Annotated in this window: 56 protein-coding genes and 2 pseudogenes (2 of these 58 running past the window's edge); 36 read left to right on the top strand and 22 right to left on the bottom strand. The window is 40.7% G+C overall.

Annotated elements, in window-relative coordinates:
- From QE404_RS17785 to QE404_RS17770, 4 genes are all read left to right on the top strand, one after another.
- On the top strand, positions 1 to 573 hold the 3' end of the coding sequence (locus tag QE404_RS17785; protein WP_307452789.1) for a TonB-dependent receptor. The gene continues 2,049 nt to the left of window position 1, outside the view; the window shows 573 of its 2,622 coding nt (coding positions 2,050-2,622); the start codon falls outside the window, past its left edge; it ends in the stop codon at positions 571 to 573.
- A gap of 81 nt (positions 574 to 654) precedes the next feature.
- Positions 655 to 1,086 (top strand): hypothetical protein, encoded by a 432-nt coding sequence (locus QE404_RS17780; RefSeq protein ID WP_307452787.1) that lies wholly within the window; start codon positions 655 to 657, stop codon positions 1,084 to 1,086.
- A gap of 64 nt (positions 1,087 to 1,150) precedes the next feature.
- A complete protein-coding gene (locus QE404_RS17775) occupies positions 1,151 to 2,143 on the top strand; it encodes an aspartate-semialdehyde dehydrogenase (RefSeq protein ID WP_307452785.1) in 993 nt (330 codons plus the stop codon).
- A 52-nt stretch (positions 2,144 to 2,195) separates the two neighbouring features.
- Complete coding sequence (locus QE404_RS17770) at positions 2,196 to 3,197, top strand: cation diffusion facilitator family transporter (RefSeq protein WP_307452783.1); 1,002 nt, start codon at positions 2,196 to 2,198, stop codon at positions 3,195 to 3,197.
- 93 nt (positions 3,198 to 3,290) lie between these two features.
- Here the strand turns inward: QE404_RS17770 and QE404_RS17765 are convergent, their stop codons facing one another.
- Together QE404_RS17765 and xrtF are read right to left on the bottom strand one after the other, a co-directional pair.
- Positions 3,291 to 3,728, bottom strand: a complete 438-nt coding sequence (locus QE404_RS17765; RefSeq protein ID WP_307452781.1) for an exosortase F system-associated membrane protein — start codon at positions 3,726 to 3,728, stop codon at positions 3,291 to 3,293.
- Positions 3,715 to 4,245 (bottom strand): exosortase family protein XrtF, encoded by a 531-nt coding sequence (gene xrtF, locus QE404_RS17760; RefSeq protein ID WP_307452779.1) that lies wholly within the window; start codon positions 4,243 to 4,245, stop codon positions 3,715 to 3,717. The genes QE404_RS17765 and xrtF overlap by 14 nt, the downstream gene beginning before the upstream one ends.
- A gap of 49 nt (positions 4,246 to 4,294) precedes the next feature.
- On the opposite strand from xrtF, the gene QE404_RS17755 reads away from it, so the two are divergent.
- The 5 genes from QE404_RS17755 (at position 4,295) to QE404_RS17735 (ending at position 7,845) form a co-directional block, all read left to right on the top strand.
- Entirely contained in the window at positions 4,295 to 5,332 is a 1,038-nt protein-coding gene (locus QE404_RS17755) for an aminoglycoside phosphotransferase family protein (protein WP_307452777.1), read from the top strand.
- 24 nt (positions 5,333 to 5,356) lie between these two features.
- On the top strand, positions 5,357 to 5,764 hold the full coding sequence (locus QE404_RS17750; RefSeq protein WP_307452773.1) for a RapZ C-terminal domain-containing protein: 408 nt from the start codon (positions 5,357 to 5,359) through the stop codon (positions 5,762 to 5,764).
- A 79-nt stretch (positions 5,765 to 5,843) separates the two neighbouring features.
- The gene (locus tag QE404_RS17745; RefSeq protein WP_307452772.1) at positions 5,844 to 6,557 is read left to right on the top strand and encodes a nucleotidyltransferase family protein; all 714 of its coding nucleotides are present in this window, start codon (positions 5,844 to 5,846) and stop codon (positions 6,555 to 6,557) included.
- Positions 6,558 to 6,566: 9 nt separating this feature from the next.
- A complete protein-coding gene (locus QE404_RS17740) occupies positions 6,567 to 7,316 on the top strand; it encodes an LOG family protein (RefSeq protein ID WP_307452770.1) in 750 nt (249 codons plus the stop codon).
- Positions 7,317 to 7,422: 106 nt separating this feature from the next.
- Entirely contained in the window at positions 7,423 to 7,845 is a 423-nt protein-coding gene (locus QE404_RS17735) for a DUF6702 family protein (protein WP_373462463.1), read from the top strand.
- A gap of 209 nt (positions 7,846 to 8,054) precedes the next feature.
- On the opposite strand, the gene QE404_RS17730 is transcribed toward QE404_RS17735, so the two are convergent.
- Together QE404_RS17730 and QE404_RS17725 are read right to left on the bottom strand one after the other, a co-directional pair.
- A complete protein-coding gene (locus QE404_RS17730; protein ID WP_307452766.1) occupies positions 8,055 to 9,365 on the bottom strand; it encodes a DUF5689 domain-containing protein in 1,311 nt (436 codons plus the stop codon).
- Between the two features lie 26 nt (positions 9,366 to 9,391).
- Entirely contained in the window at positions 9,392 to 12,256 is a 2,865-nt protein-coding gene (locus QE404_RS17725) for a carboxypeptidase-like regulatory domain-containing protein (RefSeq protein WP_307452763.1), read from the bottom strand.
- A gap of 247 nt (positions 12,257 to 12,503) precedes the next feature.
- Here QE404_RS17725 and QE404_RS17720 point away from each other — a divergent pair.
- The 4 genes and pseudogenes from QE404_RS17720 to QE404_RS17705 all read left to right on the top strand — a co-directional run bounded on the left by QE404_RS17720 (position 12,504) and on the right by QE404_RS17705 (position 17,167).
- A pseudogene (locus tag QE404_RS17720) lies at positions 12,504 to 13,692 on the top strand (endonuclease/exonuclease/phosphatase family protein).
- 44 nt (positions 13,693 to 13,736) lie between these two features.
- Positions 13,737 to 14,159 carry a DUF6146 family protein gene (locus tag QE404_RS17715; RefSeq protein ID WP_307452759.1) on the top strand — a complete coding sequence of 141 codons (423 nt, stop codon included), beginning with the start codon at positions 13,737 to 13,739 and terminating at the stop codon, positions 14,157 to 14,159.
- A gap of 419 nt (positions 14,160 to 14,578) precedes the next feature.
- Positions 14,579 to 15,331, top strand: a complete 753-nt coding sequence (locus tag QE404_RS17710) for a hypothetical protein (protein WP_307452757.1) — start codon at positions 14,579 to 14,581, stop codon at positions 15,329 to 15,331.
- 18 nt (positions 15,332 to 15,349) lie between these two features.
- Positions 15,350 to 17,167, top strand: a complete 1,818-nt coding sequence (locus QE404_RS17705) for a T9SS type A sorting domain-containing protein (protein WP_307452756.1) — start codon at positions 15,350 to 15,352, stop codon at positions 17,165 to 17,167.
- 158 nt (positions 17,168 to 17,325) lie between these two features.
- Here QE404_RS17705 and QE404_RS17700 read toward each other — a convergent pair whose 3' ends face one another.
- Both QE404_RS17700 and rho read right to left on the bottom strand, forming a co-directional pair.
- Positions 17,326 to 17,922: a superoxide dismutase gene (locus QE404_RS17700; RefSeq protein WP_307452754.1), complete on the bottom strand. Its 597-nt coding sequence runs from the start codon at positions 17,920 to 17,922 to the stop codon at positions 17,326 to 17,328.
- A gap of 177 nt (positions 17,923 to 18,099) precedes the next feature.
- The gene (rho, locus tag QE404_RS17695; protein WP_307452752.1) at positions 18,100 to 19,929 is read right to left on the bottom strand and encodes a transcription termination factor Rho; all 1,830 of its coding nucleotides are present in this window, start codon (positions 19,927 to 19,929) and stop codon (positions 18,100 to 18,102) included.
- A 145-nt stretch (positions 19,930 to 20,074) separates the two neighbouring features.
- On the opposite strand from rho, the gene QE404_RS17690 reads away from it, so the two are divergent.
- From QE404_RS17690 to QE404_RS17680, 3 genes and pseudogenes are all read left to right on the top strand, one after another.
- Positions 20,075 to 20,464, top strand: coding sequence for a DUF4293 family protein (locus QE404_RS17690; protein ID WP_307452751.1), 390 nt, complete (start codon positions 20,075 to 20,077; stop codon positions 20,462 to 20,464).
- Between the two features lie 153 nt (positions 20,465 to 20,617).
- Positions 20,618 to 21,541, top strand: coding sequence for a M28 family peptidase (locus tag QE404_RS17685; RefSeq protein WP_307452749.1), 924 nt, complete (start codon positions 20,618 to 20,620; stop codon positions 21,539 to 21,541).
- Between the two features lie 54 nt (positions 21,542 to 21,595).
- Positions 21,596 to 23,426: pseudogene (locus tag QE404_RS17680) on the top strand (ABC transporter ATP-binding protein).
- A gap of 62 nt (positions 23,427 to 23,488) precedes the next feature.
- On the opposite strand, the gene QE404_RS17675 reads toward QE404_RS17680, so the two are convergent.
- The 6 genes from QE404_RS17675 to rsfS form a co-directional block, all read right to left on the bottom strand.
- Entirely contained in the window at positions 23,489 to 24,811 is a 1,323-nt protein-coding gene (locus QE404_RS17675) for a peptide-N-glycosidase F-related protein (RefSeq protein ID WP_307452744.1), read from the bottom strand.
- A gap of 182 nt (positions 24,812 to 24,993) precedes the next feature.
- Positions 24,994 to 25,650, bottom strand: a complete 657-nt coding sequence (locus QE404_RS17670) for a phosphatidylserine decarboxylase family protein (RefSeq protein WP_307452743.1) — start codon at positions 25,648 to 25,650, stop codon at positions 24,994 to 24,996.
- A 3-nt stretch (positions 25,651 to 25,653) separates the two neighbouring features.
- The gene (locus tag QE404_RS17665) at positions 25,654 to 26,526 is read right to left on the bottom strand and encodes a phosphatidate cytidylyltransferase (RefSeq protein WP_307452741.1); all 873 of its coding nucleotides are present in this window, start codon (positions 26,524 to 26,526) and stop codon (positions 25,654 to 25,656) included.
- 23 nt (positions 26,527 to 26,549) lie between these two features.
- Positions 26,550 to 27,131, bottom strand: a complete 582-nt coding sequence (locus QE404_RS17660) for an LUD domain-containing protein (RefSeq protein WP_307452740.1) — start codon at positions 27,129 to 27,131, stop codon at positions 26,550 to 26,552.
- 133 nt (positions 27,132 to 27,264) lie between these two features.
- On the bottom strand, positions 27,265 to 29,280 hold the full coding sequence (ftsH, locus tag QE404_RS17655) for an ATP-dependent zinc metalloprotease FtsH (RefSeq protein WP_307452738.1): 2,016 nt from the start codon (positions 29,278 to 29,280) through the stop codon (positions 27,265 to 27,267).
- Positions 29,281 to 29,296: 16 nt separating this feature from the next.
- Positions 29,297 to 29,665 carry a ribosome silencing factor gene (gene rsfS / locus QE404_RS17650; protein WP_307452736.1) on the bottom strand — a complete coding sequence of 123 codons (369 nt, stop codon included), beginning with the start codon at positions 29,663 to 29,665 and terminating at the stop codon, positions 29,297 to 29,299.
- Positions 29,666 to 29,752: 87 nt separating this feature from the next.
- On the opposite strand from rsfS, the gene QE404_RS17645 reads away from it, so the two are divergent.
- Positions 29,753 to 30,469: a biotin--[acetyl-CoA-carboxylase] ligase gene (locus QE404_RS17645; protein ID WP_307452734.1), complete on the top strand. Its 717-nt coding sequence runs from the start codon at positions 29,753 to 29,755 to the stop codon at positions 30,467 to 30,469.
- Here the strand turns inward: QE404_RS17645 and QE404_RS17640 are convergent.
- Genes QE404_RS17640 through QE404_RS17625 form a run of 4 tightly spaced genes read right to left on the bottom strand, consistent with a single transcriptional unit; the run spans position 30,463 to position 33,835 of the window.
- Positions 30,463 to 31,575 carry an LptF/LptG family permease gene (locus QE404_RS17640; RefSeq protein ID WP_307452732.1) on the bottom strand — a complete coding sequence of 371 codons (1,113 nt, stop codon included), beginning with the start codon at positions 31,573 to 31,575 and terminating at the stop codon, positions 30,463 to 30,465. The two genes, QE404_RS17645 and QE404_RS17640, sit on opposite strands and share 7 nt — an antisense overlap.
- Before the next feature lie 3 nt (positions 31,576 to 31,578).
- Positions 31,579 to 32,709 (bottom strand): tRNA guanosine(34) transglycosylase Tgt, encoded by a 1,131-nt coding sequence (gene tgt, locus QE404_RS17635; RefSeq protein ID WP_307452729.1) that lies wholly within the window; start codon positions 32,707 to 32,709, stop codon positions 31,579 to 31,581.
- 43 nt (positions 32,710 to 32,752) lie between these two features.
- On the bottom strand, positions 32,753 to 33,091 hold the full coding sequence (locus tag QE404_RS17630; RefSeq protein ID WP_307454037.1) for a DUF4296 domain-containing protein: 339 nt from the start codon (positions 33,089 to 33,091) through the stop codon (positions 32,753 to 32,755).
- A gap of 27 nt (positions 33,092 to 33,118) precedes the next feature.
- Positions 33,119 to 33,835: a polyprenol monophosphomannose synthase gene (locus QE404_RS17625; protein WP_307452726.1), complete on the bottom strand. Its 717-nt coding sequence runs from the start codon at positions 33,833 to 33,835 to the stop codon at positions 33,119 to 33,121.
- A 78-nt stretch (positions 33,836 to 33,913) separates the two neighbouring features.
- On the opposite strand from QE404_RS17625, the gene QE404_RS17620 reads away from it, so the two are divergent.
- The 15 genes from QE404_RS17620 to fabF all read left to right on the top strand — a co-directional run bounded on the left by QE404_RS17620 (position 33,914) and on the right by fabF (position 48,486).
- Positions 33,914 to 34,582 carry a DUF4271 domain-containing protein gene (locus QE404_RS17620; RefSeq protein WP_371935149.1) on the top strand — a complete coding sequence of 223 codons (669 nt, stop codon included), beginning with the start codon at positions 33,914 to 33,916 and terminating at the stop codon, positions 34,580 to 34,582.
- A gap of 12 nt (positions 34,583 to 34,594) precedes the next feature.
- Positions 34,595 to 35,335: a uroporphyrinogen-III synthase gene (locus tag QE404_RS17615; protein WP_307453428.1), complete on the top strand. Its 741-nt coding sequence runs from the start codon at positions 34,595 to 34,597 to the stop codon at positions 35,333 to 35,335.
- An 87-nt stretch (positions 35,336 to 35,422) separates the two neighbouring features.
- Positions 35,423 to 37,468: a S9 family peptidase gene (locus QE404_RS17610; RefSeq protein WP_307452722.1), complete on the top strand. Its 2,046-nt coding sequence runs from the start codon at positions 35,423 to 35,425 to the stop codon at positions 37,466 to 37,468.
- A gap of 5 nt (positions 37,469 to 37,473) precedes the next feature.
- Positions 37,474 to 37,653 (top strand): hypothetical protein, encoded by a 180-nt coding sequence (locus QE404_RS17605; protein ID WP_307452720.1) that lies wholly within the window; start codon positions 37,474 to 37,476, stop codon positions 37,651 to 37,653.
- Between the two features lie 29 nt (positions 37,654 to 37,682).
- Complete coding sequence (locus QE404_RS17600) at positions 37,683 to 38,027, top strand: hypothetical protein (RefSeq protein WP_307452718.1); 345 nt, start codon at positions 37,683 to 37,685, stop codon at positions 38,025 to 38,027.
- 369 nt (positions 38,028 to 38,396) lie between these two features.
- Complete coding sequence (locus tag QE404_RS17595; protein WP_307452717.1) at positions 38,397 to 39,944, top strand: sensor histidine kinase; 1,548 nt, start codon at positions 38,397 to 38,399, stop codon at positions 39,942 to 39,944.
- A gap of 80 nt (positions 39,945 to 40,024) precedes the next feature.
- Entirely contained in the window at positions 40,025 to 40,711 is a 687-nt protein-coding gene (locus tag QE404_RS17590; protein ID WP_007842513.1) for a response regulator transcription factor, read from the top strand.
- A gap of 100 nt (positions 40,712 to 40,811) precedes the next feature.
- On the top strand, positions 40,812 to 41,462 hold the full coding sequence (locus tag QE404_RS17585) for a hypothetical protein (RefSeq protein WP_307452713.1): 651 nt from the start codon (positions 40,812 to 40,814) through the stop codon (positions 41,460 to 41,462).
- Between the two features lie 19 nt (positions 41,463 to 41,481).
- A complete protein-coding gene (locus tag QE404_RS17580) occupies positions 41,482 to 41,856 on the top strand; it encodes a hypothetical protein (RefSeq protein WP_307452711.1) in 375 nt (124 codons plus the stop codon).
- Positions 41,857 to 41,921: 65 nt separating this feature from the next.
- On the top strand, positions 41,922 to 44,594 hold the full coding sequence (locus QE404_RS17575) for a TonB-dependent receptor domain-containing protein (protein WP_307452710.1): 2,673 nt from the start codon (positions 41,922 to 41,924) through the stop codon (positions 44,592 to 44,594).
- Between the two features lie 128 nt (positions 44,595 to 44,722).
- The gene (locus QE404_RS17570; RefSeq protein ID WP_307452708.1) at positions 44,723 to 45,589 is read left to right on the top strand and encodes a helix-turn-helix domain-containing protein; all 867 of its coding nucleotides are present in this window, start codon (positions 44,723 to 44,725) and stop codon (positions 45,587 to 45,589) included.
- Between the two features lie 89 nt (positions 45,590 to 45,678).
- Positions 45,679 to 46,095 (top strand): OsmC family protein, encoded by a 417-nt coding sequence (locus QE404_RS17565; protein ID WP_307452706.1) that lies wholly within the window; start codon positions 45,679 to 45,681, stop codon positions 46,093 to 46,095.
- Between the two features lie 116 nt (positions 46,096 to 46,211).
- Positions 46,212 to 46,826, top strand: coding sequence for a TetR/AcrR family transcriptional regulator (locus QE404_RS17560; RefSeq protein WP_307452704.1), 615 nt, complete (start codon positions 46,212 to 46,214; stop codon positions 46,824 to 46,826).
- A complete protein-coding gene (locus QE404_RS17555; protein WP_307452702.1) occupies positions 46,819 to 47,244 on the top strand; it encodes a PaaI family thioesterase in 426 nt (141 codons plus the stop codon). Before QE404_RS17560 ends, QE404_RS17555 begins: the two co-directional genes overlap by 8 nt.
- Entirely contained in the window at positions 47,245 to 48,486 is a 1,242-nt protein-coding gene (gene fabF / locus QE404_RS17550; RefSeq protein WP_307452700.1) for a beta-ketoacyl-ACP synthase II, read from the top strand.
- 77 nt (positions 48,487 to 48,563) lie between these two features.
- On the opposite strand, the gene QE404_RS17545 is transcribed toward fabF, so the two are convergent.
- The 3 genes from QE404_RS17545 to QE404_RS17535 are packed head-to-tail and all read right to left on the bottom strand — an operon-like array spanning position 48,564 to position 50,880.
- Positions 48,564 to 49,061, bottom strand: a complete 498-nt coding sequence (locus QE404_RS17545) for a hypothetical protein (RefSeq protein WP_307452698.1) — start codon at positions 49,059 to 49,061, stop codon at positions 48,564 to 48,566.
- Positions 49,062 to 49,079: 18 nt separating this feature from the next.
- Entirely contained in the window at positions 49,080 to 49,502 is a 423-nt protein-coding gene (locus QE404_RS17540) for a Dabb family protein (protein ID WP_307452695.1), read from the bottom strand.
- 49 nt (positions 49,503 to 49,551) lie between these two features.
- A complete protein-coding gene (locus tag QE404_RS17535; protein ID WP_307454035.1) occupies positions 49,552 to 50,880 on the bottom strand; it encodes a hypothetical protein in 1,329 nt (442 codons plus the stop codon).
- Between the two features lie 232 nt (positions 50,881 to 51,112).
- Here QE404_RS17535 and QE404_RS17530 point away from each other — a divergent pair, with 232 nt between their 5' ends.
- Both QE404_RS17530 and QE404_RS17525 read left to right on the top strand, forming a co-directional pair.
- Positions 51,113 to 51,802, top strand: a complete 690-nt coding sequence (locus QE404_RS17530; RefSeq protein WP_307452690.1) for a response regulator transcription factor — start codon at positions 51,113 to 51,115, stop codon at positions 51,800 to 51,802.
- Complete coding sequence (locus tag QE404_RS17525; RefSeq protein WP_307452688.1) at positions 51,799 to 53,172, top strand: sensor histidine kinase; 1,374 nt, start codon at positions 51,799 to 51,801, stop codon at positions 53,170 to 53,172. Before QE404_RS17530 ends, QE404_RS17525 begins: the two co-directional genes overlap by 4 nt.
- Positions 53,173 to 53,221: 49 nt before the next feature.
- On the opposite strand, the gene QE404_RS17520 is transcribed toward QE404_RS17525, so the two are convergent.
- Positions 53,222 to 53,977 carry a murein L,D-transpeptidase catalytic domain family protein gene (locus tag QE404_RS17520; protein WP_307452687.1) on the bottom strand — a complete coding sequence of 252 codons (756 nt, stop codon included), beginning with the start codon at positions 53,975 to 53,977 and terminating at the stop codon, positions 53,222 to 53,224.
- Positions 53,978 to 54,107: 130 nt separating this feature from the next.
- Entirely contained in the window at positions 54,108 to 54,551 is a 444-nt protein-coding gene (msrB, locus tag QE404_RS17515; protein ID WP_307452685.1) for a peptide-methionine (R)-S-oxide reductase MsrB, read from the bottom strand.
- A 205-nt stretch (positions 54,552 to 54,756) separates the two neighbouring features.
- Here msrB and QE404_RS17510 point away from each other — a divergent pair, with 205 nt between their 5' ends.
- Both QE404_RS17510 and QE404_RS17505 read left to right on the top strand, forming a co-directional pair.
- Positions 54,757 to 56,001, top strand: coding sequence for a DUF445 domain-containing protein (locus QE404_RS17510; protein ID WP_307453426.1), 1,245 nt, complete (start codon positions 54,757 to 54,759; stop codon positions 55,999 to 56,001).
- Between the two features lie 42 nt (positions 56,002 to 56,043).
- The gene (locus tag QE404_RS17505; protein WP_307452683.1) at positions 56,044 to 57,033 is read left to right on the top strand and encodes a hypothetical protein; all 990 of its coding nucleotides are present in this window, start codon (positions 56,044 to 56,046) and stop codon (positions 57,031 to 57,033) included.
- Positions 57,034 to 57,074: 41 nt separating this feature from the next.
- Here the strand turns inward: QE404_RS17505 and QE404_RS17500 are convergent, their stop codons facing one another.
- Positions 57,075 to 57,671: the 3' portion of a quinone-dependent dihydroorotate dehydrogenase gene (locus tag QE404_RS17500; RefSeq protein WP_307452681.1), read on the bottom strand. 441 nt of this gene lie beyond the right edge of the window; the window shows 597 of its 1,038 coding nt (coding positions 442-1,038); the start codon falls outside the window, past its right edge; the stop codon is at positions 57,075 to 57,077.

The following is a 57,671-nucleotide window of genomic DNA, read 5'->3' as shown; positions in this document are numbered from 1 at the left end:
TTTGACGGAAATAATAATCCTTTAACCGTTGCTGGTGATTCCAATACAACAACCCTTTATCTTGATAAAGTAAAAGTGGGAGGAACAAACAATAACAGTATCCCGCAAATGACGGCTGCTTTGGGAGCAACTGTTAAACCGGTAAAAGATTTAAGCATTTATGCAGGATGGCGTTATGTTGGAAAACTGTATTCATCTATTGATATTGCTACCTTCTCAAATCCTGCCAACCAGGAAAGAGGCGTATTAAAATTACCTGATTATAACTTAACGGATATCGGTATATCCTATAAGATAAGATTAAAGGATAACTCCAAGTTCTTTACTATCGGAGCAAACGTATACAACTTGTTTGATAAAACATATATCCAGGACGGAGCAACCAATAACTTTGTTAAAACGGTGGGCGACTTTACAACCACTACCACAGGAGGGGTAACAACAACAGCGCAACAAAAGTATGACGCTTACATCAACAACCCTGCTAACTTTTACAATGGTATTGATACTTCAAACCGTGTATATTTCGGATTCGGAAGAACATGGGCTGCTACATTATCATTCAACTTCTAAGAAAAACATTAGATTTTATACTGATCAAATCCCGGCAACAAGCCGGGATTTTTGTTATATTTGTGTACAAAAAAATTGACTATGGATTTTTACAACATTTTATTGAATGCGCACAAAGGTTTTGGATACCTGGAACTGCTTCTGGTAGCGTTATTTGTTATTGCACTTTTAACTACCATGTTCGGTTTCAGCGGTAAAGTGAACGGTTTCCTGAAAAAAACCACCCTGTTTACCATGATCTTTTTCCACATTCAGTTCCTGATAGGGCTTACCATGCTGATCATTAATTTCAGCAAGGGAATGGACATGGGATCTGTGATGAAAGATTCCTACCTCAGGTTCCAGTATGTAGAGCATCCTTTCTCTATGCTGATTGGCGCCGTGCTGATGACCATCATCAATAAGAAAGTAAAATCCAATGATACCATTTCTCTTGCCATTGTGATCATGGGGCTTATTGCAGTAGGATTGTTTACCTTTGCATTCCCTTGGGCCAGAGTCTTTGGGGCATAGATATAAATTATGAGTTATAAGGTATAGCTCTTTACAGTTTAATATTCAAATATTTATTACATCAATGAAAGTAGCAGTAGTAGGCTCAACAGGAATGGTTGGCCAGGTTATGCTTAAAGTTTTGGAGGAGAGAAACTTCCCTGTCACAGAATTAATTCCGGTAGCATCGGAAAAATCTGTAGGTAAGAAGGTGAAGTATAAACAGGAAGAATTCACGATTGTAAGCATAAAGGACGCTATTGCCGCAAAACCAGATCTTGCCATTTTTTCGGCAGGCGGATCCACTTCGTTGGAATTTGCCCCGCAGTTTGCGGAAGCAGGCATTACCGTGATCGATAATTCTTCTGCATGGAGAATGGATCCGGATAAAAAACTGGTGGTGCCGGAAATCAACGCTGATGTTTTAACCAAAGAAGATAAAATTATTGCCAACCCGAACTGTTCTACCATCCAGCTTGTGATGGTTTTGGGGCCGCTTAATAAAAAGTATGACCTGAAAAGGGTAATCGTATCCACTTATCAGTCGGTAACCGGTACCGGAAAAGCGGCAGTAGACCAGCTGAACTCAGAAATCAGCGGAGATGACTCAGTTGCCAAAGTTTACCCGTATCAGATCTTCAAAAATGCATTGCCTCACTGTGATGTTTTCGGTGATGATGATTATACGAAAGAAGAAATAAAGCTGATGAAGGAGCCTAAGAAAATCCTGGGTGATGACACCTTTAACCTTACTGCCACTGCCGTGAGGGTGCCTGTACAGGGAGGACATTCTGAAAGCGTTAATATCGAATTTGAAAATGAGTTTGACCTGGATGAAGTAAGAAAGATCCTTTCCGAAACACCGGGCGTCATCGTTATGGATGATGTGAAAAACAACCACTATCCGATGCCGCTATACTCGGAAGGCAAAGACGAAGTATTCGTAGGAAGAATCAGGCGGGACCTTTCGCAGCCCAAGACCCTGAATCTCTGGATCGTAGCAGACAACCTCAGGAAAGGAGCCGCTACCAACGCAGTGCAGATTGCAGAATATCTTATCGAACATAACTTAGTATAAACTAACAAATAAAAAAGAATCTCAAAACGGGATTCTTTTTTTATCCGAACTTATGAACCGGAATCAGGAAAACAGCACAGAAAAAATAGGGTTCCAGAGGCTTATTGCAGTCTTTGGCGTTATACTCTTCATCGGAAAGCTCTTTGCATGGAAGCTGACCAACTCAGACGCCGTCTTCTCCGATGCTATGGAAAGCATCGTTAATGTAATCAGTGCATTTATGGGGCTCTACTCCCTGCACCTTGCCGCCAAACCAAAAGACGAGGATCATCCGTACGGCCACGGAAAAGTGGAATTTGTGACTTCAGGAATCGAAGGTGCCCTGATAGCCATTGCAGGTATTATGATCATCTATGAAGGCATCAACAGCCTTTTAACAGGCAAAACACTGAATAAACTGGACTGGGGTATTTTAATTATTGCAGCAACGGCAATAGTCAATTATATTTTAGGGTACATTTCCATTAAAAAAGGACAGAAAGCAAACTCACTTGTTCTTATATCTTCCGGAAAACACCTCCAGTCCGACACCATAACAACGCTCGGCGTAGTCATCAGCCTCGTGGTGGTCTACTTTACCAAAATCTACTGGCTGGATTCGGTGGTGGCTTTAATTTTCGGGCTGTACATTATCTTTGTGGGGTATAAGATTGTACGTCGGTCTTTAAGCGGCATCATGGATGAGCAGGATCCCGATCTCCTCAACCAGATTGTCAGCATCCTTGAAGAGAACCGGAGAACGGAATGGATCGATATTCACAATATGAAAATCCAGCAGTTCGGATCTTCCCTCCATATTGATGCACACATTACCCTTCCCTGGTATTACAGCCTCCGGGATGCACACAAAGAAATGGAAAACGTCATTATGCTGCTCGCAAAAAATACCCGGCGGAGCGTAGAATTCAACTTTCATATGGACGACTGCAAAAGCATCTCCTGTCCGGTATGCCAGATTATGGACTGCCCGGTAAGAGAACGGAATTTCGTCAAAAGGGTACAGTGGACACCGGAAAATGTGACGCGCGTGGAGAAACATACTTCGGACTCATAAAAAATAAATCTGTAAACTGGCAGGTATTTCCGATATTGATCAACATATATGTCTCTACTGACAAATGTTTTTGCACGCAGTTAAGGATTTCTTTCAGAGATCTTTTTCCGCTAAACTTTTCCGGTAATAAAACATCGGAATAAGCAGCAGAAGAATTAGAGGCTGGATCACAAACCTGCGCATGTAAAAAGAGAAAAGATAACCGGTTTCAAAGCGGTCATCAATGCAATATAGGTAAATTGGGAAAGTAATGCCAAAAACAATGGTCATGAGAATACCGCCCTGCAATGTCCACTGTTTATTCCTGAACCAGAAATAGATGATCATGCAGGAAAAAAAGAGATTGAGGATAAATCTGAACAGATGGCTGATGATGAGTTTCCCCCAGTCAAAAGCAGGGAAAGCAACTTCTTTGCTGGCCTCATGAAAATACGTAAGGAAAGGATCGTAAAATATACGGTCTTCCATGATCCTCACGCCGATTAGCCCGAGGATTCCCAGTCCTACCAGTAACCCATTAAGAATTTTCATTTTTCAGCGCAAAAAATTTAATCCAGACCAGCCAGAGGGTTACTACGGTTCCGTAAATAACAGCAGGAAAGATAAAGTCGTGGGTTGCCTTGCTGTATTCCTTATAGTCGATAACAACGATGTTGAGCCCGACAATCCTAAGCAGGTTCATGATATATAATATGATAAGTCCTGCAACCACAAAAACAAATGTTTTCGCTCCTTTGAAAAAAGCAAATACAAAAGCAACAAAAAGGATCATGACCGAAACGGCATTGCATCCTTCCACCATCCGGGAAGTATATTGTTTCTGTACATAAAACCAAACCTGCTCCCTTTTCACGTCATCATACAGCTGGGTTGGGTAATGCAGGGCATTCTGAATATGCATGACCTGGCCGGCTACCCTTCTTGAAAGGGGATCAAGGCCGGATCCTGCAAAAGAGTTCAGATACATCTGGTAGGCAAAGAGCAGCACCACATACATGATAATGAAACGCAATAAGATACCTAAAACAGGCCTGAAATCCTTTAACATATTGCAAAGATAGAAATTCGTCTGCAAATTAGTATATTTGCTCCGTATTATGACTTCCGAAAACGCAAAACGATTTTTTGAAAATTATCTTGGTAAAAAATCTTCTGAGTTCGTCACCCTGGCTCAAAGCGGTTCGGCGAGGATTAATTTCCTGGCAAAAGCTGATGGAACGTCCTACATCATTACCTCTAATACAAACCTTCAGGAGAATGAAAGTTTCCTGTATTATTCAGAGGTTTTTTCATCCCTGGGTCTCAATACCCCTAAAATCATTGCCGTTTCTGAAGACCGAACGACGTACATACAGGAATTCCTTGGCAGTAGAACTCTTTCTGAGGTCATTGCAGCACAGGGATTATCTTCTGAAGTAAAAGCACTGGTAAAACAGTCACTCAAAAAGCTGTTCAGGCTGCAGAACCTTACCCTGGAAAAGATTGATTTCACCAGGACTTTCGAGTATGAAAGCTATGATGAGCTTCCTGTTATCCATGATCTGTATTACTTTAAGAATTTCATTGCTGATGTCCTAGAACTGGAATACCACAAATCTACCTTGCTCAAAGAATTTAAAGCCATAGCAGTGCTTATCGAAGCCCTGCAGCCGCAGGGGCTGATGATCCGTGATTTTCAGTCGAGGAACATTATGGTCAACGACCGCAATGAAGTTTCGTTCATCGATTACCAGTCTGCCATGAAAGGTCCCCTGATGTATGATGTGATCTCTTTTCTCTTTCAGGCCAAAGCCAACTTCCCGGAAGTATTCAAAGCTGAAATGCTGGATTTCTACATTGAACAATCTGACAATGAGGATATACGAATTCAACTAAAAAACTCGGTAGAACCTCTTAAAATGATGCGATTCCTTCAGGTTTTGGGAGCTTACGGATTCAGGGGACTGATCCAGAGAAAGCCACATTTTATTTCAAGCCTGGAAAAAGGGGTTAGCAATATCTCGGACTTGGCAAGCACCTGGACAGGCATGAAAGACTTTCCGGAACTCAGCCGTGTTATACAACAGCTTACAACAGACGAAACACGGTCAAAAATCAACACAATCCTAAATACCTTGCCTAGGAATAAGGAATAATCCACTCATTTAAAAATCATATTTATGCTACATATAGACATCCACAGTTTTTCCTATAAAAAAGGCGGCATCCCAAAAGATGATACCGGAAACGGAGGCGGTTTCACCTTTGATTGCCGCGGGATCCTAAATCCGGGAAGAATTGAAGAATATAAAAGCCTTACCGGAAACGATCCCGGCGTACAGGAATTCCTGGAGACCCGGACCGATATGCCGAAATTCCTTGAACTGATCAAAAGTATTATCTCCATCAACATCGATAATTATCTGGAAAGGGGATTTGAAAACCTGCAGATCAATTTCGGATGTACAGGAGGGCAGCACAGGTCAGTTTACTGCGCTCTGAAAATCGCTGAGTTTGTAAGGGAAAAATATCCTGAAGGAACGGAAATAAGCCTGCATCATGATGAGCAGCACCAGCTTAATTCATAAATGATAATTGATAATTTATAAATGATCATTTAACGTCTTATACTATCAATCCTCACTTATCAATCATCACTGATAGATTATGAAAGCACTTATTTTCGCAGCCGGAAAAGGAACCCGCCTTAAGCCTTTTACAGATCACCATCCGAAAGCACTGGCCAAAGTAAACGGCATTCCACTGCTGGAGAGGAACATACGCTACCTGAAAGGTTTCGGGATCAGTGATTTTGTCATCAATATTCATCATTTCGGGAATCAGATTGTTGAATTCCTTAAAAGAAATGATGATTTCGGATGCAGGATAGAGATTTCGGATGAATCGGAAGAATTATTGGAAACCGGCGGAGGACTGGTGTTTGCCAGACGGCTGTTTGACCATGGAGAAGACTTCCTGATCATGAATGCCGACATCCTTACCGATCTCAATATCAATTTATTCGTTGATTACCATAAAAAAATAAAAGATTTTGCTACTTTAGCAGTTTCGGACCGTGAAAGTTCGAGAAAGCTGCTTTTTAATGAAGAACTGGTTTTAAGAGGCTGGCTCAATGTGCAGACCGGAGAACAGAGGCTTGCTGAATTCAACAAGGGTTTCAGGCCGCTTGCTTTCAGTGGTGTCCACTGTATCAATCCGGTTATTTTCACCAAGATAAAAAGAACAGGTAAATTCTCGATCATGGAAGAATATCTGGATCTGATGCATACCGAGCATATTCATGGGTTTCTTCATGACAGCATCCTGGTAGATGTAGGAAAACCGGAATCTATAGCGGCGGCCGAAAAATATTTTAAATAACAGACCGCAATGAATACTGATGGAAGAGACGAAAGTCTGATTAATCCTGAACTGGATATTAACGAAACAAAATTACATAACAGCTTCAGGCAAAAGACCTGGGATGAAACCATTGCTAAAGACAGCTGGATGGTTTTTAAGGTAATGGCCGAGTTTGTAGACGGATATGAGAAGCTGGCTAAAATAGGACCGTGTGTCTCTATCTTCGGATCCGCAAGGCTTCGGCCGGGCAGCAAATATTATGATATGGCTGTGGAAATTGCCGAGAAGATTACCAAAATCGGCTTCGGAATCATTACCGGCGGCGGGCCGGGAATCATGGAGGCCGGGAACAAAGGCGCTTTCAATGCTCAGGGAAAATCCATCGGACTAAATATTGATCTTCCTTTTGAACAGCACTTCAATCCATACATCAACAAATCTTATTCGATGAACTTTGATTACTTCTTCGTACGGAAAGTAATGTTCGTAAAATATTCGCAGGGATTTATCGTTATGCCGGGAGGGTTCGGTACTCTGGATGAATTTACGGAAGCTTTGACCCTGATCCAGACCAACAAGATCGGAAAGTTTCCTATTGTACTTGTAGGCTCGCAATTCTGGAACGGAATTCTGGATTGGTTCAAGACCACTCTGCTGGACGAAGGTATGATTTCAGAAGGTGATCTGGACCTGTACAGAGTGGTAGATTCTGCGGAAGAAGCAGTAGCCCATGTGAAGGCATTTTACGATAAATACTCGGTAAATGTTAACTTTTAATTGGCACATTATTTGTGAATTATAACCAGCAAGCATGATTGTAAATCTATTAATCAGAATGAAAAATTTTTTTTGTATTTCGGGGGTTTTAACACTTTTTATATTGATGAGTTTCGTCGGTGTAGACTTCTTCTCATCAATGACTAAAGTGGATTATGTAGAAGGCAGCAGGACGTTGAAATTCACCACAAAAATGAATACCAGCCATATTTCAGACGCCATAAAAATTAATCCCAACACAGCGGGATTTGAAGCGGAAGTCAAAAAATATGTCAACAACAATTTTGATGTCTTTGTTAATGGTGCTCCAAAGACCATTACTTTCACGGGAAGTCAGGTAAGCGGAGAAACGGTATGGGTATATTTTGAAGCCGGAGGCGTTTCTGATATCAATACCATAAAGATTAAAAACACGATACTGCTAAGCGCTTTTCCAAAGCAAAGTAACATTGTTATTATTTCTTATAAAGGAGGCCAGAAAGTAATGAATTTTCAGCGTGGTAAAGAAGTGAATGAAGTATCTTTTTAAAAAGTTTAATTTTGAATTATAAAGGGCCACTGCAATTCCATTGCAGTGGTTTTTTGTTGGTTTCAGCCTGTAGTTTACTTCATCAGGTCTTTAATATCCAATCCCCCTTTACAGGATGCACTTCCTGTTTCTTCAGCTTAAATAATTAAATTCAAAAAAAAGAACCGCCTGATAGCGGTTCTCCTGTATGTCATCATAAAAGATCGGAATTAACTTCCTGCTACTTTTACGTTATCAAGTTCCCAGGTGGCAGCTGCTGTTGTTGTAGAAGTATATTTGAAGGCAACCTGAATGTTTTTGTTCACAAAAGCATTAAGACTGATATTTCCTGAGCTTGTCCAGGTATTGAATGCTCCGGAATTGGTATCCAGAACGCCTGACAGTTGAACCCAGGTTGTTGTAGCGGGGTTACCGGTATAGTTTTCCGTTACGTATATTTCAAGAGGATTCCCTGCATAACGTACATCGGTTTCAAATGATAAAGATGCGGATATGAACCCCTGTAATGAAATCGGTTTGGAGATCAGCCAGTCTTCATTGGCATTGTTTGATCCTGCATAGCCATTCATGACTGCACATGGCTTAGGATTTCCGAACTGCTGGATATTCCAGATCTGGGCACCTGTAACACTTACCGGAATCCAGTTGTCTGTTAGGTTTCCGTCAAAACCGTCAAAGAAGAACCTCTTCCCGGTGAACTGAACATCATTGGTTCCTCTGATCAGCATCTGCCAGTTGCTGTTATAACGGCTTACAACAAAAGTAAGATCTCCTTTCCCATCAGGAAGCTGAGTAGCCCCAAACGTTGAGAACCCTGAATTTCTGATGACAGTCGCATTCCCGGACTGGTCTACGATATTCCTGTCAGTATCTACTCCCGCACCGGCCTGGTAATCTATGTATTTTTTACCCAGTTCACCAGCAGAAAACTGCACATTCGGTACTTTTACCAGCATATTCAGGTATTTTTCATCCTGTGCAAGTTTAAGGTTAGCCAGTTCAATAGGTTTTATAGTGGCTACGTCAAGTCCGTTACCGTTGCAGACCCCGGCAATATAACGGCTTACCAGTGCGGCAGGAATTCTTCCGATAGCATATGTAGGATCTACAGCGCCTATTTTAACTACACCTCTGTCTGTTCCCAGCCTCAGTCCATTCGCATTGATCCTGATGTGTGCTCCTACAGGGAAATCTGCATAATTACTGGACTTGTCCACCTCAATCTGCAACCCTACTGTAGGGTTTTCAGGCTTGTCCTGGAAGGAAATGGTTTTATAGAAGTTTCCGTTCTCATCTGAAGACACTACATATCCGTCAATGATCTGATCTGTATTGATCAGGATATACCCTGATGAAGGCGCCTGTGCCTTAAACGCAGCCATAGTCATTGTTGAAGCAGGGAATTTATTATTACAGTTGAATGGCGGTGTTTCCCACTCATCTTTCTGCACACAAGAAGTAATGGACACTGCTGCGAAGGCAAGTCCCGTTACAAAACTTAAGTATTTCTTTATATTCATATGATAATTTTTAAAAGTGATAATTATTAAAATCTGAACTGCAAATTCACAAAATAAGATCTTCCCTGGGTATACCAGTACTTAGGACCGAACAGGGTAAATTCTCTGTCGTTATCCTGTACGAAATCAGGGAATTTGGCATTTCTGGTCTGCTCAAAACCGCCTGTAATGTATTTTGTATTGTCCAGGATATTGTTTACCGTAGCTGAAATCAGCACATAATACTTACCGATAACCCATGATTTCCCTGCATTTACATTCAGGAAGAAAGAAGAAGGCAGTCTATGCGGTTCCAGAACTCTCCTTAGTTCAGATTCTGTCAGGTTATAATACGGCGTGGAAGAATTATTATTCTGTATAAATCCTTCTGTTCTGATCAGCGCGGAAGGGTCCAGATAATTATCATCAAAATAATTCCAGTTGGCCCCTACCCACCAGTATTTAGGGTTATTATACCGGAACCCTAATGAATATGCCTGCTGTGGCGTACCTCCCTGACGGTAGTTTTTAATGTATGCTTTTCCTAAATTAATATAGGAAAGCCCATTAGAGAAAACTCCGGTGGCATCGGAAGCAAAATACGTTACCGGATCATTCTGATAGGTATACTGTCCGATACTTGCAAGTCCCTGAAGGGACAATGTAGGAAGAATCTTAACATCAACACCCAGTTCGGCTCCCATATTTCTTTTCTTCACGTCTGTCATAACCTGGGTTACGAATGCACTCTGTACAATAGTCTGGTTTCCCTGGTCATCTGAGTTGCTCAGCTGGATTCCGTCGGCGAAGAATCTTTGTACGGACGTCTCGTTTTCCGTGTCTACGAGATATCCTGTCAGCCTTAATTTGAGGAAAGGCGTCGAGATCACATAGCTCAGGTCATTGGCATTCACTACCATATTCCTGATATTTGGTGCTACGGAACCATTTACCCTTGGATTAATAAAAAGATCCTCAAGATAAGGAGCCTGGGAATAGTATGCTCCGTTATATACGAAGAAGTTTCTTCCGTTAAGTTTATAGATCAGCTGTCCTTTAATGCCATAATTCCAGAAGTTGTAATCTGTACCTTCTCCCTTTGAATCCGGATACAGATAATGCTTGAATAATCCTTCCCTGTTTGAGCTTGAATATCCTGCCATAGCAGAAACAAAGGCATCAAATTTTCCTGTGCTGAATTTCAGCCCCGGGTTCACTTTTACTTCCTGCCTTCTGAAAATATAATCGTAGGTCATTTTATCCCCTACTCTTTTCGTTACATTCTCTTCTCCTTCATTAAACAATCCCGATTTTCCAGGCTGATTCGTGGCCGCAAACGGATCTCTGTTCAATACAAAATCTGCCCCTAAAAGATCTTTTACTTCTCTGTACTGCTCAGAACGGTAATTCTGATAAGATACGTTCAGAAGGAATCTGATATTGTCATTGAAGTTATGCACAAAATGCGTAGCTGCATTCCAGATCTTGTCATCACTTACGTCATTAACAAGATAATACAGGGCTCTCCTCCCGGTCTGTCCGTAATAATTCCCTGCTGGTTGCTGCATATTCCTTCTGTACAGATTATCCCAGTTGATCTGGGTAACACTCGGATCACCCGATGTCCAGGCTGCCATAGAAGCCTGATAAGCCTGCTGTACAGTGGTTGCGGATCCGGCCGGTGTATCTACAGAGGCATTAGGATCTAAAGAATCGTAATAGCTCGGCAGGTTCCTGTAATAGGTAGGTGAAGGGTTCGGCACGTTCTGCCAGTCAAGACGGGAACCTTTATCCTTCCCGAACTGATAGGATACTGATGTCCAAAGACTTGAATTTTTATTGATCTTCCAGAAATCCTGCAACTGGAAGAGTGGCTGGAAGCCTTTTCTTACTCTTTCGCTGCGCTGCTTTCCGTCCTGATATCCCCAATAGGAATTGTAATGTACTCCTCTGTAGTCATACACTTCCTGAGTGCTTGGGCTCGCAGTGGATCTCCTGTAAGGGGCTCCGATAAAATTCAGGGTCATGGTATGCTTATCGCTGAATTTCTTTTCTATTCCCAGGTAAGCACCGTAAGCATCATAAAATGTTCCTTCCTGGATACCTTCTTCAGCCCATCTTCTTGCACCCATTGCTGTAAATGCCCATCCGCTTTTATTCATCCCGGAGCTATAGCGGAGCGAAGTCCTGTTTCTGTAATTTCGGTTGGTGAGAGACTGGGTAAACTGGAAACCTTTCCTGTACTCGCTGGCTTTTGTATTTTTATAGATCACGGAGCTGTTTCCTCCGAAAGCGTATTCGGATGGAACATGGTTCTGTGAAATTTCCGGATAGCGGGTAATTTCATTCAGACCTCCCCAGTTGCCAAAATCAACGTTACCATTATCAGACTTCACCATAGAAACCCCATTCAGCATGGTTTCTCCCGATCTGCCGTCTATCCCTCTCGGGCGGAACCAGTAAAATCCAAGATCAAAGGCAGCAATTCTGCTGAATACATCCTGAGATGACTGCAGGAGCCCCACCGTTGAAACCTGGCTGGTGCTGGTATCATCATCATTATCAGAATCGATGATCGTCAATCCCTGGTCAGCGTTGGTAAGAGCTGAATACAGGGTAATTGTTCCCAGATCTTTTCTCTTTTCCTCAGCAACATCGAACTCCATTACTTTAGTTTCGTAATTGGACTTCGTAATTACAATCTGATAATGTCCCGGCATCAGATCCACAAACTGGAAGTATCCGATTTTGTCTGCCGTTACATCATTCTCACTTCCCTTAAGATCTACTTCTGCCCTTTCAACGGGCTTGCCTTCGGCATCTTTAAGATAGGCAAACACGGTGGTCTGCGCAAAGTAATAAGATGCAGGAAGCAAAGTAAATAAAGAGATTAATGATAATTTTTTAATCATAAATATATTTCTTTTTATAAATACTTTCTTGTTAATAGTCAGCACTTTAAAAGCTGGGGGCACAAATTTAATCAAAATTTGTAATTTACAACCTTTTCCACATTATTTTTCCTTAACATTGCAAACTTTTAAGATTCATTATATAAAAATAACAGGCATCAGATGCCTTCCGTTCACAAATAATTAAAACGGATTGAATCTCAAAATTGCTACATTTGTCGATTAAATAATTTAATATTCCAATAGGATGAGAAGACTTTTAAGTTTATGGGCTGTTATCTTTTCCGTAATAGCTTTTGCACAGCAGGGCAAATTGAGAAAAGTTGCTGCTGTAGGTTTTCTGAATGTTGAAAACCTTTTTGATACCATCAGATCTGCTGATTACATAGACGGGACCAAAGACAGAAAAAATCCGGCTTTTCACAGAAGCATCCCTTTAGATTCGGTAAAGTTCCTGCAAGCAGAAAAGTATGACGGGGAATGGAGTGACGGCTTATTACAGGGAAAAAAAGTAGTGCGATACCAGGGAGGATCAGACGAGTTTACTCCGCATAGTGCCAAAAACTATAATTCCAGAGTATACAGAACCAAACTGGTCAACGAAGCCAAAGTCATTTCCGAGCTTGGTGCCCAATACACCAAAACGGCTCCAGCAGTGGTAGGGCTTATTGAGGTAGAAAACAGACAGGTTATTGAAGACCTCATCAAGCAGCCGGCTCTTGCTAAATATGATTACGGCATCATTCATTATAATTCCTATGATTACAGGGGGATTGATGTAGCATTGATCTACCAGAAGAGAAGATTTACTCCTACCAACACTTTGAAAAAAGAGCTGAAAATATTTAATGAGGAAGGAAAAAGAGAATACACCAGGGATATCCTAGTTGTTACCGGCTTCCTGGATAATGAAAAAGTAGCATTTTTCATGAACCATTGGCCATCAAGAAGAGGAGGTGAAGCCGCATCACTACCGAAAAGAAATGCCGCCGCAGCTTTGCTGAAGCAGCAAATGGACAGTGTAAGAGCAGCAGATCCTTCCACCAAGCTTTTCGCTATGGGAGACTTTAACGATGATCCTGTAAGTTCGAGCTTAAAAAATTACCTGAAAGCCCAGGCCAATCCCAAAGACCTTAATGATACCAATCCGTATCTTAACCTGATGTACCCTTTGTATAAAAAAGGAGTCGCTTCCCTGGCGTATCAGGATGCGCCTAACCTTTTTGACCAGATTATCGTTTCCAAAAACCTGATTTCAGATCAGGTAACCAAAGAATACTCCGTATATAAAGCTGAAATCTTTGCACCGGCTTACCTGGTCAACAAAGAAGGAAATTACAAAGGATATCCTTTCTAGGTCCTGGAACGGAGATCAGTTTACCGGAGGATTCAGCGACCATTTTCCGGCATTTGTCATTCTTCAGAAAGAACCATAAATATAAGGCACTCCATCAGGGTGCTTTTTTTGTACCTTTATCCTATGAAGCATATACTACTTATCATCATTATAGCATTGATCCCTTTCAGCTGTTCTGCGCAGGCTGACACTAAAAGCGATAAGGAGAAAACGGAAATGAAGCCGTCCAAAAATGAAGACGGAGAATGGGACCTCACAGTTATGGATACGCAATTCGATTATTTTCTGAATGCAGTCGCCAAACCTATGAATCAATATTCGGAGGCCTCTCTGAAAAGCCGTAATACACTGCTGGTGAATGAATGGAATTCGTATTACCACTCCGGAAGGTACAGGAATGTCATTGAATCTTCCATCGACTATGATCCAAGGGAAAAGTACGGGCTGAAATTTGAATATAAGCTATACCAGGTTTTTGCCTACGTCAACTGGAAATATGGATTGCGTATGAACGGATTAAGCGGAAGCGACGTCTTCCAGAGGTAATAAAAAAGGTTCAGCATAACACTGAACCTTTTTTATTTACCATATCCAAAACAATAATTATTATTACCTTATGTAGACAATCACTGTATATATTACAATTATTAACAATTTTTTTAGATAAAATTCACAATATATTTGAATAATTATTCAGAAATTTTCTTAGATTTGTTGTCGAAAATTAGAAAAAATCTTCAATCAGTAAAAAACTATATTCATGAAAAAAACAAACTTTATCTTTGATAAATTTTTCCTTAATACTTTCTATTACCTTTTGTAATTCTTGACTTTTTCACAATAGGTTATTCTGACTAACTATAGATTGAAACAATGAATCTATCAGCTAATCAATTTATTACACTCTTAGATTGATCATTACCTATTTTATATAAACAGAAATTCAAACTTTAGATAAATAAAAAATGAAAAAACAAATTTTACTCTTAGCAATTTTCACATCGGCAGTATTATCTGCACAACTTTATTCTCCAAATGGTGCTCCCGCCACCTCTAATTCTTCAACAGGAAATGTTGGAATCGGTACATCGGCTCCAAATTCGAAGTTACACGTTCAGGGAGATATCAATTCCACAGGAAGTGGTATTTTAAATATAGCTTTTAATGCGACTGATAAGACCAATGAAATTTCAAATTATGGACTATCATTATTAGGAATATATCCTATAGGATCTTCGGGTAATTATGGTCCGGGAGTTTCTTTATCCGGATATTTTGGATTGAGCCTTAATACAGTTTCCACCGAAAGAGTGCGGATAGATGATTCAGGTAATGTGGGAATAGGAACATCTACCCCTCAATATAAATTAGATGTAAACGGAAAGTCTTCCTTTGCAGATAACATGAGAGTGAATGCCAAAATAGAAGCTAAGGAAATTAAAGTAACCTTAACTCCAACTGCGGATTTTGTCTTTGAGGAAGACTATGCTCTTGCAAAATTAGAAGATGTGGAAAAACATATTAAGGAAAAAAAGCATTTACCAGAAATTGCCTCTGCAAAACAGATGGAAAAGGAAGGAGTAAATGTAGGAGAATTCCAGATTAAACTTCTTCAGAAAATTGAAGAACTGACCCTGTATACCATTGAACAAAATAAATTAATCAAAGAACAGCAGAAAAGAATTGAGGCCTTGGAAAATCAAAATAGAACTAAGTAAATAATAAAAAACAGTTCTATGAAAAAAATTTCACTCATTATAATGCTGTGTTTTTGCTTAATAGAAATTACTGCGCAAAGTTACGAGCAGCAATATATCCAGAATGAACAGATCCGCCTTGCTAATGTGAATGATACAGAAGTTGAGATTGATAATTTCATCAGTCAAAATATGGACACGTATGATTTTACAGAAGTAACAAATAATGTTAATCAAATTAAAGATGAAAATGACCAACCATTGACCGGCTCTGCCTATCAAAATGCATTATCATATGCAAAAAAGGAAAGATTAAGAAATTTCTATTTTGAAAAGAATCCTGAGAAACTAAAACTTTATTCTGCACGTATTTTACAACAATGCGTCAACGGGGGTTTTGAAGCCGATGGAGGATCAACATTTGGCTATAGTTTTACTTCTAATCAAATTGCAGCGCCGGCATGGAGCGCATTTAATAACAACCCAGGCACCGCTATTACACCTGGTCCTACAGCAAAAGCGACCCTTGTTGATAACTCAATTAATGATCCTATCGTAGGTATCCCAAGAATTAATAATGGTACTCATGCCATAAGATTAGGTAATTCTATTCTCGGCAACCAGGGCGACTTTTATTTTGTTACCAGAATGAGAAGGACATTTGTAGTAAATGAAAATTCCATAAGTTTTGCATTCGCCTTAGTGTTAGAAAACGGAGGAAATAGCCATGTAACTGGTAACACAAATCCATACTATCAGGTAAGATTGTTCAATAGCAATAATCAAGTAATTTTTTACAGGAATGTAATGGCAAATCCATCTAATCCCCTCTTTACAAATTCCAATGGTGTACTTTTCACTAATTGGCTTTGTGAAAATATCAATACAGCTAGATACATGGGACAAACTGTAACCTTAGAAATTACTTTGAGTGATTGTGGGCAAGGAGGTCATTGGGGCTACGGCTATTTTGATGATTTCTGCGGATTCGATTGTCCTTCACCAGCATTTAATCCCAGCATAACACTAAACCCTTTGCCTAGTGGCTGTCCAAAATTTCCTCTTCCTGTTTCAGGTAATATTACTTTACCTTCTAATGCCTCTTTTACTAACGTAACATTACAGGTTTCAGATATGTCTAATAATATTATCACTACAAAGGTCATTAATGCTGCACCCGGCGGTTTCTTTTCTACCAATCTTGATTATTCTGATTTCTATCCGTCAGGTTCAAACAATAATACGCAATTCAATATTAGAGGCATCTTGAATTACACTATTAATGGAGTTACACAGACACTAACTGTAAATAATACAAATCCACCAGGACCAGATGTCTCATTTAAAAATTGTCCTACTCCATGCTACGAAGAGATAGTCTTCCAGTCTGATCAAACTATTAATAATTCTGTAAACTATCAGGCTTCGTGTTGCATAACTTCTTACTCTATTATTAACCCTGATCACACTGTAAATTTTAAAGCAGGTTATTTGATATCGCTAGAACCTGGGTTTTATGTAACTGGATATAATACCGGACTATTTCATGCGTATATTGAACGTTGCGATGAGGACAACTTTAGTTCGAGAATTCAGCAAGATAATTCGAAAAATAGAAATGAAATTAAGAGTATCAATTCTGATGTTAAAATATCTCCAAATCCTACCTCGACCTATATTAATATAGAACCAGGGAAGGAAAAGGTTATTTCATGGGATTTATATGATAGGTCCGGAAAATCTGTCTTAAGAGGTAATTCTTTACAAATAGATGTTCAGAATATATTGCAAGGAAGTTATGTCCTAAAAATTAATTTAGAGAAAAGACATATCTCAAAGGCTATCATTATTAAATAGAAAGTAATAAAAAAGAGTTAGTCTCACAACTCAATGATGTGGATTGAGAATCGCCTGTATGAAAACCATTCTCCGACAGGAGGTCGAAAAAAATCATAAAAAAAGTCCGTTTTCACTAGTTGTGAGACGGACTCTTTTCTTATCTATTTTACTAACAATTATTTGTTGAATAATTCTTCTACCTTATCCCAGTTAACCACATTAAAGAATGCTGTAACGTAATCAGGTCTTCTGTTCTGGTAGTTCAGGTAGTACGCATGCTCCCAAACATCCAACCCTAATACAGGAGTTCCTTTAGCATCTGCTACAGGCATAAGCGGATTATCCTGATTAGGCGTAGAAGTAACGGAAACAGAACCATCTTCATTTTTGACCAGCCATGCCCAACCTGAACCGAATCTGGTTTTTGCTGCTTCAGAAAAATCTGTCTTGAATTTTTCAAAACCTCCGTAAGCTTCAATAGCTGATTTTACATTTCCTACAGGCTCCTTGCTTCCTCCCGGAGTCAGGATTTGCCAGAAAAGGGTATGGTTAAAATGTCCTCCGCCATTATTTCTTACTGCTGGCTTATCTGTTCCGGTCTTGCAGATTTCTTCAATGGTCTTTCCTTCCAGATCTGTGCCTTCGATAGCTTTATTCAGATTATCAATATATGCCTGATGGTGTTTTGTATGGTGGATTTCCATAGTTTTCGCATCTATTGTTGGTTCCAATGCGTCATAAGCGTATCCTAGTGATGGTAATTGAAATGACATAATTTTAATTTTTAATGTTATTACTCAAATTTAACCATTTATTGCCCGAATATCAAAAAATGAAATTACTTTAATAAATCTTTAACATTGAAAATTTGAGTGGAAAATTCTTTGGTGTGAAATGAAAAAGCGCAGGCCTTTCAGGGCCTGCGCTTCTCAATTATATAAACTGATAATTTACTTGTTCATGGACATCAGGAACTCTTCATTATTCAATGTTCCTCTGATATTTTTGCTGACAAACTCCATCGCTTCCACCGGATTCATTTCAGACAGGTATTTTCTGAGAATCCACATTCTTTGGGAAGTGGTTTCATCCAGCAGCAGATCGTCTCTACGGGTACTGGAAGCCACCAGGTCAATGGCAGGGTAAATTCTTCTGTTGGCAATTTTCCTGTCCAGCTGAAGTTCCATATTCCCTGTTCCTTTGAATTCTTCAAAGATCACTTCATCCATTTTGGAACCGGTGTCGATAAGGGCCGTTGCAATAATCGTTAGAGATCCTCCTCCTTCAATCTTCCTTGCGGCCCCGAAGAACCTTTTCGGTTTGTGAAGTGCATTGGCGTCCACCCCTCCTGAAAGTACCTTTCCGGATGCAGGCGTAACCGTATTGTATGCTCTTGCCAGCCTGGTAATGGAATCCAGCAAAATTACCACATCATGTCCGCATTCTACCATTCTCTGTGCCTTTGCCAGAACGAGATTGGCTACCTTCACATGCTTTTCAGCCGCTTCATCAAAGGTAGATGCAATCACTTCAGCATTAACGCTTCTCTCCATATCAGTTACCTCTTCCGGACGTTCATCGATCAGAAGGACCATCATGTATACTTCAGGATGGTTGGCTGCTATAGAATTAGCGATATCTTTCAGCAACATGGTTTTACCTGTTTTCGGCTGTGCAACGATCATTGCCCGCTGCCCTTTTCCGATAGGGGCAATTAAATCCACAATTCTTGTGGACATGGTGGAATTATTTCCTGCCAGATTAAATTTTTCTTCCGGGAAAAGCGGCGTGAGGTATTCAAAGGCAACGCGGTCCTTGATGAATGCCAGATCCCGTCCGTTAACTTCTGTAGGCCTTAGCAGGGAAAAATATTTCTCCCCTTCTTTTGGCAACCTTACGATTCCTCTTACCGTATCTCCTGTCTTTAATCCGTAATTCCTGATCTGAGCAGTAGAAACATACACATCATCCGGAGAAGAAATGTAGCTGAAATCTGATGAACGCAGGAATCCGTAGTTGTCAGGAAGGATTTCCAGAACACCTTCTATGCTTACCATTCCATCGAAACTGAATTCTTTTTTCTGTTCCTGGTGTGGTTGTTCTTCACTTCTTTCAGAATGCTGCTGCTGTTGCTGCTTATTCTGATTTTGGTTCTGATGCTGGTTATGGTTAGGATTTTGGTTCCGGTTCTGATTTCCGTTATTGTGTTGATTATTGTGTTGTCCTTTCTGCGGACGAGCCTGAGCTTGAGGATTCTGAGGCTTTTCTTCTGCTGGAACAGACTCCTGGGATTCTGTAGTTTTAGGAGTTTCCGGTCTTTCCTGTGAAGGTTCTGCGTTGGTATTCGCTGTGGAGACCCTTTTTCTTTTTTTTCTTGCTGCCGTTGCCGCAGGTTCTTCTGCAATGGGCTCAGCAGGTTCCGCTTTAGGTTCTTCCTGTTTGGGTTCTTCAGAAACAGGTGCTGTATCCTCCGTTTTTTCTTTATCTTGTTTGGCGGCTGTTTTAGCTTCCGGTTTGGATTTGGTTGCCGTCTTCTTCGCAGTGGTCTTTCTGGCAGGGGCCTTTTCGGTTTTCTCCGCTGGTTTTTCTTCAGTGTTTGAAGGAGCTTCCGTAGCATTGAAATAATCTTTGGCTACCTTTGGATTGGAAGCCTGATAGTCAAGAATAGCAAATATTTTATCATTTTCATTGCTGTTTCTTGCTACTTTAACGCCCAAATCCTTTAAGATTTTAGTCAACTCCGTTACGGATTTTGACCTTAACGTTTCGATGTTAAACATATTTTATGTAAAAATGTAATTAATTGTGAGTAAGAAAAGTAAGTCCGGTGACTTTTGTTTTCAGGTATACATTGTATAGTGCAAATCTACACTAATTTTTGAATTGTGCAAAATTTATGTTACTTTTGCCTGGAATTTACTTTCAATGTTACAAAGAATACAGACCATATGGATTTTCCTGGCAGTTCTGGCTGCCGTATTTCTTTTCATCACAGGGCAGGATGTTGCTGTTGCAGGCAATATACCCGTCATTGATGTAGCATGTGTAGTCCTTGTAATCACAGGCGTACTGAGTATTTTCAGTTTCAACAACAGAAAAAGACAAATCTTGCTGAATAGAGTCAGCATTATTATAAACGTTTTGTTGATTGGCTTATTGGTGTACTGGTTGCTTAACTTATCCGGAGGAATTCAGTTTCCTGAGAAGGGTATTGAGCCGTTTTTTTCATTGATGGCGATTATCTGTTTGCTAATTGCAAATGCATACATCAAAAAAGATGAGAGGCTCGTAAAATCTGTAGACAGGCTCCGATAGCATTACAACGATTTTTTGAGTGAGAACAGCTTCTAAACAGAAGCTGTTTTTTTATGTCCTGCTGTTTCCTTATTAAAGCTTTTTCAAAAGTATTTTTTACTTGTGTGCAACATTTACGTTGATAATGCGACAGATTAATGAAAATTTGACTTCATGAAGAAACTAACTTATCTTGCTTTTTCTTTTTTCTCTGTATCCATGTTCGCCCAAGAGGTAAGCCAGGAAAAAGTGCAGACCATACTTTCAACACTGGCATCAGATGAAATGAAGGGCCGTGAAATCGGGACACCGGAGAATGAAGCTGCAGCAAATTATATTGCCAAACTTTTTAAAGAAAACAACCTTGAATATTGTACAGGAAGCTCTTACCTTGTTCCATTTGAATATAAGGGGAAAACAGCCTATAATGTATGTGGCATAAAAAAGGGTACGAATCCGGAGTACCTTGGATTTTCAGGGCATTTCGACCATATCGGGATAAGTAAAAATCCAAAGGACCATATCTATAACGGCGCCGATGATGATGCCAGCGGAATTACCACCCTGATCGGCATCGCCGATTACTTTAAAAATAAGAAACCTGAATTCTCAATGGTTTTCATGGCTTTTAACGGGGAAGAAAAAGGGATGCTCGGGTCAAGAGCCATTGCAGCCAATAAGAATCTGGACTATATCTACGACCATATGACCGCTCTTTTCAATTTTGAAATGGTGGCAACGGAATCAGCTTTCGGAAAAAATGCACTTTTTATGACCGGTGATGAATTTTCAGATCTTGATGAGTTGTTCAATAAGAATGCTGAAAACGGACTGAAGATCTATCCGGATCCTTATGCCGTACAGCAGCTGTTTTACCGTTCAGATAATGTAAGCTTTGTAAAGAAGAAGATCATCGCCCACTCTTTTTCAACGGTGGATATGACAAAAGCAAAACATTACCACCATGAGAATGATGATGTCTCTGTTGTTGACTTTACCAACCTGACGAAAATCATCAATAACCTTGCGAAAACGCTGGAAAAACTGACTCCTTCAAACTTCAGTCCGCAATACAACAATAAAGTAAAACTGGATTAGAAACGTCTGATGTATTAATTTTCCTTACTTTTGTCTGATTAATCTAAAAATTTAATGAGTTATTATAAACGAGCAATAGACCAGATACTTCCTTACAAAAAATCTATTGCAGCCGGTATTTTTTTTAATATTCTTTACGCTTTATTCAATATCATTGCCATGCTTTTCTTCATGCCTGTATTGAATATCCTGTTTGATAAAGAAACGGAAAAAATTGAAGCTCAGCCTGTGTATAACGGGATTTCGAGTGCCGCAAAATTCCTGAAAGACAGCTTTAACTATTATATCCAGCAGTTGCAGGTAGAAAAAGGGCCGGAATATATACTTCTGATCACCTGCATATTGTTTATTACGATGTTTTTCCTGAGAAACATCTTCAGCTACCTGTCAGAATTCTACCTTACTTTTTCCAGAACCGGTGTTTCCAGGGATTTCAGGATCAAGCTTCATGATAAGATCCTTGAACTTCCGGTATCATTCTTCACCAATTCAAGGAAAGGGGATGTTTTCGCAAGAATTACTTCCGACGTGGGAGAAGTGGAATCCAATATTTTAAACAGCTTAATTGATATTATACGGTCTCCTATCGTGATTATTATTACCATGGGGTATCTGTTGTATTCCAATTTCGAGCTTACCATCTTTACACTGATCGTTTTTCCTATCATGGGTACACTGATATCCATTATCGGAAAAAGCCTTAAAAAAGACACCGGTGAAGCACAGAACGAACTGGGGAAAATGTATTCTTTCGTGGATGAAACCCTGGTAGGGCTGAAAATCATTAAAATCTTTGATGCTTCGCCACAAATTAAGAAAAGGTTTGATGAGGTTTTGAATACCATCAGGCATTTATCTTTGCGCCTTTTTAAAAAGAAAGCACTTGCCTCTCCGGTAAGTGAGCTTCTGGGAGCTATTACCATCGGTATGATCGTCTATTTCGGCGGGCGGCTCGCGATACAAGGAAAAGGGTTGTCTGGAAGTGAGTTCATTACATATATCGCTTTATTTTATACTATATTACAGCCTCTAAAGGCCTTGTCTTCCGCTATTTCCAATCTTCAGAAAGGTGAAGTTTCGGCTAAAAGGATTTTTGAAATCCTGGATGCAGATTTCCACATCAAAGAAGTGACAGATGCCAAAGAAATAAAGGATTTCGAGCAGAGTGTAGAATTCAGGAACATTACTTTCGGATACGAAGAGAAGGAAATCCTTAAAAATTTCTCCATTTCTATTCCTAAAGGAAAAACCATTGCGCTGGTAGGACAGAGCGGGAGCGGAAAAAGTACCATCACCAATCTGATCACGCGTTTTTACGATGTAAACAAAGGTGAGATCCTGGTAGACGGTGAAAATATCAAAAAGATAAAACTGTCCAGCTACAGGAAACTTTTCGGGCTGGTTACCCAGGATAACATCCTGTTTAACGATTCTATCCGGAACAATATTTCACTCGGTAAACCGGATGCATCACTGGAAGAAATCCAGGCTGCCGCTAAAGTGGCTAACGCACATGACTTCATTATGGATTTGCCGAAGCAGTATGACACCAATATCGGCGAAGCCGGGGGGAAAACTTTCCGGAGGCCAGAAGCAAAGGATCTCTATTGCAAGGGCTGTCCTTAAAAACCCTCCGATCATGATTCTGGATGAAGCAACCTCTTCACTGGATACGGAATCTGAACGCTTCGTTCAGGATGCCTTGGAAAAGATGATGGAAAACCGGACGTCTCTCGTAATTGCCCACCGCCTTTCCACTATTCAGAAAGCTGACTGGATTATCGTTATGGAAAAAGGAAACATAATAGAGCAGGGAACCCATCATGAGCTGATCAACAAGAAAGGCATGTACAACAAACTGGTAGAACTACAGAATTTCAATTAAAATACAATAAAGAATCTGGCGCGACTTTGTCGCGCCAGATTCTTTATATCCTTATTACAGGATTATTTTTTAATGATCTTATGACTAAACCGGATACCATTCTCCAGGGTAATATCCAGCACATAAGTTCCTGCAGGATAAGCCGTCAGATCAGCCCTAGATCCTGCTGTTTCCGAAAGCTTCCTGCCATCTGTTGAGAAAACAGAAATTAACTTCACTTTTTTCTGCCCTTTCACCATTACATAATCTGCTGTAGGATTAGGATAGATGGAAACATCTGTAGTGGAAACATCTTTTACCGATAAATTCTGGTTCTGGCTCTGCATGTACATGGACAATACAATCTGCCCGTCTTGATTGTAAAACTCTGCAGAAGGCACTTCATATTTAAGGATATGGCTTCCTGCAGATAAGGATGTCAGTGTAAAGCTTCTGATTGGAACAGAATCCCCAGGACACCAGTTATTCCAACTTGTCCACCATGCAGCACTCTTAGGAGTAGATCCGTAAATTCCATTTCCTTGCGTGTTATACACCCTGTAAGGTTCGCAGGATTTTCCTCCCGGAGTAAACGTGAGCACCTGAGTATTATCAAGAGAAACGTAATTCTGCCGTCTCACATATTCTTCTCCGTTTGTTCCGGCACCATGAGGTGTTGAAACAATAAAAAATTTAGGATTGGAAGCCGTTTGCGTAAGGTTAAAGTTAACAAGACGAACGGTTTCACCTGCAACATCCGTATTATTATAGTTATTCAGCGGACTGGAGTCCAGCATCGGAAGAACCGTATTAAAATTATTAGTGATCGTAGAATCATTGGAAGTAACAAACGTTAAAGTCCCGGCGAACACATCACTCCTTCCCGAACATCCCGACACTTGCGTATTGGCCGCATACGGAACGCCAAAGACATCCAGTTCCACCCAGATATCATACATATTCCTCAAGGCCGTATTACTAAAAACCGAGTAGAGGTTGTTCACCTCATAGGAATACGGAACTTCCGTAGGAGAAATATTTTTATTCATGAAAGGGGTGATGTATCTTCCAACTTCAAACCTTTTAACCTGAGTATCGTTAAGCGTATAAGAAGCCTGCCCTTTAGGAACCAGTGCAATATGCACTCCCCCTATCCTGTCATAATTGTCACACAAAGCACCAATAGTCACATTAAGGGTAATTTTATTCTGAAAGCTGTTCAGTTCAGCATCTGTCAGCTTTCTCGTATAGCGGTAATTAGCCAGCCTAATGGTATTGGCGGGTACCGGCTGAGTAACCGTATTGGCATAGCCGTCATAAAATACTACCTGAGAAAAGACATTGATGGTAGTTTGTGATTTAAATAAAGAAAAAATGATTAAAAAAGGAAGTAACAGTTTTTTCATACACTAAATTATTTGCATATTATTTAATTAAAATTCAAATATACAAACAATTTGATAAATTTAAGATAATTATAAATCAATTAATATATAAATCCCAATCCTTATACAATGCAAATTATGATAAGGTATAGAATAAAAAAAGAGGAAATTAGCTTTCCTCTTTGTATTATATCATAATGATTTTAATAATCTTTCATTCGGGCAATGACATCCAGACCGCCTTTGGTAATATCTCCGATCTTACAGATAATCTCAGTATCCAGCGGAAGGAAGATATCCATCCTGGAGCCGAATTTAATGAATCCGAATTCATGTCCTGCTTTAGCTTCATCGCCTTCATTACAATAGAAAACAATCCTTCTGGCTACATACCCTGCAATCTGCCTGAAAACAACTTTATGCTGGGTTAAGCTTTCTACAGCAACGGTCGTCCTTTCATTATCAGTAGATGACTTCTCATGCCAGGCTACCAGATACTTTCCGGGATGGTACTTTTTATAAATCACCTTTCCTGAAACGGGATAACGGCAAATGTGCACATTCAGCGGTGACATGAAAATGGAAACCTGGATAGCCCTTTCATTAAGGAACTCATTTTCATCTACTTCTTTAATCATAACTACTTTGCCATCCACAGGAGCCACTACATTCTCCCTGTGTTCAAGAATTTCACGGTTCGGAACCCGGAAAAACCAGAACACCAAGCTGTAAATAACCAGCAATGGCATAATAACCAATAATGACCATATCTCAAGAAAATAGATCGCTGCTGCACTGATGATAATGAAAAGCAGCGTAGCTACTGTTATAGTTCCTTTTGACTCTCTATGTAATTTCATGAGCTATATAAATTTTTCTAATATAAAATACAAATATACAACAGGCACACAGATCAGGAAACTATCCAGTCTGTCCAATAAACCTCCATGTCCCGGAATAATATTCCCGCTGTCTTTTACCCCAAAATTCCTTTTCAGCTGGCTCTCTACCAGGTCTCCTACCGGCGCAAAAGCGGCAATAAGAAAACCTACCACCATCCAGTTCCCTCGCAAGCCTGGCTGGTAGTGCTCAATAAAGTAGGAAAGAACAAGCGTAAGGATCACACCGCCGGCATATCCTTCCCAGGTTTTTTTAGGTGAAATTTTAGGCGCCATCTTATGTTTCCCAAAGAATTTTCCAACCAGATAGGCAAAAGTATCACTGCTCCAGATCAGGATGAACAAGAACATTACCTCAAGGGAGAAATGATCATTATAACTGGAAAATTTTGGGAGCCCGAGGGCAAAACAGAATGGGAGGGCAATATAGATCACGGTAAAGATTAGTTTACCGCTGTCGTAATAAAGTTCATTGGGGTATTTAAATAAGGTAACTACCGCAATAAGGACCAGGAGAATGGCAAGAAGCTCACTCAGCCTGAAGTCGAAGAAGAAGCCGTACTGGAAATACCGTTTGGAGAAAATATAAAAAATGAAGATGATAAGTGGCCATACTGCCCATCTTTCGTAGCCGTCACCAAATTTCATGATCTTAAAACATTCCCATGAGCTCACTGCGAGAAACAGTGTTATCATTCCATAATACAGGTATTGCTGTTTTACCGGTTCTGGAGAAATGCTGTTAAGAAGATAAGCACCTACCGGACTGGTGCAGAAAATAATAACTGCCACATATACGATGCCCGAAAGGGTTCTTTGAATAAGATTTTTGTCCAAAATTTACAGTTTAGTAAGTTGCGCTAATCTTCAAGCAGCAGTAAAAATAATTTCGTGGCAGATCCTGAAGAATGGTCCATTTTAGACTGGCTGCCGCTGATCGAAGTAAGATTCTTGATATTCCCGTTTCTTTTGATCTTTCCCATAGCATCATTAAGATTGTTCACAATCTGTGATACATTAGCAATGATAATTATTTTTGAAGGCAGCCTCGATGAGTGATAGTGAAGGATATTGTTATGGGAAAGCATGATCCTGCCATCATAAGCAATAAGATACTCACAGGTAATGAAAGCAGCATCGTTGGACGCTTCAAGCTCTGATGTGCATGAAGTCTTAATGACGTTCAAAAAACTCTGCAATTCTTTATCCCAACAGAAAACATTGCTGATGCCTTCTATCTTGATGATCTGATGCAAAGTCTGCAGCGCCTCCGCCTCATCCGCACAGTAATTGAAAAATCCACCGGAATGCGTAAACAGCTGTGCAAACTTATAGTCGAGATCCGCATTTTTCAGCGAATCCCCGAGTTTCTCCAGACTTTCTTTTTCACTCTCCTCAGGCTGGCTGGTAAGTTTGTTTACAATCCTCTTAAATAAATTCAACTTAATCTATTTTTAGTCAACTTTATACAAAAGTAAAAAATTAATTATATAGATTCTAAAAAAGTCCCTTTAAATATGAAAAAACCTGGCATTTTTATATGGCCAGGTTTTTCATGTGTTCTATTTTAAAGGTTTACAGCTGAGTAGGGCTTTCAGGAGCCTGAATTTCGCTTTCCTCTTCTTTGTCTTTAATGATGATTTCTTCATCCGGTTCTTTAGACCCCGGAATAGTATTGGCTACAGGTCTCTCTGTCAATTCAGGATCCCATGCCCGTTTACCGAAGATTTCTTCAAGGTCCTCACGGAAGATCACTTCCTTATCCAGCAGCTTATTGGCCAATGCATCCAGTTTATCTTTGTTCTCCGTAAGGATTCTTACAGCACGGTCATACTGGTTTTCAATAATCCCCTTGATTTCAGAATCAATCTTGGTTGCCGTATCTTCTGAGTAGGGCTTGCCGAAGTTGTATTCTGACTGGCCTGAACTGTCATAATAGGAAATGTTACCTATATTCGGGCTTAATCCGTAGATCGTTACCATAGCCTGGGCTCTTTTCGTTACACTCTCCAAATCGGAAAGTGCTCCTGTAGAGATATTATTGAAAATCACCTGTTCGGCAGCCCTTCCCCCCAGCGTGGCACACATTTCATCAAGCATCTGCTCGGTAGTGGTCAGCTGACGTTCTTCAGGTAAGTACCATGCAGCTCCCAGAGAACGTCCTCTTGGAACAATAGTTACTTTCAGCAGCGGTGAAGCATGTTCTACCAGCCATGAGATGGTGGCGTGTCCGGCTTCGTGATAGGCAACTCTTTTCTTTTCAGAAGGCTTTATGGCTTTATTTTTCTTTTCAAGACCGCCGATGATCCTGTCTACTGCATCCAGGAAATCCTGTTTATTTACTGCGGTATGGTTGTTTCTCGCAGCGATAAGTGCTGCTTCGTTACATACATTGGCAATATCCGCTCCGCTGAATCCAGGGGTCTGTTTTGCCAGGAATTCCCTGTCTACGGAATCATCAAGCTTGATTTTCTTCAAATGCACGTCAAAGATCTGTCTTCTTTCATGCAGTTCAGGAAGGTCTACATAGATGGAACGGTCAAAACGCCCGGCTCTCATCAATGCCTTGTCCAAAATATCAGCCCTGTTGGTTGCTGCCATGACGATAACATTAGTATCTGTTCCGAAACCATCCATTTCCGTAAGCAGCTGGTTAAGGGTATTTTCACGCTCATCATTACCGCCTGAGAAATTATTTTTTCCTCTGGCACGTCCAATCGCATCAATCTCGTCAATAAAGATAATGGCCGGGGACTTTGCTTTTGCCTGTGCAAAAAGGTCTCTTACCCTGGAAGCTCCTACTCCTACAAACATTTCAACGAAATCAGATCCGGAAAGAGAGAAGAACGGCACTTTGGCTTCGCCCGCAACGGCTTTCGCAAGTAATGTTTTACCGGTTCCCGGAGGGCCTACCAGCAGAACTCCTTTCGGGATTTTACCGCCCAGCTTGGTATATTTTTCAGAGTTTTTAAGGAAATCCACCACTTCCTGAACTTCTTCTTTGGCACCTTCCAATCCTGCAACATCTTTAAACGTTACCTGGATCCTCTCTTTTTCATCGAAAAGCTTGGCTTTGGACTTCCCGATAGAGAAAATCTGTCCTCCGGGACCTCCGCCACCGCCCATCTTTCTGAAAAGAAGGAAGTAAAATAACCCAAGGATAGCAATCCAGATCAATGCAGAAACCAGGATATCTGCAAAAGGACTTTTACCCGCTCCGTAGTCTTTGGTTGTTTTTAAGTTGGGATTATCTGCTTTAATTTTATCAAACTTCTGAAGGAAAAGCTGCAGGTCACCATATTTCACCGTATAATCGGCTTTTGAAGCCATTCCTAATGATGAAAAAGGGTCATTCTGCTTAGCTGTTTTCTTCACCATTTCAGAACGGGCAGCCTGTGTAAGGAATACATCAGCCTTTTCCGTGTCTTTATAGATCAGTACGTTCTGAACTTTTCCCGCCTGCATGATCTGGAAGAATTCATCTTCATCGATAGATTTTGCATTATCGCCTCCTAGAAAATTGGAGCCGAAGAATAACAAAAGAGCTATGATCGCAATCGGAAAAAACCAGTTAAATCCTTTATTGTTCATTTACTGTTATTAAAATTTATAATTCATTTTCGATTTTGGTGATAGAAGCATCACCCCAAAGTTCCTCTATATCGTAATACTCGCGAACCTGCTTTTGGAATATATGAACGACTACCGAAACGTAGTCTACCAGAACCCACATTGCGTTTTCAGTTCCCTCTACATGCCATGGGCGCTCCCTCAGTTCATTTCTCACTTTCTTCTCTACGCTTCCTGCCAGAGCAGCCACCTGCGTATTGGAGTTACCGCTGCATATCACGAATGTTTCTGCTACCGAGTTCTCTATGTTGGAAAGATCAAAAATCATGATATCCTCACCCTTTACATCTTGTATCGCCTCAACGATTTTATCTAGTAATTGTTGCTTTTCTGCTGTTTTATTCATTAAAAAAATACTATAATCTGCAAATTTATTGTTTTTTCTTTACTTTAGCCTTACTTTTAGCCCTGGAAAGTCTTAAAGTTTTCTTAAATGAGCGAACTGTTTTATCTGAAAGAATGTTCTTCTACTAATGACGAAATTCCCGGATTTTTACTTTATGGAAATGCAGATTTTATCGGCCTGCATACTTTCAACCAAACTCAAGGCCGCGGTCAGTATGGAAATCGTTGGACCTCAGCAGCCGGACAGAATGTAGCATACACTTTGGCGGCAGGCATCTCGAATTTCCGGCTCCCGGATAGTTTATTCAATTATTATACCGCAAGCCTTATCAGATCGTTCCTTGCCAATCTGACCGGTTTACCCGTGAAAATAAAGTGGCCCAATGACATTATCCTTAAAGGTAAGAAAATCGTCGGGATTTTAATCGAAAAGAAAAAAATTAATCAAAAGACCTACTACATTATTGGCGCAGGCTTTAACGTTCTCCAGGAAGATTTTGATGGCATTTCCAATGCAGGTTCCCTTCTGACACAAACAGGAAATCGTTTTGAACTGGATGGATTTACCTCACAGCTGCATCAGTTCCTGACAGAACAACTACGCAATCCTCCTTCTGCTCAGGAAGTCATGGAAGCATTTAATGCCCACTTATTCCGCAGGAATGAAATCTCCGTTTTTGAAATTGAAAAAGAGCGACAAAATGGCATTATCCGCCATGCCGACGAACAAGGTGCCTTATGGATCGAGCTTGAAAAAGATGGCTTAAGGTCTTTCTACCACAAAGAAGTAAAGCTGCTTTACTGATTCGCTCTTTTGAAATACAGGATGGCGGCGATCGGTAAAAATATCATATTCGGGAACCACATTGCCAGCGCAGGGGACATGCTCTTGTTTTCAGAAACAACTTTCAATGCTTCAAAGGAAAAGACAAAGATAAACGCCAGCGAAATTCCAAGCGCAAGATTGATTCCTAAGCCGCCCCGCTTTTTCTGTGACGAGAGCGACAAAGCCAGGAAAGTAAGGATAACTACAGAAACCGGCATTGACGTCCGCTGATACAGCTCATTGAGGTGGGCATTGAGATTGCTGTTTCCTTTTTCTCTTTCCCTGCTGATGAATTTCAGAAGTTCGGGTGTTGTTTTATTCTGTCCTAAGAGTTCATTAGGAAACAGTTCTTCAGGATCATGTCCGTAACTTTTCTTCAGGTCAAAGCCGCTGTTCAGCTTTTCACTGTCATCTTTATTGATCGTTTTTTCAACAAAGCCATTCAGCACGAACTGCTTTTTAGCATTATCCCAATATACATCGTTGGCTTTCAGCTCGTAGGTCATCTTCCTGTTTTTGTCAAACTTCTGAAACACGAAGCCGGAACCTCTCTTCTCACGTTTATTCCAGGAATTGATGAAAATATATTCCATGCGGCTCAATTGTGCGGAAACCGGCGCCGTACCAAGAACTTTTTCTTTGTTGGTCGAATTGTAGGTATACGCCTCAAGCTGGTTTTTTTTAATGTTAGCCCAAGGCAATACAAAATGGTTCACCAGAAGCGAAAGTACTGCAATAAACAGAGAGGTGATCAGATAAGGTCTTGCAAACCGGTGGAAACTGGCCCCGCTGCTGATTACCGCAACAATTTCTGTATTATTGGCCATTCTCGAGGTAAAATAAATCACAGAGATGAAAACCAGAATAGACAGGAAGGTCATCACCAGGTTGATGATCCAGAAAGGATAGAAATGAATCAGGAAATAATTGAGATCAAGCTTCGGATCCAATGCCCGTGCATTCTCTATCCTGGGTATTTTCTGCTGGACATCAATAACCAGGACGACCACAGACAGCAATATCAGCATGAAACTGAAGGTCCCAAGGTATTTCTTAATGATATATCTGTCTACAATTTTAAGCATGTCTTATAATCTTTGTCTCAGAACAGGAAGCACGGATTTTTTCCATTCGTAGAAATCTCCTGCTACAATATGTTCCCTGGCTACTTTTACCAGATCCAGGTAAAACGCCAGATTATGAATAGAAGCAATCTGCTTGCCCAGGTATTCTTTGGATACGAACAGGTGCCTTACATAAGCCTTTGAATATTCCTGATCTACAAAGCTCGTCCCAAACTCATCCAACGGCGAGAAGTCGTCCTTCCACTTTTCATTTTTAAGGTTCACCACTCCCTGCCAGGTAAAGATCATCCCGTTTCTTGCATTCCGGGTAGGCATTACGCAATCCATCATATCAATACCCAATCCAATGGATTCAAGGATGTTCCACGGGGTACCGACTCCCATCAGGTACCTTGGTTTTTCTTTTGGCAGAATATCCGTTACCTCATCGGTAATCCTGTACATTTCCTCTTCAGGCTCTCCCACAGACAATCCTCCGATAGCATTTCCTTCTGCTCCTGCCTCAGAAATCACCTCTGCAGAAATCTTCCTTAGATCGGAATAGGTTGATCCCTGAACAATCGGGAATAGTCTCTGTTTGTATCCATACAGCTCAGGATTCTGTTCTGTCCAGTCGATACATCTTTTGAGCCAGCGGTGTGTAAGCTCCATTGAGGTTTTAGCCTGATTATACTCACATGGATATGGTGTACATTCATCAAAAGCCATAAAAATATCGGCTCCGATCTGCCTCTGGATCTCCATAGACCGTTCCGGTGAAAACATATGGTAGCTCCCGTCAATATGAGATTTGAAGCGGGCCCCTTCTTCCGTCATCTTACGGGTATCTGCAAGGGAAAACACCTGAAATCCTCCGGAATCGGTAAGGATAGGCTGGTCCCAGTTCATGAACTTATGCAGCCCGCCTGCCTTCTGCATGACGTCCATCCCCGGACGCAGGTAAAGGTGGTAGGTATTGCCCAGAATAATCTGCGCCTTAATATCTTCTTTTAACTCTCTCTGATGAACGGTCTTTACACTGGCCACGGTTCCCACCGGCATAAAAATCGGTGTCTGAACCACCCCGTGATCTGTGGTTATTTCTCCTGCCCTGGACTTACCCTCAGAGGTTTTATGTATGGTAAAAAAATTCATTCGTATGCTTTTTGATTCATCTACATCATTAATAGCACGGTCATTATCTTGCAAAAGCCGGCACATTTCCATTCTGTTTCAGCTTATCCTGTATATATTTTTCTGCTTTGGGATCTTTCTCCAGCAGTATTTTCTGGGCATCATCGGCAATTCCTTTCATTTTCTGCTTAATGGTGTAGTATTTGAAACTTTCCACAAAATCGGCAGGTTTTACCTGATGGGCTTTGAGCACGAACCTGGTTCCCGCCTCAAGATTGCTGTTAGGATACACAAAGGTTGCCTGGTCATTAATGGCCATATCAGCCAAAATTTCTGCCATCTTGTCTTTCGGGATAAGGTTTTTGGGCTTGTCTATATAACCGTTACAGGCCAGCATGCTCATGAATAGGATAAAGAAAACAAGGATTTTTCATAATCTGTTGATGATGGATTTCCATTTTAAATTGAGTACTCCGAATACCGCTTCATGAATGATCCCACCGTTCATTTTGCTTTCCCCCAGAATCCTGTTGGTAAAAATAATCGGTACTTCCACAATCCTGAAGTTCTTTTTAAAAGCACGGAATTTCATTTCAATCTGAAAGCCGTATCCTTTCAGTTTCACATTTTCCAGCCCTATCTCTTCCAGTACTTTCCTTGAAAAGCAAACAAACCCTGCCGTCGTATCATGAATAGGCAATCCTAAAATGAACCTGACATACCGGGACGCAAAATAGGACAACAGCACACGCCCCATTGGCCAGTTAACCACATTTACTCCTTTGGAATACCTGGACCCGATAGCCATATCAGCGTTGAGGCAGGCTTCATAAAGTCTCGGGAGGTCTTTAGGATCATGGGAAAAATCCGCATCCATTTCAAAGATGTAATCATATCCGTTCTGAATGGCCCAGTGAAAGCCATGGATATAAGCTTTTCCCAAACCGTCCTTAATGTGCCGTACGGAAAGGTGAAGTTCGTGAGGGAATTCTTTCTGCAACTCCTTTACAATACCGGCGGTTCCGTCAGGAGAAGAATCATCCACTACCAAAACATGAAAGCCGTCTTCCAATGCAAAAACTGCGGAAATAATATTTTCAATATTTTCCTTTTCGTTATACGTTGGAATGATGACCAGTTTTTTCATTTCAGTTTGCAAAGATAGTTTATTTAACCTTTTTATTTTATACAAAATAATCTATAATTTTGCAAAAAAAATATCCCTTTGCCATCACCACAAAATTTTGTTAATCACGTAAGAATCCCCGAGAATAACGACTGGGTCATCTTTATATTATTAGGCTGTATTTTTTTATACCTTTTTATGATGAACATCGTAGAAAGGGAAGCCAGCCTGCGCGACTTTCTGCTCCAGAAGTATTTTGACTCCAGCAACAACCTTCCCAGCTGGATCATCACCTCCTCCATTACCACACTTACGCTTGCCACTCTCATATCCCAGACCATACCTACGGTTCCGCAGTTTATTTCAGAGATTCAGATCTCAGGGTTTCAGCTGAACAAGTTTGGATATACCTTACTGGTGATTGCATTTTTCTACCTGTCTAAATCAGCTCTGGGCTTTATGTTTTATCACAGCACGGGGGACGGAAAAAAATGGGCTGTATTTTATTTTACGGCTACCAAATTTTATTTTATCCTTTCTTTTATCCTGATCGTTCTCTGCATCGTGCATTATTACTTCCCGGTAGACAGGCATGAATTATTTTTTTATTACCTGATTTTCTCCTTATTTGTATTTATTTTCAAGATTTTTTTCTATTTATTTCACAGAAACAACATTTTGCCTCAAAAATGGTATTATAAATTTTTGTATATTTGCACCCTCCAAATCACACCACTATTGCTGCTTTGGAAATTATTATTTTTTTAATAAAAGTCAATGATGAGAATAAAGTCTATATTGGTCTCTCAACCAGCGCCGAGTGAGTCATCTCCATACCTGGATATTGCAAAGAAGGAAAAAATAAAAATTGATTTCCGACCGTTTATCCACGTAGAAGGAGTTGACAATAAAGAACTTAGAACACAGAAAATTGATCTTACGCAGTACACAGGGATTATTTTCACCAGTAAGAATGCCATTGATCATTACTTCAGGCTAGCTGAAGAGCTGCGTTTTGCAGTACCGGATACCATGAGGTATATATGCCAGTCCGAGGCCATTGCCAACTATCTTCAGAAGCATATCGTATACCGAAAAAGAAAAATCAGCTTCGGGGAGAAAAACTTCTCAGATCTTTTACCTCTCTTTAAAAAATTCCCGACTGAAAAATACCTTCTTCCTTCCTCTGATGTATTAAGCCCGGATATTGTAAAAACACTGGATGCCGCCAATATCAACTGGACGCGCGCCATTATGTACCGTACAGTATGCAGCAACCTTACCGACATCGACATCAAGGAATATGACATGCTTATTTTCTTCAGCCCGCAGGGGATTAAGTCTTTACAGCAGAACTTCCCTGATTTCAAGCAGGAAGATACTAAAATAGGTGTTTTCGGAAATACGACTTTAGCCGCTGCAGAAGAAGCAGGACTGAAGGTGGATCTGATGGCTCCGACCAAAGAGACGCCGTCTATGACCATGGCTCTTGAAAAGTATATTAAGGCACTGCATAAGTAGTCCTTAAATCAAAATATCCGCGGCCATCTTTTCATTAAAAGGAAAGATGGCTTTTTTTAGTTAAATTTGAACAAGATTTAATATTGAATGAAAGCTCCACAGGCAAAAAAAATAGAAAAGACACTTGAAATTCACGGGGACCAGAGAATGGATCCCTACTTCTGGCTCAATGAAAGAGAAAACCCTGAGGTACTACGCTATCTTGAAGAAGAAAATTCCTACGCAGACTTCATGATGAAGGATACGGAAGAACTTCAGGAAGAATTGTTTGAGGAGATGAAATCCCGCTATAAAAAAGACGACGAGTCGCTGCCTTATTTCTTTAATGGCTACTGGTACATCGTAAGGTACGAAGAAGGAAAAGAGTATCCTATTTTCTGCAGGAAGCAGCATAGCCTGGATCGGCCGGAAGAAATCATTGTGGATGTTAACATCCTGGCAGAAGGTGAAAGCTTCTTTGAGGTAGGCAGTGTGGCAGTAAGCCCGGATAACCTGCTGGCCTCATTTTCTGCCGACAATGTCGGAAGAAGGATCTACACCATTAATTTTAAGGACCTGCAAACCGGGGAAATCCTTCCTGATAAAATCCCTAATACGACTGGAAAAGCCGTATGGGCAAATGACAACAAACATGTATTCTATATCAGGAAAGACACGAATCTCCGAGCTTTTCAGGTATACAGGCACCAGCTTGGAACAGATCCCTCCGAAGATGTATTGATCTTCCATGAAGAGGATGATACTTTTGATGTCAATGTATTCAAAACAAAATCCCTCAAATATATCTTCATAGCAAGCTCCAGCACCATTTCGGATGAACACCGTTTTATCCCTTCGGATGATGTTTTTGCAGACTGGACCGTTATACAGCCAAGGATGGATGACCTGGAATATTCCGTAGAGCATTACGAGGATGAATTCTACATTATTACCAATGCTGATGACGCCACCAATTTCAAGATCGTAAAAACCAAGATCAGCCAATGCAGTATGGATCATTGGGTAGACGTTATTCCGCACAGGGAAAACGTACTCCTGGAGGGTTTTGAAATATTCAGGGACTATCTGGTTCTTGAAGAAAGAGAACAGGGATTGCTCCAGATCAAGATCATCAATGAAAAAAACGGGGAATCATATTACCTTCCTTTTTCAGATCCTACTTATACAGCTTACATCGGAATCAACCTTGAATTTGATACTGATATACTCCGTTACGGTTATACTTCCCTCACACAGCCCGGCTCTACCTACGAATACAATATGAAAGAGAAAACAACCCAGCTTCTGAAGCAACAGGAAGTATTGGGCGGCAAATTTTCTCCGGAAAATTATATTTCAGAAAGAATCTGGGCAGATTCCAGAGATGGCAAAACCAAAATCCCGGTTTCGCTGGTGTATCATAAAGATACCGTGAAATCCGGGGATACTCCCTTGTTACTTTACGGCTATGGAAGTTACGGACATACCGTAGACGCCAGCTTTTCCAATGTGAGATTATCCCTCCTGGACAGAGGATTTATTTATGCCATTGCGCACATCCGCGGCGGAGAATACCTGGGAAGGGAATGGTATGAAGAGGGAAAAATGCTGTATAAGAAAAATACTTTCTTTGATTTTATTGATGCAGGAAAATTCCTGATCCGTGAAAATTATACATCCTCAAAACACCTGTACGCCATGGGTGGAAGTGCGGGCGGACTGCTGATGGGAGCCGTCGTCAACTTTGAACCTAAGCTATTCAATGGGATTGTAGCTCAGGTTCCGTTTGTAGACGTGGTTACCACGATGCTCGATGAAACAATACCGCTGACTACCGGGGAGTATGACGAATGGGGAAATCCGAATGACCGGGAATACTACGACTACATGAAGTCCTATTCTCCGTATGACAATGTAGAAGCGAAAGATTATCCGCACATGCTGATCACTACCGGCCTTCATGATTCGCAGGTACAGTACTGGGAACCGGCCAAATGGGTAGCTAGGTTGCGTGAACTGAAAACAGATGACCATCTGCTGATTTTCAAAACTGACATGAGTGCTGGACACGGCGGAGCAAGCGGAAGATTTGAATCGTTGAAAGAAGATGCCCTGGAGTATGCGTTTTTAATAAAATTGGAAAACAAAAACTAACCCATATGATGCTCCTGATTATTTTCTTTGGCATTGCTGTGACTTATTATCTTTTCCAAAAAAGCAGAATCAGCAGGATTGAAAAACAGGAATACCTGCGGGAAAAGAAAAATGAAAAGTTTGATCAGCTTCTTGATCTTGCGAGAAAAGAGGATCAGGCAAAATCCAAAAATCAGAATACATAAAAACCATCAGGAGAATTGATTGATACACTATGATTAACGAAGCAGAATACTGGCAGAAAATAGAACAATTTTTCATTGAAAATTTTGATACGGAAAAAAATGCCCCGATTGAGACCTACCTGTTTTTGATAGGCCTTCAGGAATTGGGCAGCGGTCAGCAGAAATACACCAAGGAAGATAAGGTTAACCTGCTTCATATTGCCGTATGCAGGCTACTGGAACCCTTTGGATATTATAAATTTTCCCATTATGACGATGATGGGTACCCGCACTTTGAAATGCTCGAGGAACTTCCTGAATTAAAGCCCAATGAACAGCAGCTGTTGATGAAAAAAGCTATCATACAGTATTTCCAGGACGAGGAATTATTGTAAAACATGAAAAGGAAAACAGGAGCCCCTGTTTTCCTTTTTTATTTTCTTAGAATATTTTCTGATAAAGCAGTAACAATTCTGAACCATTATCTTAAGAAATGTGATGCATATTTAGGTTTCATAATCGGAAAATCATGCAATATTTTCCTATCAATAAGAATTAATCCTTATAAACGTGTAATTTTTTCATGTGTTTACTGTATATATGTTAATAAACGACGACACCGGCATAAACATAATAAATTTATAAATAAATGTTAAAATTGTTTCTTTTAAGAAAAATTAAACAATATTATGGCTCGTTTTTTGTTTATGAAATCATAAAATGATTAATTTTAACATTCATAATCACAACTGCAGTATTGAATAATGAATAATAAGTTCATCCCCATCATTTCAGTGTTTATGACAATTTCACTGATTGTCTTTGTTACGCTTCAGTTCTACTGGCTGAAGAGGTATTACGGTACCCTTGAACAGGATTTTTCTAATAAGGTGTATTCCGCTTTGGAAAGCACTTCTAAAAGCATCGGAGAAATTGAAGTGGAAAAATACATGAATGATGATTTCAAGAACTTCAGGAATAATATTCTCGCCAATAATGACCAGCCATCGCTGACTACCATCCAGCAGGTCGAGGATTCCGGAACGCAGAGGCAGATCATTTATTCTAAAAATATCATTGAAAAAACACAGCTCCCGATCTCACAGAAGGGAGATTCTATAAAGCTGACTAAACTGTATTCTGATGAGGCGGCTTACAAGGTAAAAAAAGACACGAATAACCGTGAACTCCTGACCGCTGATATCAATCAGGATATTGAAAACGGGGATTACACGGTAAAGGAATTCGCCAAAGTGTATGGTAATAACCTTCCGCTCAGCAAAAGAGTCAATACCAAGATCCTTGATTCCGTTATTACGAAAGAACTCAGGATCAGAGGGATTTCTGCTCAGTTCGGCTATGGCATCACGGATAAAAATAATAATACGACCAGCATATTTAATAAACTGTATAAGGATAAGAAAGACAACAATACTTACAGTTATCCGCTATTTACAGACAATAAATACAGGACCATCTATAATCTTGCTCTAGTTTTCCCGAAAAAGGAATACTCTCTTGCCATGAACAACTGGCCTATGCTGTTGGGCACTTTCCTTTCTTTGCTCACTATTCTGGGTATCTATATCATTTCCATCAATTATATGATGAAGCAGAAGAAGCTGGCAGAAGTGAAGACCGACTTCATCAACAATATGTCCCACGAATTCAAGACTCCGTTAGCAACAATTTCTGTAGCTACAGACTCGCTGGCCAATGATAAGATTGCAACCAATCCGGATAAGGTAAAATACTATTCAGAACTGATCAAGCAGGAAAACCTGCGGATGAAAAAGCAGGTAGAAAACGTCCTGAACATGTCTAAACTGGAACGCAATGAAGTCAATCTTTTCCTGAAAGAGGCGAATGTCAGGGAGCTGATCAAAAAAACAACAGAATCCTTCAACCTCATTGTAAGCCAGAGAAACGGTACGCTGACCCAGGAATTTACAGCGGAACAATACAATTTTAAAATTGATGAGTTCCACATTGCCAATGTATTGGTAAACCTGCTGGACAACGCCAACAAATATTCTCCAGAAGCCCCTGAAATCCATGTTAAGACAAGAAATGAGGGCCATTGGTATATTATTGAAGTCTCGGATAAAGGCATGGGTATGGAAACCCATAATAAAACCAAAATCTTTGAAAAATTCTTCCGGGAGGAGACCGGAAACATCCATAATGTAAAGGGGCAGGGCTTAGGCCTGTCCTATGTTAAAAAGATTGTTGAGCTTCATAAAGGTCATGTTATTGTGGAATCCAACAAAGGAAAAGGCAGCACCTTTATAATAAAGCTGCCCATGAATTAAAAATTAAAATTAAAGGTTATCAGGAACCAAATCATCCCGGTAGCCACACATATTTATTACCAACTAAAAAATATAAACTTATGAGCAACAGGATATTATTGGTAGAAGACGATCAGAGTTTTGGAGCCGTACTAAAAGATTATTTAACGATCAATAACTTTGAGGTAACACTGGCTACAGACGGAGAACAGGGATTGAAAGAGTTTACTGAAAATGAGTTTGACATCTGTATTTTTGATGTGATGATGCCGAAAAAGGACGGTTTTTCACTGGCAGAAGATGTGAAAAAAATTGATAAAAACACTCCGATCATCTTCCTTACCGCAAGGAACATGAGGGAAGATATTCTGAAAGGTTATCAGCTAGGTGCAGACGATTATATTACCAAGCCTTTCGACACCGAATTGCTCCTGTATAAAATCAAAGCCATCCTTCAAAGGAGCTCTACCCTCGAAAATGAGGAACAGGAACAGTTTAAGATCAGCAATATCTTTTTCGATTCCATGTTGAGGCAGCTGCGGGTAGGAGACAAAGAATATAAGCTCTCCCCTAAGGAGAACGAGCTGCTTAAGCTCCTGTGCATTCACAGAAATGACTTTATGCCGAGAGACCTGGCCTTAAGGAAAATCTGGAAAAAAGAAAACTATTTTACCGCCAGAAGTATGGATGTATATATCGCCAAACTTCGTAAACTGCTGAAAGATGATGAAGGTCTGGAAATCATCAACGTTCATGGTGAAGGTTTCCGTTTACTGGTAAAAAACTAATCTGAGATCTATTTATATTTTCAATATATTTCACAGACACAATCAGGATTATCCCTATAAAATTAGCAAAACAATTAAAATGTTTTGCTAATTTTGCATTATGGGATTATCAAATATAAAAAATTACTGTTTAGGACTGTTTGCTGTCTCAGTAACTCTGGTTTCGTGTAAAAAAGATCAGCGTGCAACTTATCTAACTGAAGAAGCCGGAATAGACCAGCCGGTTCAGTCCGGAATTGCTCCTAAAGTCTCTTTGTTTGACCAGGCGGGAATACAGACGGCACAACCACAGTCAACAGCTGTTACTGCACCGGGGATGAATCCTCCTCACGGGCAACCTGGCCACCGGTGTGATATTCCGGTAGGACAGCCCCTAAATAGCAAGCCCGCGCAGGATGCAACGCAAAAAGTAACCGTTAATCCCAACCAGGGGCAGCAGACCATACAGATTGATCCCAATGCCCTTCAGCCCGGAAAATTTACCGTGGATGCCAACGGCAAGCCTAAAGCCGTAAAAACAGCAAAAGGAATGAACCCTCCTCACGGCGAGCCGGGACACCGGTGCGATATTCCGGTAGGACAACCCTTAAATAGCAAACCCGCGCAAAACATACAGCCTGTGCAGACCATAGCGCAAAACACTCCACAACCAGCCACTCCTGCTCCAACAGGAGAAAAACCTGCCCTAAATCCGCCTCATGGGGAACCATGGCATAATTGTGCGGTAAAAGTTGGTGAAGCTTTACCGTAATTTTTGTATTTTTGCATCAGTGAAACTGTTTCATATCATAGCGATTGTTTTCTGCCTGGGAATTTTTCTGGTTCCCAAGGATACACTGTACCTTGAAAACATGCATGAAACATGCTGTAAGCAAAAGGATTCCGGAATGGACTGCTGCAAAAAAGATAAGCAGAACATCCATCATTCCGAGCATCAAAACAGCAAGCAGAAGTCTTCCTCCTGTGATGACAGCTGCTGTTCTACCTGTGCAGTATGCTATACTTTTATTGAAACGCCTTTTTCTGTAAACCAGAAGCTGGAATTATCTTATTATAAGTCTAACAAAAACCTACAGTTTCAGTATTCCGATCCTTATCTTTCAGACCGTTTAAAAGAAATCTGGCAGCCGCCTAAACTAGGTTAATAGTATCCGCTAATGTTTACCCTCTACAGGTGAACTGAATTTTTATTAATCTAAATTTAAACAACATGAAATTATATATTTCCAGGATATTTCTTGGTATATTCCTGGTATCTTCCCAATGGATATTAGCACAAGCCCTTTCCAGACATCAGTTCAGCGTAAAAGGAAAGTGTGAGATGTGCAAGACAAGAATTGAAAGTACAGCACTGAAAGCAGGAGCAAAGCAGGCTGTCTATTCTATAGATTCCCAAACATTAACGCTGGAAACAGACAACAGCACATCTACAGATAATATTCTACAAAAGGTAGCTGAGGCTGGCCACGATAATGAGAAATTTAAGGCAACGCCTGCGGCATATGAAGCACTTCCTGCCTGTTGTCATTATGATCGGGATTCCGGTGCTCTTCAGACTACGGCTGAACAGAATGAGCACAGCACAAAGAAGGAAAATGAATTTTTTGTCAGAGGGAACTGTGAATCCTGCAAGGCAAGAATTGAGAAAGCAGCCAAGGAAGCCGGTGCCCGTTCTGCTGAATGGAATGCAGAAAGTCAGAAGTTAACCCTTGACTTTGATCCGGCAACCACATCATCAGACAAAATCCTTCGGAAAATTGCGGATGCAGGCCATGATAATGAAAAATACAGGGCAGCAGATGCGGTTTATAAAAACCTTCCTTCATGCTGTCTGTATGACAGGAATATTCCTTTCGGAGAGGTTAATCCTAAGGTTCATGCAGAAGAAGGCACAAATCCCTCCCATGCCCAACACAGTTTGTCTGAGACAGAAGGAAAAACAATTGAAGGAGTAACGGTAATAGGTTCAAAGGCTGCGACTTCACTGAATAAGAAAGAAGCCGGAATGGTATTTAACATCGACCGCAAAGAATTGCTGAAGGCAGCATGCTGCAACCTTTCCGAAAGTTTTGAAACCAATGCAACTGTAGACGTATCGTTCAGCAATGCCGTTACCGGGACTAAACAGCTCAAAATGCTGGGACTGGACCAGAAATACACCAGCTTAACCAAAGAACTGCTGCCTGAGATCAGAGGCCTGGCTTCAGCATATGGTCTCAGTTTTATTCCGGGAAGATGGATTGAAGGCATTCAGCTTACGAAGGGAGGAAGCACTGTTACCAACGGATATGAGAGCATTACCGGGCAGATCAATACTGAGCTGCTGAAAAACGCGGCCAAACCCGAAACTTCACTGAATCTTTTTGCCGATTTCAATGGCCGTACCGAAGCCAATATAACCAGTGTTTCCAAAATCAATGATCAGTGGTCACAAACATTCCTTCTCCACGGAAACGGAACATTCGGCAATACAGACATGAATAAAGACGGATTCCTTGACAGGCCTAAAGGTACCCAGATCAATGCCGCCTATCTATTAAATTACAATGATTTGGAAAAATCCGGTTTCGGATCTCATTTCGGGATTAATTTCATCAAGGACGAGCGGACTTCAGGTCAAACCGATTTCAATAAAAATATTTCACAGGACAAACAGTCCGCCAATGGTGTCGGGATCGACATCTCGAGGTTTCAGGTGTGGAACAAGACCGGCTATGTTTTTAAAGGAAAACCTTACCAGAGCTTAGGCTGGATGAACCAGTATACGTACCACCAGCAGGATAGTTTCTTTGGACTGAGGAATTATTCCGGTAAACAGCATACGTACTATTCCAATCTGATCTTTGAGAGCATCCTGGGCAATACCAACCATAAATATAAAGCAGGAGCAAGCTTCATGTATGACGGCTATGATGAAACCTATCTTACAGATCAGTTCAAAAGGAATGAAATTGTTCCGGGTGTATTTGCCGAATATACGCTGACCGGCCTGAAATACACCCTGGTTGCAGGTGCAAGAGTGGATTTCCATAATCTTGCAGGAACACAGTTTACACCAAGGATGAATTTTAAATATGACATCACTCCGCAGACTATTTTAAGGCTTTCTGCAGGAAGGGGATTCAGAACGGCCAATGTATTTGCGGAAAACCAGCAGTATTTTGCGTCCAACCGCATGGTTCAGATTATGCAGAACGGCGGAAATATTTACGGGCTGAAACCTGAAATCGCTTGGAACTATGGAGCCAGCCTGCAACAGGAATTCAAACTGTTCGGGAGAAAATCTTCCGTGGTGGCTGATTTTTTCAGAACCGATTTCAAGGATCAGGTACTGGTAGATCTTGACCGCTCGCCCCAGCAGCTCACCTTCTATAATCTTGAAGGGAAATCTTTTGCCAATTCTTTTCAGACCCAGTGGGACTTTATTCCTCTCAAAAACTTCGAGGTAAGGCTGGCCTATAAATATTACGACGTTCAAGCGGACTATCTCGAAGGAAGGCGTGAAGTTCCGTTTATGGCAAGACACAGAGGTTTTCTTAATCTGGCGTATGCAACTAACAAAAATACCAAGGGCGGATTCTGGAGCTTCGATACCACGCTTAACTGGATCGGAAAACAAAGGCTTCCGGAAACCTCTTCCAATCCTCAGGAATTCAGACTGCCGGCTTATTCCGAATCCTATGCCGTACTGAATGCACAGATTTCCAGAAATTTTAATCCTAAAATAAGGGCTTATCTGGGAGGTGAAAACCTGACTTCATATTATCAGAAGAACGCTATTGTAGATTTCAGGAATCCGTTCGGAAATTATTTCGATGGCGGGATGGTGTATGCACCCATCATGAAAGCTAACTTTTATGTTGGGCTGGATGTGACATTCTAACGGATTTTAAACAGAATAAACCTCAACAAAGAGCTGTCTCTTAAAGTTCACAGATTGAATAGCAAAACATGGCTTGGCGGATTACCCGTCAAGCCATGCTTTTTTGTATTTTTATCCAATATATTCATATGCCGCAAACACTTATTTTTGAAGACCACTATAAAAAACTCGGACTTGAATTCTTTTCCGGTGAACATCCCGGAATGATTAACAGCAATAAGTTCCGCCATGATGTAAAAATATTCTTTATTCCGGCAGGCTATGAGCTGACTGTTGATTTTAACCGTTTTAAAACCATAAAGCCCAGCCTCTTTTTCCTCAGCACCCAGCAGGTGAATATAGAACACGGTAAAGATGGGGCGATCCTGCTCTATTATAACCGGGACTTCTACTGCATTCAGATCCATGACAAAGAAGTAGCCTGTGATGGACTCCTGTTTCATAATGTTTTTGAAATTCCTTTTATAGAACTGGACCGTGAAGAAGCAGCCGTCGTAAAAAAATTATTCAGTGAGATACAATATGAACTGGAATGGAAAGACTCCTCCGCAGAAGAAATGATCCGTACGTATGTAAAACAGCTGATCATACGGTCTACCAGAATGTGGAAGAAGCAACATCTGGATCAGGCTATCGTAAAGATCTCCGGGCATGAACTTGACATTTTCAGAGATTTCAGCAGGTTTCTTGAAATTCATTTCAGGGAAAAACATCATGTTTCAGACTACGCGGACCTGCTGCATATGGCCCCAAAAACACTAACCCACAAATTCAGAGCACTGCGGTTGGAAAGTCCCAACCAGCTTATCATCAACAGAATTTTGCTGGAAGCCAAGAGACTATTGCTGTACACGGATAAGCCTGTTAAAGAAATTGCCCATCATCTGGGCTATGAAGATCCTGCTTATTTCAACAGGCTTTTTACCCAAAAGACAGAAAATACCCCGTCTAATTTCAGGAAAAATTATCTCTCGGGAAAAAAGTACAATACGTAGTTCCTTTTGTGTATTGAGTTGGAACAATATGTGATATACCTTTGTCCAATAAAAATCGATACACATAAACAATAAAAAACAAAATTATTATGAAACGTAATGCAACAGCCGTTTGGACCGGAACCGTAAAAGAAGGAAAAGGACATCTTACAACCCAGAGTACGACTTTAAATGAAACCCAATACTCTTTCAACAGCCGTTTCGAAGATGGTGTGGGAACCAACCCGGAAGAGCTACTGGCTGCAGCCCATGCAGGATGCTTCACCATGAAACTGAGTGCAGAACTTACTCAGGCAGGATTCACTCCTGAGGAATTAACTACGAAATCTGTGGTAACCCTGGATCCTAGCATTGGAAAAATTACAAAATCTGAGCTGACATTAACGGCGAAAGTACCGGGAATTTCTGAAGAAGAATTTCAGAAGCATGCAAAAACAGCCGAGAAAGAATGTCCGGTAAGTGCTGCTTTCAACTTTGAAATTACGCTTAATGCAACGTTAGCCTGATTTTGACAGCATCGCATCTATAAAAATAAGCCTGGCTTTGTTAAAGTCCAGGTTTATTTTTAAAACAAAATATACCATTCGGTATATTTTTATATCTTTGCCTACAAATACGGTTCATGTCTAAAGCAGAAAAAACAAGACAGTTCATCATTGAGAAAACCGCCGCCTTGTTTAATACCAAAGGCTATCTCTCTACGTCCTTATCGGATATTACTGAAGCCACCGGATTGACGAAAGGGAGTATTTACGGGAATTTCGAAAATAAAGATGAGGTAGCGCTTGCTGTTTTCCAGTATAATTACGGAATGCTCAGAAGGCATATGCAGCAAGTTATGAAGGAAGAATACCCTTCCGTTTCAGATCAGCTGTATGCGCTTGTATCTTTCTACAGCAACCATTGGCCCCTTGTCTTTAAAACCGGAGGCTGCCCGCTGATGAACGCCGCTACTGAAGCCGATGATACTTTCCCAGCACTCAGCAGTCAGGTGAAATCTTCCTTTGAGTCGTGGATTGCTACCATCACAGAAATCATCAGGTCCGGACAGGAAAAAGATGAGTTCAGCAGCACGATCGATGCAGAGGAATATGCCTCACTGGCCGTCACCTTAATAGAAGGCGGCATTCTGCTTTCCAAAACCACAGGAAACGAAAAACACCTGCATCATGCGTTGGACCGGGTCTTGAAACTGATTACCGAAATTCAAAAAAATTCTTATCAATATCATGGATAAACTGGAAATCCTCCGGTCCTTTACCGGAAAAGAGTTTTCGGCCTCGCCCTCCCCTTTTATGCGTTGGCTGAATCCTGTTGTACTCTCAGCCGAAGAAGGCGAAATAGCATTTCAATATACGGTAAGGGAAGAATGGCTCAATCCTATGGGGAACCTACATGGCGGTGTTACTGCTGCGATTATCGATGACATTATAGGTGCCACGATGTTTTCACTGAATGAGAAAAACTTTATTGTTACCGTAAATAACAGTATTGATTATTTCTCAACCGCAAAAGAAAATGATCATATTATAGCCGAAACGAAAATTATTAAAAGAGGAAAACAGTTTGTGAACGCGCAATGCGAAATATGGAATGCAGACAGAACCCGCCTTATCGCGAGGGGAACCTCAAACCTTTTTAAAATCAATGACTAAATGAAGAGAGTTGTTATCACAGGACTGGGCGCAGTGACGCCTTTGGGAAATACTGTAGAAGAATTCTGGCAGAACAGCATCAACGGAGTGAGCGGTGCCGGTAAAATTACCCATTTCGATCCTGAAAAATTTAAAGTGGACTTTGCATGTGAAGTTAAAAACTTTGATCCTAAAGTCCATCTTACCCATAATGAAATCAAAAGAAGCGACCTGTTTTCACAATACGCCATGTATTCTGCCACTGAAGCCCTGAATGATTCCGGGCTTGAGCTGGAAACTATGGAACCGTTTGATACCGGGGTCATCTGGGGAACCGGACAGGGCGGCATGTGGACTTTTGAAAATGAAGTGATGAATTTTGCACAGGGCGACGGAACGCCGAGGTTCAATCCATTTTTTGTCCCGAAATTCATTGCAAATATGGCTTCCGGAATGATTTCCATGAAGTTTGGCCTTCAGGGCATCAATTACACCACCATTTCTGCATGTGCCACAGGAAATACCGCATTAATGGATGCTTTCAACTACATCCGTCTGGGCAAGGCAAAAGTAATGGTAAGCGGAGGCTCTGAGGCAGCCATTTCCCCTGCTTCTGTAGGTGGCTTTTCCATTATGAAAGCCATGTCTACCCGTAATGACGATTTTGCAACCGCCAGCCGTCCGTATGATGCAGACCGTGATGGTTTTGTGATGGGCGAAGGCGCAGGAGCCCTGATTCTGGAGGAATATGAGCACGCCAAAGCAAGAGGTGCAAAAATTTATGCCGAACTGGCGGGAGCTGCCATGACTGCTGACGCCTATCACATGACAGCACCTCATCCGGATGGCGTGGGAGCGATTAAAGCGATGCAGCTGGCTTTAAAAGAAGCCGGTGTAAATACCGAAGATATCGATTACCTGAACCCTCATGCGACCTCCACTCCCATGGGTGACATTGTAGAACTTAACGGTATCCACGCTTTGTTTAAAGGGAGTAAAAACCTCGACATCAGTGCCACAAAATCCATGACGGGACATTTGCTGGGGGCCGCCGGAGCTGCGGAAGCGATCTTATCCATAAAAGCCATTGAAAATGGGATCATCCCGCCGACGATCAATCTACATAAGCTTGACGAAAATATTCCGAAAGAAATGAATATAGTATTCGGGGAGGCCAAAGAGAAAAACATCAATTTTGCATTAAGCAATGCCTTCGGTTTCGGAGGACACAATGCCACACTGGTCTTTAAAAAGTTCCGGTAATCTTTACATAAGAAAGCAGCCTTTCCGGCTGCTTTTCCATTGTACGAATTTATATAAGACTCAGCTATGCTGCTGAATTAATCGGAATCTTTATCCTTGTCCTTATCGGCAATGAACAGATCGTCAGCATCTTCTGCAATCGGAATGTAGAGTCTTTCCCAAACCTTGCTTTTCACCATATCCCAACTATGCCCTTTTCCTTTCAGGTCCTCTGCTAATAAAACAGTTCCCGGCTTAATAATAAAAGTGGAGCCGTCTGTTACCTTGAATTTTATATTTCCCTTAATGGTAATCACATACTGCCTTCTGGGCGCAGGGTGTGCATTTTTTTCCCAGTCCTCCGTTTTATTGCTCATCCAGAATGTGGTGGTATTCATATGCTTCAGAGTTGGGATTCTTCCTTTTTCAAAAGTACATGAGCCGTCCGGATTGTTGACGAGCCGGATAGCAGGGATAAACTCAGTGGTTTCTTCTGCCTTTACACTGATTTTTTTGTCATGATGATGTTGTGCATTCATACAGTTCATTGTGGAAAGTGCTACAACAAGGCTTATGCCTTTAACGATGTTTTTCATTTTTTTAATAGGATTCTTTTATGCGTTATAAACGGTATCATGAACCAGCATTCTTTCAAAGAAGGGTTTATACTTCTCTACTAGGGCCAGGTGCCCCGGAAGTTTGCCGTAAGCTTCCAGTTCTTCAAGGCTGTCGAATTCCATGGAGGCGTTGTAAGTAAAACTGTTATCCAGAACACTTCTAGGGCTGGACGCAGCGGGTTTTCCGTACCGAAGATTCTTCTGGTAAGGAAGTTTTGCGAGTCCTTTGAAAAAGTTCTCAAACTCTTTCACCTCAGCTTCAGAAAGATCTGTTCTGAGCCAGAATAATAAATAATGGAAGTACACTTTTTTCTTTTTTATGGGGTTAAACATAGGTAAAGCAGAGGCCAGCATATTGCCGGAAAAGAGCAGTAATGCCGAAGCCTGTACTGAGCGGAATAAAAATTTTCTTCTTTCCATACTAAATATTGTTTATGGTTTTTCTGTCACTCGGTGACCGGATGCTGTGTTAATTAAAATCAATCCTGTATTTCAGGACAAACTGCCACTTACGGTCTGAAACTACAGCATTATTTGCGGCATCACCGGTAAAAACCGGGCGGTTCTGAGCATCGAAGGTAAGCCTTGAAGACATCCCGTTCATCAACAGGGAAACGCCGGCATCATAAATAACGGCATTATCATGAAGAGCTTTAAGGTCAGACAATTGCACACCAACGGCAGGCTGAAGCTGCAGGTTTTTCTTTTCTTTATTAAAGTAAGGTAAAGTACCGCCCAGCTGGACGTAATAGGTATTTCCGGTTCCGATAACAGGCATGGCATTTCCGGCTCCGTTAAGGCTTGCGAGCGAAGCATCCACGGAAGTTGCCGGGTTATTGGTTCCTACATACCGTACGTAGTTCGGACCATAGTCATTATGCATCGCCATCGCATAAGCACTTACGGAAGTTCCTTTTTCCTGGTTAAGCGGGGCATCATAGAAAAGGTCTACCGCAAAACTTTTCATATCATCGTTCACCGTATTTTTAGCAGTGTCCTGATGCCACAGGGCATTGTGGATATAATCAAATCCGGCACCCAGGCTCAATACATTCTTTTTTCCTACATAAGTTCCGGAATTGAAAGGCGTAGAAATATTTTCCGTATCCAGGAAAGCATACCTGAAATAACCTGAAAAATCCTTATGAGGCGAATTTTTGCTGAAGGTGGAAACATTAGGCTTCGGATCTGCGGTCGCCATGGTATACGGATCCGCAACTACAAGACGGTAATCAAACTTCCCCAACTGCCCTTTGATATAGGCGCTCAGTTCCCTTACGGTATAATCCGTAGCCCCTGCATTGGATGTCGCATAGGCCGGAAGGTCATAAAGCAGTGTGTTCAGCGGGCCTGTTGTAAACCGGGAAAGGCCTCTCCATGTAGAACGCCCTGCCCCGAAAGCAATTTTATCATTAAATGCATATTCTGCATAGGCATCCAGCAAGTCGAAATAGTTGCTGCCTTTGGCATTGACATTAACATTGGTGGTTCCTCCCTGAAGTACAAACATCAGCTTTTCAGTAGGTTTATAAGTCATTTTCACCCTTACCCTGCGAAGTGAAAGGTCTGACAAGTCTGATTTAGCATCATTATTTACCATACTTCCCGGATTAAGCTGGGTATATCGGGCCCAGAGTTCAGCATAGCCGCTAAAGGAAATATACCTTGAATGTTGTTCATTAAAATAATGGGTAAGTGCAGGATTGTTGAAGTCGTTCTTTTTCTGTGCTTCAGCCTTTTGGCTCATGCCTATCAGTGCGGCAAGCAGGAGTCCTGTTTTAAAATACCTTCTGTCCATAATGTTCGGTCCTCTTTTCTTTGTTTTTGACGGGACAAAATTAGCGTCGAAAAGCCGGGAACGGTATTAGAAAACTATTAGAAATCCTTTAGAAAACCATTAAAAGGAAACCGGCGTTTTTCCGGAAGAAAAATATGGGATACCTTTGCATAAAAATCAGCACAACAGATGCATTTTGAACTGAGAACCTCATCGTGCTGGTCCTGCTCATTATACGAAATAGGAATTCCAGATGAAGATTTTAATCATTGAAGACAATGCCCGGGTTTCCGCATTGCTGAAACGCGGCCTTGAAAGCCAGGGGTATCAGATCTATATTTCTGAAGACGCGGAAGATGCCCTGATCATGACGGACCGGATTAGTTTCGATCTTATCATTACAGACATCATGCTTCCCGGAATGAGCGGCACCGAATTCTGCACGATCCTTAAAAACAAACAGCCAGATCTCCCCATCATCATGCTGACTGCTTTAGGTACCATTGATGAAAAGATCGAAGGCTTCGATGCCGGAGCTGATGATTATATGGTAAAACCTTTTGAAATCAGGGAGCTCTATGCCAGGATAAAAGCGGTATTACTGAGGAAATCATCGTTGCCTAAACATCATGATGCCAGGGATGTCCTCCAGTACCATCATCTGGTCGTTCATCAGAATACCAACCGTGTATTCAGGGACGGAAAAGAAATTATCCTCACTCCAAAAGAATTCAAACTGCTAGTTTTCCTGATGAGTCATGCTGATAGGATCCTTACCCGTGAGGAAATCGCAGAAAATGTCTGGGGAAATCATTTTGATACCGGCACCAATTATATTGATGTGTACATTGCTTACCTGCGCAAGAAAATAGACAAGGACTTCAATGAGAAAATGATCCATACCAAACCCGGAGTAGGCTTTATTTTTACCCATAACTTATGAAAATCGCTACCAGAACCGCGCTGATATACGCACTCCTAACCGCAGGAATTCTTTTTATTTTTGCTTATGTCCTCTATTTTGTTTCGGAAAACAACAGGAAAGACGAATTTAATGACCGATTAGGCTATAAGATTATCTGGAGGGCAGAATTTATTTTTGATGCGGATATCGATGATTATAAATTGAAAACGCTTCACGAAAGGAATAAAAAAATGCTGAATGAAGCCGACATCAGTGTTTACAACAGTAAAAAGGAACTGATCTTTACAGACATAAAACCGAGTTCAAAAAATCCGTATTACCTTGACAAGCTCATCAGAACCGGGAAAGATAAACTGATCTGGCAGAGAGGAGACCGGCAGTACATGGCTTTCAGGTATCAATTTGATGACGACAATTACTATATTATCGGAAGTGCCGTAGACGTTACAGGATTGGCTCATATCCGGGAGTTCCGGGAGGATATTATCATCATCTATATTATTTCCGTACTGGTCATCTTTGTTATCGGATTTTTATTTTCCTACTACACCCTGAAACCGCTAAAAGACATTATTCTTCAGATCCGGGATATTTCAGAGCATAATCTTCATAAACGGCTGGTTGTTCCCAAAGCCAAAGATGAAATTTATGAGCTCACCGAAACTTTTAATTCTACTTTTAACCGTCTGGAAAAATCATTCAGCAACCATCGGCAGTTTGTGACAACAATTTCCCATGAATTTAGGACTCCGCTTTCAACGCTGATTGCCGAGCTGGAGCTTGCCAAGGAGCTGAATGTGACGCTTGACGATTATAAAATTTCGATTGATAATGCGTTGCAGGATGCTACACATGCCTCACAGCTTTCCTCCGCACTCCTGGATTTTGCCAGGGCCAGCTATGATGTTTCTCAAATCAGTTTCACCGATGTACGCCTGGATGAAATCCTTGCAGATGCCAAAGTTGACCTGCTTCAGAAGAACCCGGACTACCGCATCGGCATCCATTATACAGATAACCTGGCTGACAAGGATGAAAGCAATTATGACTTCTACGGAAATCCCTATCTGCTTCAGGTCGCATTTCTGAACTTAATGGAAAACGCCTGTAAATATTCCCCGGACAAAACATGCCGGGTGGAAATAGAAGTGCAGAATAAAACTCTGGAAATAAGGTTTATTGATCACGGAATCGGTATTGATGAAAATGACCGGGATAAAATCTTCGACCTGTTTTTCCGCGGTACGCATAAAAATTACAGCAAAGGGAATGGGATTGGGCTCTCTATTGTAAAAAGGATTGTGGAAATGCACCAGGGAATGCTGTCTCTCGACTCTTATCCTAATGAAGGAAGCACATTCAGGATCCGGTTTGTATCTGAAAAATAAAAAAGCAGCCTGAACTCAGACTGCTTATATTGATGTATTATCCTTTTTGTTATCCCTTTAACCATTCCGATCTGGAAAGGTAATTCTGGTCCGGATAATAGATGAAAAGACAGTTCCTTCCCTTGATCGTATTGATGATCGGCTGGGTGAGGTCTCTCGGGACTGCAGGGCATCCCCAGCTTCTGCCGATTCTCTTATGCATTGCGGCAAACTGCTCGCTCACATAATCTGCTCCGTGCATGACGATCGCCCTTCTATAGGCTGCATCATTGAAACCTTTGTCCATACCTAACAATTTCAGAGAATATCCGTTGTCTCCCTGGTACGTCGCATCTGTGATATAAAATCCAAGACTGCTCTGCAACGAACTTTCCGTGTTAGAAAAATTCGTCGCAAATTCTTCGCCTGTATTTTTACCGTGCGCTACCAAAGAATTGAACAGGACTTTCCTCTCATTCATGTCGATCACCCAAAGTCTTTTGGTATTGGAAGACATAGAAAAATCGCATACCGTAAGGAGATGCGAATCCTGGTTTAATAGTCCGGCTTTCTTCAGGTTTTCAAAGCCTGTCATTGCTTTAAAGAAAACCTCTTCGTTAAGTTCATGCCCTGGTTCAAAAGGGATGGATTTGTAAAGTTCTTCAGATGAAGATACCGTGTTTTCTGCCTTCGCAGAGTTCATACCCGCTGTTTTTTCGGTCTTTTTTAAATTGATTCCTTTCCCTGATACAGCTTTTTCAGGAGAAAGATAGAATGAGGTCGTAACCACATAAACAATACTTAATACGCTATAGATTCCTTTCATTCAGATATTATGTTAAATACAATTGCGAGAGCAAATGTATAAAACATAACGGCCTAAACCTTATAATCTTATAAAGTTTAACGCTATTTAAGAAAATTTAACGCCTTGATTTATAGAATCAAACCTGCGTTTAATTTTTTGAGTCCGGAATAAATTCCAGGCTGACGGAATTCATGCAATACCTTAATCCGGTAGGTTTAGGCCCATCATCGAAGACATGACCTAAGTGGGAATCACACCGTTTACATAGCACTTCTACCCTTTCCATTCCAAAAGCAGTATCTCTCTTATAATAGACTCCTTCCTCATCTGCTTCAAAGAAGCTGGGCCAGCCGCAACTGCTTGAAAACTTGGCATCTGATCGGAACAAATGGTTACCGCATACAGCACAATAATACTCTCCTAATTTGTGGAATTCATTATATTTTCCTGTAAAAGGTCGTTCTGTGGCAGCCTCCCTAGAAATGGCATACAAATCAGGCGATAGTATCTTTCTCCATTCTTCGTTGGGAATATCCAGTTTTGCACGATCTGTCCTGGAGTAGTATGGATTGTTTTTTGCTTCGTGTTCCATGTAATCGTTTAATGCTTTTGTATCAGCTAAAATTGAACCATAATAGATAAAAGTTTTATTTTTTTTTAATTATTTTTAAACTGATTATGGTAATCGTGTTAAATGGAGCACAGAATTCTGAACCGTAAAATTGCAGAATGCGTAATGAGGATATAATGGGAAACTGCCTGATTATCTCATCAATAATAACCATATGCCACACCTTATGAATGATGAAGCAAAAAGAAAACAGCTAAAAAAATACAAGGCCTTTGCCACGGGGCTTTTCCTGCTGATGGCTGCCCTATTTATCATAACCACGATCCTGCAGAAAAACAATGCTTCCCATTGGATTGGTTATGTTAGGGCTTTTTCCGAAGCTGCTATGGTAGGTGCCCTTGCAGACTGGTTTGCCGTAACAGCACTTTTCCGGCATCCTCTGGGGCTGCCTATTCCCCATACCAACCTTATTGAAAACAGCAAACAGCAGCTGGGTGATAATCTGGGCGGTTTTGTGGTCAATAATTTTCTCTCTCCAGGAAATATACGCCCGTACATCCAGAAACTCAGGATATCCGGTTTTGTCGGGGAGTGGCTGGGAAAAGAAAAAAACCAGGCGGTTCTCATAAAAAATATATCCGATATTGTTCTTGACATCCTTAATAAACTGGAAGATGATACGGTAAGCCGATTTATCAGTAATAAAGTATCTGAAATGACGGATGACATCAAGCTTAACAAAATCGTTGGCAACGGGATAGGTTATATCATTGAAAAAAATGATCATCAGCGGCTCATTACCAATCTCTCTTCCCAGATTAAAAACTACATCCTGGAAAATGATGAAATGATCAAGGACCGTGTAAAAAAAGGCAGTTATACTTTTATCCCTGCTTTTGTAGACAATAAGATTGCAGATAAGATCACCAGCGGCCTGTCTGATTTTTTCGGGGAAATAGAGGAAGATCCGCAGCATGAAATCAGGAACCTGATCACCCGGAAGATCCAGGATTTTTCTGCAGACCTAAAAGAAGACCCGAAGTGGGATGAGGAATTCAAAAACATCAAGAAGGACCTGCTGAAACCTGAAAAATTAAATGAATATTCCCGGGATATCTGGGCCTCCATAAAAAAGACAGTAACAGAAGAACTGCAGCATGATGATTCTGCCCTTAAGAATTACATCTCCAAGAACCTGGATGAATTTGCCGTTAATTTAAAAACCAATACAGCACTTCAGGATAAAATTGATGACTGGGTTCGGGTCACAGCCTATAAATACATCCTGAAAAACACCCATCAGTTTGGTAACCTCATCAGTTCAACAGTAGGAAACTGGCAGGGAAAAGAACTGAGCGAAAAACTGGAACTGGAAGTCGGGAAGGATTTACAGTTTATCCGGGTGAATGGAACAATTGTCGGTGGATTGGTGGGCTTGATTATTTATACGATTGCGCATTTTTTCCTATAGTTATTTCCATTACATTTATCCCTTTAAATCTATTATCATAAGATGAAAATAAAATTTTCAGCATTTTGCTTGTTTACATACCTTACTTTTCTCATTAGTTGTGGCAGACATCATAGAGAGGATGTAGTAGAAGATTATTATAAATTTTTGTACGAAAACAAAATAGATACATCTACTTATAGAACTTTGGAAGAGTTAGATAAAGAAAATAAAATACAGAAAATAACTGTCGGGAAAATACATGATTCTTTTATTAATACAGAGGCAAAGACCGTAATTTTGAAATTAGATAGGCAAAATAAAGATCAGTTCTATCAAAAGTTAGACTACTATGGTAATATTTTAGATTCTATAGAAATTAAAAAAGACTATGAACTTTTACAACATTACATTATTGATCATGATTATTACATCACCTGGATCTATGACAGTGATAAATCGAAAAAGAAAGTCAGAGACCTCAATGTAAGTCCGGAAGATACCATAAGTCAAAAGAAAATTATTGCGAAAATTCTAAAATCACATTTGTCCTACACTATAAAATCAGACAATAATGATAATAATATTAATAAGCCGAAAGATAGTGCAGCAGTTATTTATAGCTATGTTTATTTTGTAGAAAATGGTAAGATTTTTAAAATGAACGTTGGACAGGAAGAAAACAATATTTATGGATTAGAATCTTATGGCTATGAAAATGAAATCAATGATATCTTTAAGAAATTAGAAAACATGGATAACATAAGTTATGTTAAGTTTGATAATTATTATGCAAAGAAACGTATATTTCATCCTGTTAACTGTGCTCTTTTTTCAGTAAACGGATGTGGTCCAGACATAACATATTACACAGGAACTGCGTTTTTATCTTCAGAAGATAATAGCGTAAGAATAAGATACCCAAAAAATCCAATTGAAGGCTTTTTTGATTCCCCGTATTACTACTTTGACACTTATTCGGATCCTCAACTTAGATTTTTTATAATTACAGAAAATGTATCTGACAGACCATATTATTTAGTGAAAAAATAAAAGCAGAATACTGGTATTCTGCTTCCTATATATAATCTTATTTATCTCGGTAGCCTGCCCGCTCTTTTCAGTACTTCGCGATTGATATCATTGATCAGCTCCGGGCCTTCATAGATAAATCCGGTATATAACTGAACCAGGCTTGCACCTGCATCCAGTTTTTCAATGGCATCTTTTGCTGAATGAATACCGCCAACACCGATGATTGGAAACGACCGGTTGCTTTTTTCAGAGAGATACCGGATCATTCGGGTACTGCGTTCCCGGATTGGTTTTCCGCTCAATCCGCCATTTCCGATCTGCGCAAGCACTTCCGGTGGTGTTTTTAGCCCTTCCCTGTTCACTGAAGTATTGGACACGATCACTCCGTCGATTTTTGTTTCTGCAATAAGCTCAATAATTTCATCGAGCTGGCGGTCATTTAAGTCCGGGGCAATTTTTAGAAGAACCGGCTTTTGAACGGTCTTGGACTGGTTGATTTTTTTAACTTCCGTAATCAGTTCCCGCAGGTATTCCACATCTTCCAGTTTCGCGTGGCTTCCTACATTCGGGCAGCTCACATTCAGGACAAAATAATCTACATAAGGATGAAGTCCGTCAAAGCACTCCAAATAATCACGGGTATAATGTTCAGGAGT

Source organism: Chryseobacterium camelliae (assembly GCF_030818575.1).
In the GTDB taxonomy this organism is placed as follows: Bacteria; Bacteroidota; Bacteroidia; order Flavobacteriales; family Weeksellaceae; genus Chryseobacterium; species Chryseobacterium camelliae_A.
Note: the sequence above shows the minus strand (reverse complement) of the source record. Positions and strands in the feature narration are given on the sequence as shown.

Excerpts from the sequence above, each read along its gene's own strand:
- QE404_RS17780 (WP_307452787.1), top strand. The coding sequence starts at position 655 with ATGGATTTTTACAACATTTTATTGAATGCGCACAAAGGTTTTGGATAC.
- QE404_RS17775 (WP_307452785.1), top strand. The coding sequence starts at position 1,151 with ATGAAAGTAGCAGTAGTAGGCTCAACAGGAATGGTTGGCCAGGTTATG.
- QE404_RS17770 (WP_307452783.1), top strand. The coding sequence starts at position 2,196 with ATGAACCGGAATCAGGAAAACAGCACAGAAAAAATAGGGTTCCAGAGG.
- QE404_RS17765 (WP_307452781.1), bottom strand. The coding sequence starts at position 3,728 with ATGAAAATTCTTAATGGGTTACTGGTAGGACTGGGAATCCTCGGGCTA.
- xrtF (WP_307452779.1), bottom strand. The coding sequence starts at position 4,245 with ATGTTAAAGGATTTCAGGCCTGTTTTAGGTATCTTATTGCGTTTCATT.
- QE404_RS17755 (WP_307452777.1), top strand. The coding sequence starts at position 4,295 with ATGACTTCCGAAAACGCAAAACGATTTTTTGAAAATTATCTTGGTAAA.
- QE404_RS17750 (WP_307452773.1), top strand. The coding sequence starts at position 5,357 with ATGCTACATATAGACATCCACAGTTTTTCCTATAAAAAAGGCGGCATC.
- QE404_RS17745 (WP_307452772.1), top strand. The coding sequence starts at position 5,844 with ATGAAAGCACTTATTTTCGCAGCCGGAAAAGGAACCCGCCTTAAGCCT.
- QE404_RS17740 (WP_307452770.1), top strand. The coding sequence starts at position 6,567 with ATGAATACTGATGGAAGAGACGAAAGTCTGATTAATCCTGAACTGGAT.
- QE404_RS17735 (WP_373462463.1), top strand. The coding sequence starts at position 7,423 with ATGAGTTTCGTCGGTGTAGACTTCTTCTCATCAATGACTAAAGTGGAT.
- QE404_RS17730 (WP_307452766.1), bottom strand. The coding sequence starts at position 9,365 with ATGAATATAAAGAAATACTTAAGTTTTGTAACGGGACTTGCCTTCGCA.
- QE404_RS17725 (WP_307452763.1), bottom strand. The coding sequence starts at position 12,256 with ATGATTAAAAAATTATCATTAATCTCTTTATTTACTTTGCTTCCTGCA.
- QE404_RS17715 (WP_307452759.1), top strand. The coding sequence starts at position 13,737 with ATGAAGCATATACTACTTATCATCATTATAGCATTGATCCCTTTCAGC.
- QE404_RS17710 (WP_307452757.1), top strand. The coding sequence starts at position 14,579 with ATGAAAAAACAAATTTTACTCTTAGCAATTTTCACATCGGCAGTATTA.
- QE404_RS17705 (WP_307452756.1), top strand. The coding sequence starts at position 15,350 with ATGAAAAAAATTTCACTCATTATAATGCTGTGTTTTTGCTTAATAGAA.
- QE404_RS17700 (WP_307452754.1), bottom strand. The coding sequence starts at position 17,922 with ATGTCATTTCAATTACCATCACTAGGATACGCTTATGACGCATTGGAA.
- rho (WP_307452752.1), bottom strand. The coding sequence starts at position 19,929 with ATGTTTAACATCGAAACGTTAAGGTCAAAATCCGTAACGGAGTTGACT.
- QE404_RS17690 (WP_307452751.1), top strand. The coding sequence starts at position 20,075 with ATGTTACAAAGAATACAGACCATATGGATTTTCCTGGCAGTTCTGGCT.
- QE404_RS17685 (WP_307452749.1), top strand. The coding sequence starts at position 20,618 with ATGAAGAAACTAACTTATCTTGCTTTTTCTTTTTTCTCTGTATCCATG.
- QE404_RS17675 (WP_307452744.1), bottom strand. The coding sequence starts at position 24,811 with ATGAAAAAACTGTTACTTCCTTTTTTAATCATTTTTTCTTTATTTAAA.
- QE404_RS17670 (WP_307452743.1), bottom strand. The coding sequence starts at position 25,650 with ATGAAATTACATAGAGAGTCAAAAGGAACTATAACAGTAGCTACGCTG.
- ftsH (WP_307452738.1), bottom strand. The coding sequence starts at position 29,280 with ATGAACAATAAAGGATTTAACTGGTTTTTTCCGATTGCGATCATAGCT.
- rsfS (WP_307452736.1), bottom strand. The coding sequence starts at position 29,665 with ATGAATAAAACAGCAGAAAAGCAACAATTACTAGATAAAATCGTTGAG.
- QE404_RS17645 (WP_307452734.1), top strand. The coding sequence starts at position 29,753 with ATGAGCGAACTGTTTTATCTGAAAGAATGTTCTTCTACTAATGACGAA.
- QE404_RS17640 (WP_307452732.1), bottom strand. The coding sequence starts at position 31,575 with ATGCTTAAAATTGTAGACAGATATATCATTAAGAAATACCTTGGGACC.
- tgt (WP_307452729.1), bottom strand. The coding sequence starts at position 32,709 with ATGAATTTTTTTACCATACATAAAACCTCTGAGGGTAAGTCCAGGGCA.
- QE404_RS17630 (WP_307454037.1), bottom strand. The coding sequence starts at position 33,091 with ATGAGCATGCTGGCCTGTAACGGTTATATAGACAAGCCCAAAAACCTT.
- QE404_RS17625 (WP_307452726.1), bottom strand. The coding sequence starts at position 33,835 with ATGAAAAAACTGGTCATCATTCCAACGTATAACGAAAAGGAAAATATT.
- QE404_RS17615 (WP_307453428.1), top strand. The coding sequence starts at position 34,595 with ATGAGAATAAAGTCTATATTGGTCTCTCAACCAGCGCCGAGTGAGTCA.
- QE404_RS17610 (WP_307452722.1), top strand. The coding sequence starts at position 35,423 with ATGAAAGCTCCACAGGCAAAAAAAATAGAAAAGACACTTGAAATTCAC.
- QE404_RS17605 (WP_307452720.1), top strand. The coding sequence starts at position 37,474 with ATGATGCTCCTGATTATTTTCTTTGGCATTGCTGTGACTTATTATCTT.
- QE404_RS17600 (WP_307452718.1), top strand. The coding sequence starts at position 37,683 with ATGATTAACGAAGCAGAATACTGGCAGAAAATAGAACAATTTTTCATT.
- QE404_RS17595 (WP_307452717.1), top strand. The coding sequence starts at position 38,397 with ATGAATAATAAGTTCATCCCCATCATTTCAGTGTTTATGACAATTTCA.
- QE404_RS17590 (WP_007842513.1), top strand. The coding sequence starts at position 40,025 with ATGAGCAACAGGATATTATTGGTAGAAGACGATCAGAGTTTTGGAGCC.
- QE404_RS17585 (WP_307452713.1), top strand. The coding sequence starts at position 40,812 with ATGGGATTATCAAATATAAAAAATTACTGTTTAGGACTGTTTGCTGTC.
- QE404_RS17575 (WP_307452710.1), top strand. The coding sequence starts at position 41,922 with ATGAAATTATATATTTCCAGGATATTTCTTGGTATATTCCTGGTATCT.
- QE404_RS17570 (WP_307452708.1), top strand. The coding sequence starts at position 44,723 with ATGCCGCAAACACTTATTTTTGAAGACCACTATAAAAAACTCGGACTT.
- QE404_RS17565 (WP_307452706.1), top strand. The coding sequence starts at position 45,679 with ATGAAACGTAATGCAACAGCCGTTTGGACCGGAACCGTAAAAGAAGGA.
- QE404_RS17560 (WP_307452704.1), top strand. The coding sequence starts at position 46,212 with ATGTCTAAAGCAGAAAAAACAAGACAGTTCATCATTGAGAAAACCGCC.
- QE404_RS17555 (WP_307452702.1), top strand. The coding sequence starts at position 46,819 with ATGGATAAACTGGAAATCCTCCGGTCCTTTACCGGAAAAGAGTTTTCG.
- fabF (WP_307452700.1), top strand. The coding sequence starts at position 47,245 with ATGAAGAGAGTTGTTATCACAGGACTGGGCGCAGTGACGCCTTTGGGA.
- QE404_RS17545 (WP_307452698.1), bottom strand. The coding sequence starts at position 49,061 with ATGAAAAACATCGTTAAAGGCATAAGCCTTGTTGTAGCACTTTCCACA.
- QE404_RS17540 (WP_307452695.1), bottom strand. The coding sequence starts at position 49,502 with ATGGAAAGAAGAAAATTTTTATTCCGCTCAGTACAGGCTTCGGCATTA.
- QE404_RS17535 (WP_307454035.1), bottom strand. The coding sequence starts at position 50,880 with ATGGACAGAAGGTATTTTAAAACAGGACTCCTGCTTGCCGCACTGATA.
- QE404_RS17530 (WP_307452690.1), top strand. The coding sequence starts at position 51,113 with ATGAAGATTTTAATCATTGAAGACAATGCCCGGGTTTCCGCATTGCTG.
- QE404_RS17525 (WP_307452688.1), top strand. The coding sequence starts at position 51,799 with ATGAAAATCGCTACCAGAACCGCGCTGATATACGCACTCCTAACCGCA.
- QE404_RS17520 (WP_307452687.1), bottom strand. The coding sequence starts at position 53,977 with ATGAAAGGAATCTATAGCGTATTAAGTATTGTTTATGTGGTTACGACC.
- msrB (WP_307452685.1), bottom strand. The coding sequence starts at position 54,551 with ATGGAACACGAAGCAAAAAACAATCCATACTACTCCAGGACAGATCGT.
- QE404_RS17510 (WP_307453426.1), top strand. The coding sequence starts at position 54,757 with ATGAATGATGAAGCAAAAAGAAAACAGCTAAAAAAATACAAGGCCTTT.
- QE404_RS17505 (WP_307452683.1), top strand. The coding sequence starts at position 56,044 with ATGAAAATAAAATTTTCAGCATTTTGCTTGTTTACATACCTTACTTTT.